Genomic DNA, 55,574 nt, shown 5'->3' on the forward strand with positions numbered 1-55,574 from the left:
AGAACGTCACCGTCGAGTTCACCGGCAACGCCGCCAAGGTCACCTCGCGCACCCCGCGCGTCTCGACCGGCCGCCCCGAGCTGACCGAGGCCGCCATCGTGGTCTCCGGCGGCCGCGGTGTCGGTGCCGCCGAGGGCTTCGGCGTGGTCGAGGAGCTCGCGGACGCGCTGGGCGCGGCCGTCGGCGCCTCGCGTGCCGCCGTCGACGCCGGCTGGTACCCGCACAGCAGCCAGGTCGGCCAGACCGGCAAGCAGGTCTCCCCGCAGCTCTACATCGCGGCGGGCATCTCGGGCGCCATCCAGCACCGGGCCGGCATGCAGACCTCGAAGACCATCGTGGCGGTCAACAAGGACCCCGAGGCCCCGATCTTCGAGCTGGTCGACTACGGCGTGGTCGGCGACCTCTTCGAGGTGCTGCCGCAGCTCACCGCCGAGGTGAAGGCCCGCAAGGCCTGAGCAGGGCGATAGGCCGACAGGCCGATAGATGGACAGGCCGTCAGGCCGGAGGGCGTGGTACCGGGTTCGGTGCCACGCCCTCCGCCGTTCGCCCCGGTCCGCAGGCGCGCAAGCGGCGGCCCGTAGAGTCGGCCCGACAGCGCGGGACGCGACGGCGCAAGGCGCGGCGGCGTTCGGCGCGACCAGGGTGAGACGAGGGCGAGGACGGAAGCATGGCACTGCTGACGGCACTTCAGGGCGACTACGGGGACGCTGCGGACGCGCTGCGGATCGACGGCCGGGCGCTCTCCCGGGAGGACCTGCTGGGCGCGGCGACCGTCGTGGCCGACCGGGTGGCCGGGGCTCCCGCGCTCGCGGTGCTGGCCCGCCCCACCGTGGAGACGGTCACCGCAGTGGTCGGCGGTCTGCTGGCGGGCGTCCCGGTGGTGCCGTTGCCGCCCGACTCCGGCCCGAAGGAACGCGAGCACATCCTGCGCGACTCGGGCGCGGCGCTGCTTGCGCACGCCGCCGGGGAGGCGGTGCCCGAGGGCCTTTCCGTGGAGGCCCTGCCGGTCGACCCCGCGGAGCGCTCCGCCACCGGCCACGCCGAACCGGCCGCCGACGCGACCGGCTTCGTGCTCTACACCTCGGGCACCACCGGCGCGCCCAAGGGCGCGGTGATCCGGCGGGAGGCGATCGCCGCCGACCTCGACGCCCTCGCCGCCGCCTGGCGATGGACCGCCGATGACACCCTCGTCCACGGCCTGCCGCTGTTCCACGTGCACGGGCTGCTGCTCGGCGTGCTCGGCGCCCTGCGAACCGGCAGCACTTTGGTGCACACCGGGCGGCCCACCCCGGCGGGGTACGCGGCGGCGGGCGGCAGCCTGTACTTCGGCGTGCCCACCGTCTGGTCCCGGCTGGCGGCCGACCCCGAGGCGGCCGCCCGGCTGGCATCGGCCCGGCTGCTGGTCTCCGGCAGCGCGCCGCTGCCCGTGCCGGTGTTCGAGAAGCTGGCCGCGCTCACCGGGCACGCCCCGATCGAGCGGTACGGGATGACCGAGTCGCTGATCACCGTCAGCACCCGGGCGGACGGCGAGCGGCGCCCGGGCAGCGTGGGGCTGCCGCTGGAGGGGGTGCGCACCCGGCTGGTCGGCGAGGACGGCGAGCCGGTGCCGTACGACGGGGAGAGCGTCGGTGAGCTGCAGGTCTGCGGGCCGACCCTGTTCAGCGGCTACCTCAACCGGCCGGACGCCGACGCCGAGGCCTGGACGGCGGACGGCTGGTTCCGCACCGGGGACGTCGCGGTGATCGGCGCGGACGGCTTCCACCGGATCGTCGGCCGTGCCTCGGTGGACCTGATCAAGAGCGGCGGCTACCGGATCGGCGCCGGCGAGGTGGAGGCCGCGCTGCGGGACCACCCGGCGGTCGCCGACGCTGCGGTGGTCGGCGCTCCGGACGAGGACCTGGGACAGGCGATCGTCGCGTACGTCATCCCGGACGGCGCCGTGACGGGGGAACAGCTGACGGCCTTCGTGGCCGAGCGGCTCTCGGTGCACAAGCGGCCTCGCCGGGTCGTCCTGGTGCACGAACTGCCAAGGAACGCACTGGGAAAGGTGCTGAAGAAGCAGCTGCTGACGGAGGTCGAGGGTCGGTGATGAGGGGGCGTCGGGTGAGTGTCAGGTGACGGGTCGTCACCCTGATGCCCCGTCGGGGCCCGCCGCCCGGGATACCTTCCTTTGGCGCACTCCACTGCGCGCCGTGAGCGAACGCGTGCCTAACGTGACACGCAGGCAGAACTGGATCTGCCGAGCGTACGAACCGGCGATGCCGGGGCGTACCGCGTGTCCGGAGCAGTTTCCGCAGCCGCCCGTGCGGCGGCCGTTCGCACCAGTGCGTTCGCAGCAGTGAAGGAAGTCACCAGGATGACCACCGTCAACACCAGCGTGGCGGATGCCGCCGGGGAACCGACCGTGCAGCTCGCCCCCGCCGACCGTTCCGGCCGCCCCGCCCGTTCCTCGCGGGCCGCGCGGATCCGTCGAGGGATGGGCATGGCGGCCGTGATCGTGGTCGGTACCGGGGTGATCGGCCTCGGCACCGGCGTGAGCCCCGCGGCCGCGGAGCGGGCGCCGGCGCACGCCGGGTGGGACGGCTCGCGGTACTGGTTCAAGAACAGCCAGGGGCAGTGGCGCTGGACCACGCACTACAGCGTCTACGTGGCGCGGACCAGCGGGGCGACGTCCTCGTCGAACTCGTCCGCGAAGTCGAGCGGCGGGATCAAGCAGGGCTGGGACGGCTCGCGGTACTGGTTCAAGAACAGCAAGGGCGAGTGGCGCTGGACCACGCACTACGACATCTACCTGGAACGGACCGGCGGGGGCTCGTCCTCCTCCGGCTCCTCGGGCTCGGCCCATGACCAGGTGGCGGCGGACCGGAACGTCGAGGCCGCCGTGCAGTACGCGCTCGCCCAGCTCGGCAAGCCGTTCATGACGGCGGGCAACGGGCCGGACGGGTACGACTGTTCGGGCCTGGTGCAGCAGGCCTTCCGGCGCGGCGGCATCGACCTGCCGCGGGTCGCCAACGACCAGTACGCGGCGACCACGCCGATCAGCGCGAACCAGCTGCGCCGCGGCGACCTGTTGTTCTGGTCGCCGAACGGTACCCCGCGCGGTATCCAGCACGTGGCGATCTATCTCGGCAACAACCAGTACGTCGAGGCGGCGCGGCCCGGGACGAAGGTCCGGGTCTCGGGGATCAGCAGAGGCTACTACCCGGCGTACATGGGGCGGCCGTAGCGGGTCCGCCGGTACGCGGGCCAGGGGCGCCGCCGTTCGCTTCGGCGTCCCTGACCCGCGCCCGTCCGCAGGCCCTCACAGGTCGGCCGGGCGGGGGAGGGCGCCGCGGGCGCCGAGCGCGGTGACGGCGAAGGCCCCGGCGGCCACGGCGGTGGCGGCCGCCTCGGGGAGGGCGGCGCCGCGGGCGAGTCGGGCGGCGAGGGCGCCGCAGAAGACGTCGCCGGCGCCGGTGGTGTCGACCACCCGGACGGCGGGCGCGGGCAGCCGGGTGAGTTCCTCCCCGGTGACGACCAGGGCGCCCTCGCCGCCGAGCGTGACCACCGCTCCCTCGCCGTGGCGGGCGAGGGAGCGGGCGGCCTCGGTGACGGTCGGGGCGCCGGTGAGCTGGCGGGCCTCGACGGTGTTGGCGACCACCAGCGGTCGGCGGCCGGTGGGGCCGGGCCCGGGCAGCGCGCCGGCCGGGGCGGTGTTGTGCAGCCAGCGGGTGCCGCCGTTCGGGCCCACGGCGGGGAGGGCGGCCGCGATGGCGCGGATGCACTCCGCGGGGACCTCGTTGCTGGTGAGGACCACGTCGACCGGGAGCAGGTGGAACCGGGCCAGGGCTGCGGTGACCTCCTCCGGGGCCAGCTCGGCGTTGGCGCCGGGGATGACCACGATGCTGTTCTCGCCCGACGGGTCGACCATCACGATCGCCTGACCGGTGGGCGCGTCGGGGTGCGCGAGCACGGCGCCCGTCCGGACCTCCGCGCCGCGCAGATCGGTGAGCGCCGCCTCGCCGTCGGGATCACGCCCGACCTTGGCGACCAGGTGGGTGGCCGCGCCCATCCGGGCCGCGGCCACCGCCTGGTTGGCGCCCTTGCCGCCGAAGCCCCGGGTGGCGGAGGTGGTCAGGACGGTCTCGCCCGGAGAGGGGAGCACGGGGCAGCGGAGGATCCGGTCGGTGTTGACCGAGCCGATGACGATGACCCGGCCGGCGGGAAGCAGCTTCATCGTTCCTCTGTACGTGCCGGGGCGCGGGCGGCGCAAGAGGGACCCGCCGGACGTGGGGCTCCGCCGAGCGGCCGGCGTGGGGAAGGTGTGGGAAGGGGAGCGAAGGGGTGCAGGGGCGGCGCGCGCGGCGTACGGGTGGGGCGCGCAGCGGAAGTCGGCCGGTCCGACTTCTTGTGCGAAGGACGTAAGGTCTGGGTGCAGCTTTGGCGTCGAACGGTCTGCACACCTCCCGTCCGGGCTCCTGACCTGGGCACATGCCTCTGTCAAGGGGCGGGCCGGGGCGCGTGGGCGGGCGCTGCGCGCAGGTATGGGGAGCGGCGCGGCGCGGGTACCACCACGGGTGGCGCTGGTTCGGCCTACGGGGGCGCTGCCCGGTGCGAACAGCATCGGGGCAAGTCGAGGGCAGGGGACGTTGTGATCGTCTGGGTCAATGGCACATTCGGGGCGGGCAAGACGAGCGCCTGCCGCGAGCTGGTGGAACTGCTGCCCGGGAGCGTGCTCTTCGATCCCGAGCTGGTGGGCTTCGGTCTGCGCCGGATGCTTCCGGCCGACCGGCTGGCGGCGATGTCCGACTTCCAGGACCTGGCGGCCTGGCGCCGGCTCGTCCCCGAGACGGCGGCGGCACTGCTCGGTGAGGTCGGCGGGCCGCTGGTGGTCCCGATGACGCTGCTCAGAGAGGACTACCGGGACGAGATCTTCGGCGACCTCGCCTCCCACGGGATCGCGGTGCACCACTTCGTTCTGGACCCAGAAGAAACGATCCTGCGCGACCGCATCGCGCGTCGCGAGGAATGCCCGGGCGATCCGGAGGCCAGCGAGCGGGTCCGTAACCGGTGCTTGGAACACCTGCCCCGCTACCGGGCCGCCCGCCGCTGGCTGGTCGGCGACGCCCGGTTGCTCGACACCAGCGAGCTCACCCCGCGCGAGACCGCGCACCGGATCGCCGAGCTGGTCCGGGTCGGCGCCGCGCGCTGTCCGATCGTCCAGACCCCGGACCCGACCGGGGACACCGTGGCCTCCGCGGTGCTGTTCTTCGACGAACAGGACCGGGTGCTGCTGGTCGACCCGGTCTACAAGCCCGACTGGGACTTCCCCGGCGGCGTGGTCGAACGCGGGGAAGCCCCCACCGACGCCGCCCTGCGCGAGACCGCCGAGGAGCTGGGGCTGCGGCTCGACCCCGCCACCCTGCGGCTGCTCGCCGTCGACTGGGAACCGCGCACCGGCCCACGCCGCGGCGGCCTGCGGCTGATGTACGACGGCGGGCTGCTGGACGACGCGGGCCGGCAGAACCTGCTGCTGCAGCAGGAGGAGCTGCGCGGCTGGCGGTTCGTCACCCTCGACGAGGCGGCCGACCTGCTGCCGCCGAGCCGCTACCGGCGCCTGGGCGCCGCGTTGGAGGCACGGCGGAGCGGGGAGCTGCGGTACCTGGAGGCAGGGTGCCGGGTGGCGCTGGGGCTGGCCAGTACGGCGGACGCGGCGTAGGCCTGCGGTGGGCGGCGGGTGCGGCGTAGGTCCGCGCCGGCCGACCGGTGGGGCGGTGTCGGTCGGGCCGGCCCCGGTTGGCCCGGAGGGCGGTGCGGGCGTCAGGATGGGGGCATGCCGTTCACGTTCAGTCATCCCGCCGCCGTCCTGCCCCTGCTGCGCGCCGCCGGGGAGCGCGGACCCCTGGTGGCCTCGGCGCTCGTGGCCGGGTCGATGGCGCCCGATGTGCCGTTCTTCGCCGAGTCGCTGCTGCCCGGGGTCTACGAGCACGGCGGGCTGCTGCACCGCTGGTGGGCGGTGCCGACCGTGGACGTGGCGATCGCCGCCGCGCTGGTCGCGGGGTGGCACGGGCTGCTGCGGGCGCCGCTGGTGGGGCTGCTGCCCGAGCGGTGGGCGGGCGGCGCCGAGGCGCTGACGGTCCGCCGGGCCGAGGGCGGCGGCATCCGCGGTGCGGACGCGGCGTGGTTCCTCGGGTCGGCGGCGATCGGCGCGGCCACCCACGTCGGCTGGGACGCGTTCACCCATGGCGACCGGCTGGGCGTGCGGCTGCTGCCCCTACTGGAGCGGAAGGTGGCCGGGGTCCCGCTCTACGAGGCGCTGCAGTACGGGACTTCGGCGCTCGGGCTCGCCGCGATGGCGGGCTGGGCGGCGCGTACGGTGCGGGCGGTCGAGCCGGTGCGCCCCGCCGTCCGGCCGGCCGCCCGGCCCCGGCGGGTGGCCGTCGCGGCGCTGGGCGCGGCGACGGCGGCCGGGGTGCTGCACCGGCTCAGCCCGCTGCGCCGGAACCTGATCCCGGAGGTCTGTTTCGGCGCAGGGGCCGGGCTCGCGGTGGGCGCGGTCGGCTACGCGGCGGTGGTGGCGGCCGCCCGCCGGTGGCGGGGCGGGCGGCCGGTGGCGGGCCCGGAGGTCCGCCAGGCCCTGACTGCCGTCAGGCGGAACGCAGTTCCGCGTAGCGGCGCAGGAACAGGGCCTCGGTGAGGGCCATCCGCTCCAGCTCCTGCGGGTCGACGCTCTCGTTGACCGCGTGGATCTGGGTGGTCGGCTCCTCGACGCCGATCAGCACGATCTCGGCCTTCGGGTAGAGCGAGCGCAGGGTGTTGCAGAGCGGGATCGAGCCGCCCTCGCCGGAGGCCACCATCGGGGTGCCGAAGGCCTCGGCCATGGCCTCACCCATCGCCTCGTAGGCCGGGCCGCTGGTGTCGGCGCGGAACGGGGCGCCGTTGCCCTGGCGCTCGATGGTCAGCCGGGCGCCGAGCGGGACCTGCGCCTCCAGGTGGGCGACCAGGGCGTCCTGGGCAGCGTCCGAGCTCATGCCCGGCGGGACGCGCAGGCTGATCAGCGCCTTGGCGGCGGCCTGCACGGAGGAGGTGGCGCCGATCACCGGCGGGGCGTCGATGCCGAGGACGGTGACGGACGGGCGGGCCCAGAGCCGGTCGGCGATGGTGCCGGTGCCGGTCAGGGCGACGCCGTCGAGCACCTTGGCGTCGGCGCGGAACTGCTCCTCCGAGTACTGCACGCCCTCCCAGGTCTGGTCGGCGGCCAGCTCGGCGACCGTGACGTCGCCGTTCTCGCCGTGCAGCGAGGCGAGCATCCGGACCAGGCACTGCAGGGCGTCCGGGGCGGCGCCGCCGAAGGCGCCGGAGTGCAGGTTGCCGCCCAGGGTGGTGACCGAGGCCTCGACCACCGTCATGCCGCGCAGCGAGGCGGTCACGGTGGGCAGGCCGGGGGCGAAGTTGCCGGTGTCGCCGATGATGATCGCGTCGGCGGTGAGCAGCTCGGGGTGGGCCTCGGCGTAGCGCTCCAGGCCGCCGGTGCCCTGCTCCTCCGAGCCCTCCACGATGATCTTCAGGCCGACCGGGTAGGTGTCCCCGTACACCTGGCGCAGCGCCCGCAGGGCGGTCAGGTGCATCAGGATGTTGCCCTTGCAGTCGGCGGCGCCGCGCCCGTACCAGCGGCCGTCACGCTCGGTCAGTTCGAAGGCCGGGCTGAGCCAGGCGTTCTCGTCGAGCGGGGGCTGGACGTCGTAGTGCGAGTAGAGCAGGACGGTCGGGGCGCCCTCGGGGCCGGGCAGTTCGCCGTAGACGGACTGGGTGCCGTCCGGGGTGTCCAGCAGCTGGATGTTGGTCAGGCCCTCGGCGGCGAAAGCGTCGGCGACCCAGCGCGCGGCCTTCTGGCACTCCTCCACCGGGAACTGGCGCGGGTCGGCGACCGAGGGGAAGGCGACCAGTTCGGCGAGGTCGGTGCGGGCACGGTCCATCAGGGACCGGACGGCGTCGGCCAGGGGCTGTGACAACGGGACTCCGAGGGGGCGGGTCCGCCCGTGGGATGGTACGGGCGGAGTGGTCGGTTGGGGTACCGCCGATCATAGGCGGAGGCGATTGCCGGGTGGTACGGCGTCCGCGTGGCTGTGCGGACGCATAGGATTGCTCGACGTGACTGACTCCGGAAGCTCCGATTCCCGTAGCCCGCTCGACCGTACGACCGCGCCGGTCGGCAGTGAGGCGTCCGCGCCGGTGTCATCGGCGCCGGTCGAGGCGTCAACGGAGGCCGCGTCGGCTCTGTCGACGGCGCCGACCGGGTCGCCGGCGGCTGCTGAACAGCTGGACGGCGTCTGGGACGTCGTGGTGGTCGGTGCCGGACCGGCCGGGGCCTCCGCCGCGTACGCGGCCGCCGCGCGGGGTCGCCGGGTGCTGCTGCTCGACAAGGCCGAGCACCCCCGCTACAAGACCTGCGGCGGCGGCATCATCGGCCTCTCCCGGGACAGCCTGCCGCCGGACTTCCAGCTGCCGCTGCAGGACCGGGTGCACGCCGTCACATTCGCGTACGACGGGCGGTACACCCGGACGCGTCGTTCCGAGCGGATGCTGTTCGGGCTGGTCAACCGGGACGAGTTCGACCTGCGCCTGGTGCAGGCGGCCAAGCAGGCCGGGGCGGTGCTGGTCACCGGAGTGACCGTCACCGGGGTCGAGCAGCGCGGCGGCGAGCACCGGACGGCGCTGGTGACGGCGGCCGACGGGCGCACCTTCGAGGCCCGCGCGGTGGTCGGCGCGGACGGCAGCGCGAGCCGGATCGCCCGGCACGTGGGCGTCACCTTCGACCAGATCGACCTCGGCCTGGAGGCGGAGATCCCCGTCCCGCCGCAGGTCGCTGCCGACTGGTCGGGCCGGATCCACCTCGACTGGGGCCCGCTGCCCGGCAGTTACGGCTGGGTGTTCCCGAAGACCGAGTCCAGCAGCCTGACCGTGGGCGTCATCTCGGCGCGCGGCGACGGCGAGCGGACCAAGCAGTACCTCGCCGACTACATCCGGCGGTTGGGCCTGTCCGGCTTCACCCCGGGCGTCGAGTCCGGGCACCTGACCCGGTGCCGGGCCGAGGACTCGCCGCTCTCGCGCGGCCGGGTGCTGGTTGCGGGCGACGCGGCCGGGCTGCTGGAGCCGTGGACCCGTGAGGGCATCTCCTATGCGCTGCGCTCGGGCCAGTTGGCCGGCGAGTGGGCGGTGCAGATCGCGGAGGCGGGCGACGCGGCGGCGGTGCGGCGCGAGGCGCTGAACTACGCGTTCGCGGTCAAGGCCGGGCTGGGCGTGGAGATGCGCGCGGGCAAGCAGCTGCTGGGCGCCTTCGAACGGCGGCCGTACCTGTTCCACGCGGCGGTCTGCCTGGTGCCGGCGGCGTGGCGGGCCTTCGCCCGAACCACCCAGGGGCACACGAGCTTCGCGCAGGTGCTGCGGCGTTACCAGGGGGCGCGGCGGCTGGCGGCGATGGCTTCGCGGTAGCGGTTGCCGCCCGTCATCTGCCACCCGTCAGCTCGTCCCCGAGCACGCTGCGCCGGTACAGCACCGAGCGGCCGTGCCGGGCGCGGGTGACCAGGCCGGTGGCGGCGAGGACGGACAGGTGCTGGCTGACCGCGCCCGGGGTGACGCCGAGCCGGTAGGCGAGGTCGGTGGTCGACGCCGGCTCGGCGAGCCGGGCCAGTAGCCGGGCCTTCGGCGCACCGACCAGCGCTTCCAGGGCTGCCGACGCCGCCGGCCCGCCCGCGCCCTCGCCGCCCATGGCCGCCTGTCCGCGCGCCGGGTAGGAGATCTGCGGCGGCCGGTCCCTGTTGATCATGGTGATCGCCCCGCGTACGAAGCAGGTCGGGCTGAGGACGAGCCCGCGCCCTTCCACGGCGGTCTCCACGTCCCCGTCTCCCCAGTCCCGGCAGATCGACAGCACGCCGTCCGCCCAGTGCAGCCGACGGTCCAGGTCCGCGAACAGTGCCGCCGCGCCCTGCTGGGCGAGCACCCGCGCCCGGTAGACCAGGTCGGCCTCCAGGGTCGTGCGGGCCTGCGGCCACCAGGAGGGTGCGAGGCAGACCTCCCAGTACTCCTCCAGCGCGTCGGCGATCCGCGCCAACAGCCGTTCCGGATCCGCGAGTCCGGCGTCGAGCAGGGCTGGCAGCGACTGCTCGTGCGGCAGGAAGGTCTGCTCCAGCTCGCCTCGCAGCAGCTCCGGCGGCAGCGCGCGGACGACGGCGAGCTCGGTGCGGAAGTCGGCCGCGGGGGTGGTCGGCCGGGGCGTCAGGAAGTCGGGTACGAAGCGGTTCCCGGCGACCAGCGTGAGCAGGAGACGGCGGGACTCCAGCCGCTCGAAGGCGGGCCTGAGCTGCTCGAAGGCCCGGGTCTGGAGCGGGTAGACGCCCGGATGGGTCCACATCCGCAGGCTGAGCACGGCCTCGTGGATCGGTGAGACGGCGAACCAGGTGGTGGCGAGGTCGGCCAGCCGGAGTGTGAAGCGGTGCACGGACGTTCCCCTCGTGAGATTCAGCCAGAGCCTAAAGGAATGTCCGGCCCGGCCCGCTCGGCGGTGTCATCGGGGCATGACGACGACGCAGGCGGAGTCCGCCGCACCTTCCGACGCGCTGTCAGGCCTGCCCGCCCGCCTGCCCGGAGTTCTCCGGCGCCGCCTGCACCCCGATCCGACGGTCCGTCGGCTGGCCGGGATCACCATGGTCAACACGGTGGGCAACGGCCTCTCGTTGTCCGTCGCGGTGCTGTTCTTCACCCGGGTGCTCGGCCTGAGCGCAGCCCAGCTGGGGGTCGGGATGACCGCGGCCGGCCTGTGCGGGGTCGTCGCCAGCGTGCCGGCCGGCCGGGCCGCCGACCGCTGGGGCGCCCGGCGGGTGCTGGTGGCGCTGGTCGCGGTGGAGGCGGTCGGCACCGCCGGATACGCGCTGGTGCACAGCTACCCGGCCTTCGTCGCACTGGCCTGCGCGGTCGCCGCCGTGGACCGGGGCTCGTCCGCCGTACGGAACGCGCTCTACGCCGAGGTGCTGCCCGCCGACAGCCGGGTGGCCGGCCGGGCCTACCTGCGGGTGGTGACCAACGTCGGCATCTGCGTGGGGACCGGACTCGGCGCGATCGCGCTCCAGCTCGACACCCGGTCGGTCTACCTGACGGCGATCCTGGCCGACGCCGTCTCCTACGTGGCCGTCGCCGTCCTGTTCCACCGCCTGCCCGCAGCGATGGGCCCGACGTCGGCCGAACCCTCGGTCAAGACCGGTGCGGCGAACCCCTCGGACCCCGCGGACGAGGGCGTCAAGCAGGGGCGACGGCGCAACCCGGCGCTGCGCGACGGCCCGTTCCTGCTGGTGACCGCGCTGTGCTCCGTCCTCGGCCTGCAGTTCGCCGTCCTGGAGGTGGGCGTCCCGCTGTGGATCGTCCAGCAGACCGACGCGCCGAGGATCACCGTCGCCGGCGCCCTGATCGTCAACACCCTGATGGTGATCACCCTGCAGGTGCGGGCCACCAGGGGTACCGAGGAGCGGACGGCCGCCGCCCGGGCCTGCCGCCGCGCCGGACTGGTGCTCGCCGCCTCCTGCCTGGTCGTCGCCCTCGCGCACGGACTGCCCGGGATCCTCGCCGCCGTGGTGGCGCTCGTCGGTATCGCGCTGCAGTCGCTCGCCGAGGTGATGGGCCAGGCGGGAGGCTGGGCGCTGAGCTACGACCTCGCCGGGGAGCGCGACCACGGCGCGTACCAGGGCGTGTTCAACGCGGGTACGGCGGCCGCGTTGATGGCCGGCCCGGCGCTGGTCAGCACCGCCGTGATCGGCTTCGGGCTGGTCGGGTGGGCGGTCCTGGGCGCGGTGCTGGCGGCGGCGGGCCTGGCGATGGGCCCCGCCGTCCGGTGGGCCGGACAGCGGGAGCTGCGGCTCGCGGCGGGGTGAGACGTCGCTACTCCTGGACGAGCGCCATCGCCTCGATCTCGATCAGCACATCCGGCCGGAACAGCGCCGCGACCTGCATCGCGGAGGCGGCCGGCAGCGGCAGGTCGCCCAGGTACTCGTCGCGGGCCTCCCGGATGGCGGGGAGGTAGCCGATGTCGGTCATGAAGAAGGTGAACTTCACGACGTCGGAGAAGTCGGCCCCGGCGGCGGCCAGGCAGCGGCGCAGGTTCTCGAAGACCTGCCGCGCCTGGGCCTTCGGGTCACCCTCGCCGACCAGGTTCCGGTGCTCGTCGAAGGCGACCTGGCCGGAGACCTGGACCAGTCGGCCGGTGCCGGTGACGACCTGGGTGTAGCCCGTCCCCGGGGCGACGCCGGGCGGCTCGGTGATGTGGGTGAGGTGCGTGGCGGTCATGACGCATGATCGTGCGTCATCGCTCGCCCGTGTTGCAAGCGATGACGCCGCTCAAGTGGCCGTTCAGCGCACCACTTCGGGCAGTTCGCGCCGGAACGGCCGGTCGGTGGCGGACAGTCGGGCGGCCGGGCCGGCCGAGCGCAGCACCACGTCCAGGACGTCGTCCGGCTCGGCGGCGTAACCACCGCTGGCCCAGGCCGCGTTGGCCTCGACGACCGCCCAGCCTTCGTCGGTGCGCCCGACGTCCACCACCACCGCGCTCGGCAGCGGGGCGTGCGAGGCCGAGGCGGCCAGCACGTCCCGGGTGAAGGCCAGCACCTCGGTCTGCTCCCGCCCCAGCGGCTCGACGGACAGGTCACCGTCCACCGCGTAGCGCGAGCCGGCCCGCACCGCGCCGTCCAGCACGAACAGCCGGTACTCCGCGCGGAACCGCACCACCTCGCTGACCAGCACCGGCGTGTCGCCGTCCAGCGGCTCGGGCCCCGGCAGCGCGCCGCCGCCCGGGTAGACCCGGGCGGCGAACAGCTTGTCCGCCGGCGGCTTCACGAAGGCCGGGCCGCGCAGCTCGCGGGCCCCGGCCAGCGTGGTGGCGGACACCCGCCGTCCGGTCAGCGCGCGCGGCAGCCGGGCCAGCCAGTCCTCGGCCGGCTCCAGCAGGGCGAGGCCGAGCTCCCGTCCGACCGCGTCGCCGAACAGCGGCCCGCCGTACACGTGCACCGGCGCGCCGAGCAGTTCGCGCGGCGCCTGCCAGGACGTCGCGGTGTACGCCCGCAGGCCGCGCAGCCCGGCGGCGGTGCGCAGCTGGCGGCCGGTTTCGTTGACGCGGGGTGCGAGCAGCAGGACCGGCGAGTCGGTGATCATGACGCCCATGCTGCCGGGCGTACCGCTGCCGCCACCAGCGGATTTCGGTGCGGTCGGCTGAGGACCCCGGGCGATTGGCTCTGGCCGAGGGGCGGGTGGGCGTGCCAGAGTCGTCCGGGCGCGGTCCGGGCACCCCGGACCAGCGCCCGCAGTCCGACCCACCCTCAGCCGGAAGGCAGGCCCACGCCGATGACCAGCGCAGAGCCCCTCGTCCGCGTCAGCACCGCCGACGCCGTCACCACGCTCACCCTCGACTCGCCGCACAACCGCAACGCGCTCTCCTCCCGCCTGATGTCCGAGCTGCACGCCGGGCTGGCGGTCGCGGCGGCGAACGGGGACGTCCGCGCGGTGGTGCTCACCCACACCGGCAAGGTGTTCTGTGCGGGTGCGGACCTCTCCGAGGCGACCGGCGCGGACCCGACCGTCGGCCCGCGCGGCCTGGTCGAGCTGCAGAAGGCGATCGTGGACTGCTCGAAGCCGGTGATCGCCGTCATCGACGGGCACGTCCGGGCCGGCGGCCTCGGCCTGGTCGGCGCGGCGGACCTCGCCATCGCCGGACCGGCCGCGACCTTCGCCTTCACCGAGGTCCGGCTCGGCCTCGCGCCCGCCGTCATCTCGCTGCCGCTGCGCCCCAAGCTGGACCCGCGCGCCGCCTCCCGCTACTACCTGACCGGCGAGGTCTTCGACGCCGCCGAGGCGGCCCGGATCGGTCTGCTCACCCGGGCCACCGAGTCCTCCGAGGACACCGGGGTGGTGCTGAAGGGCCTGCTGGACGCGCTGCGCCAGGGCTCGCCGCAGGGGCTCGCGGAGTCCAAGCGGCTGGCCAACGCCGAGGTGGTGCGCTCCTTCCAGCGGGACGCCGACGAACTGGTGCAGTTGTCGGCGCGGCTGTTCAGTTCGGCGCAGGCGCAGGAGGGTATGCGGGCCTTCCTGGAGAAGCGGCCCGCCGCCTGGGTGCGCTGAGCGCCTTCCCCGAGGCGGGGTCGAGGATCAGCGGATCGCCGCGCTGTCCCGCCAGAGGCGGAGCAGGTCCCGGTCGCCGCTGAGCTCGACCGGCCCGGCCTGCTCGGCCTGTTCGACCGTCAGCCGGTTCCAGAGCAGCAGGTAGAGCTCGCGGGCCGGGCCGCTGATGGTCAGGTCGGCCGGTTCGGGCCGTTCCTCCGTGGTGACGGCCAGCGGCTCACCGGTGATGGACAGGTGCCAGGAGCCGGGGCCGTCCGTCGTGCGGACCTGGACGGTGCGCAGGATGTCGCTGTGCACCTTCGTCCGGCCGCGAACCATGAAGCCGCGCAGCAGCTCGTCGATGCCGTCCAGGGCGAGCGCCGGGTCCACGGCCGGGCCGGGCTTCCCGGCGGCCGCGTCGGCGTCGAAGCGGTGGACGGCCGTCTCGTGTGCCTGGCGCCGGGCCCAGAAGGCCAGCGGGCTGGGCGCGGGCAGGAAGCTCCAGCATTCGACGTCGGCCGGGGCTTCGGCGAGCGTCGTCACCAGGGCGGCGTGGCCCTCGCGGAACCAGTCGAGCAGCGCGGCGTCCGGGGGCTGCGGTCCGAACGCCTCGTGCTCGCCCGTCGGGTCCAGCGGCGCCCGCAGGCCCTTCGCCGGGTGGGCGGCGGCCCAGCGGTGGACCCGGCCGACGTGCCGCAGCAGGTCTCCGAGCCGCCACTCCGGGCAGGTCGGAACGGGGGCGGCGAGGTCGGTACGGTCGGCGGCCTCGGCGAGCAGCATGCCCTCGAGGCGCAGTGCGTCGATGTGCGCGGAGATCTCCATGGGATGGAGTCTTCCACTGCCGCTCCGCCTCGGTGGCGGATTTCGGACGGCCGTGGGGCCGGTGCGGGCGGGGCCGGTGCAGGTGGGGTCGGCGGGGTCGGCGGGGCTGGTGCGACGGGGCCGGTGGGGCCGGTGTGATGTCGGCCTCCCGGCGGACGGGCGGACGCTACGGGCCGGTAACGTGAGCGCATGCCGATAACCCGTTCCCTTCTCTCCGCCGTCCGGGCCGGTGGCCGCAGGGCCGCCGGGCGCCTCGTCCACCGGGGCTGGCGCTGGGTGCAGCGGACCGGCGCGGTCACCAGCCGGAACCCGGGCCCGTACCGGTTCGGCGAGCTGGGGGACGGCACGACCCTCGCCTTCCCGCTCGGGGCGGTGTTCAACGAGCAGTGGATCACCATCGGGCCGTTCTCGATCATCGGCGAGCGGGTCACCATCAGTGCCGGCTTCCTGCCCGGGCTCGACCTCGGGCCGGAGCCGATCGTGCGGATCGGCGGCGGCTGCGTGATCGGCCGGGACAGCCACATCGTCGGCCACGAGTCGATCGTCATCGGTGACGACGTGTGGACCGGTCCTGGCGTGTACGTGAGCGACCAGGCGCACGAGTACCGCGACACCGAGCTGCCGATCGGCAAGCAGTGGCCGCGCAACGAGCCGGTGGAGATCGGCGCGGGCAGCTGGATCGGCACCGGCGCGGTGATCATGCCGGGGGCGCGGATCGGGCGCAACGTCGTGGTCGCGGCGGGCGCGGTGGTGCGCGGCGAGGTGCCCTCGCACTGCGTGGTCGCCGGGGCGCCCGCCAAGGTGGTGCGCCGCTGGACCGAGGAGGAGGGCTGGCAGCCGCCGCTGCGCCACGAGCCGCCCCGGCCGGTGCCGGACGGGGTGACGGCGGAGCAGCTGCGGGCCCTGGTCGGCTGGGACCTGCGGCTGCCGGGGGAGCAGGGCTGAGGACCGCCCGTCGGTCCTTCCCGGGGTGGGGCCCACGCCTCGCTGTACTGCTGATCCCCGCTCGCCCCGGCGCCCGCGGTCACCGTTTCCGGCGGCGCGGGTGCCGTGGTGCGACTAGCGTGCGGGGGAGGACCGTTCGGCGGCGCGCGCGGCGATGGCCGCGGTGATCCGCAGGACGTCGGCCGGGCTGGACGGGTCCAGGCCGGTGAGGACGGCGACCCGGCGCAGCCGGTAGTCCACGGTGTTCGGATGCAGGTGCAGGGCGCTCGCGGTGAGCCGGCGGTTGAGGCCGCCCGCCAGGTGGGTGCGCAGAGTGGTGAGCAACTCCCCGCCGTCGGCGAGCGGTTCGAGCAGTGCGGCGAGCCGGGAACGGGCCTGGCTGGGGCGGGTCAGCTGGTACTCCAGCAGTACGTCGTCCAGCCGGTGCAGACCGGGCGGGCGGCCGAACGCCCGGGCCACGTCCAGGACTTCGTACGCGAGCGTGGCCGCGCCGGACACCTCGGCCGGTACGGCGGCGGCCGCACCGGCCAGCACGGGCACCCCGGCGGCGCGGGCCGCGGCGGCGAGGGTGGCGGCGAGCTGCGGCCAGGGGGCTTCGAGGGCGGTCGCGTCGGCCGGCTCGGGTTCCGGCTCGGCTTCCGGGGCGAGCGGGGCGAGGACCAGGCCGCCCGACGGGGTGAGCGCGGTGAGCGCCGACTGCCGGGTGCGGTGGTCGAGTTCGGCGACGAAGCGGCGCAGCTTGCGGCGGGCGGCGATGCCCGGGTCGACGCCGGGGGAGTGCTCGTCCGGGTGGTCGGCGATGGACAGGCAGAGCACGGCGTAACCGGCGGGGAGCCGGACGCCCGCTCTGACGGCGGCGTCCTTTGCGCGGGTGCCGGCGAGCAGCGCGGTGAGCAGGGACTGCCGCGCGGTGGAGCGCCGGTCGCCGGCCGGGCGGCGACCGTCCAGGTATCCGGCGCCGGCGGCGGTGGTGGCCCGGCGGAGCTGGTCGAGCAGCAGCCGGTTGAGCACCAGCAGGTCGGCGGCGTCACCGGCGTGGGCGTCCCGGGTGACGAACTCCCAGCAGACCTCCAGCCCGAGGTGGTGGGCGAGCAGTACGGCGTCCAGCGGCAGGCCCTCCTCGGCGCGGCGCGCGGCGGCCTCCCGTACGGCGCTGAACTCCGCGGTGGGCGCGGGGAGTCCGGTGCGGACGGCGTGGGCGAGGGCGCGGATGCGGCGTTCGGTGTCCCGGGTGAGCTCGCCGGTGAGCTGCTCCCGCGGGAGGCGGCGGTAGACCGGCACGCGGTCGAGCAGGGCGGCGACCACGCTCACGGCCAACTCGCGGACGCCGCCGAGCAGTAGCTGGTCGGCCGGGCGGCCGCCGATCACCGGGACGTGCCAGGTCGGCGCGGTTTCGGGGGTGTCCGGGGGCGTGCAGTGGGGTGCGTTGTGACCGGTCACAGAGAACACCGTCCAGGTCTGGGGAACACCCAAGGGCCGGGCCGGAGGGGCGACCGCATCATTGAGCCACTCGGGTTACCTGTTGGTAACAAACTTCCGCTGTGGAGGCAACAGTTGAGAACCCCACTTCTCCGCTTCTCCGTAACTCCCCTGCGTCGTCGGCTCGGCGGAGCCTTCGGTGCGACCCTGCTGGCGGGCGCGCTGCTGGCGGGGGCGACGGCGGGCCCGGCTTCGGCCGCCCCGGCGGTCACCGCGGCCCCGGCCGCCGCCGCCGAACTCCCGCCCGACGGCGACTCGGTGGCATCGCCGCCCGGCGCCAACGACTGGAGCTGCCGACCGACCGCCGCACACCCCGACCCGGTGGTCCTGGTGCACGGAACCTTCGCCAACCGCTACGAGAACTGGCTGGCGCTCTCCCCGTTGCTGAAGAGCCTCGGGTACTGCGTCTTCGCCCTCGACTACGGCACCGTCCCCGGCATCACCTCCACCGGCAGCGGTCTGCTGCTGCCGATCGGCGGGCTCGGGCCGGTGCCCGCCTCGGCGGCCCAACTGGCGACCTTCGTCGACCTGGTGCGGAACGCGACCGGCGCGGCCAAGGTCGACATCGTCGGGCACTCGCAGGGCGGCATGCTGCCGAACTACTACCTGAAGTTCCTCGGCGGGGCCTCGAAGGTGGACAGGCTGGTCGGCCTGGCGCCGTCCAACCACGGCACGACCCTCGACGGGATCACCAAGCTCGCGCCGTACTTCCCGGGTGTCGCCGACCTGATCTACACGGTCTGCCAGGCCTGCCGGGACCAGGCGGTGGGCTCCGACTTCAACCTGACCATGGCCTCCCGGCCGGACACCGTTGCGGGGGTGAGGTACACGGTGATCTCGACGGTCTACGACGAGGTCGTCACCCCGTGGCGGACCCAGTTCCTGAGCGGGCCGGACGTCGACAACGAGGTGCTGCAGGACCACTGCCCGATCACGCTCGCCGAGCACGTGGCGATCGCCTTCTCGCCGACGGCACTGCACCTGGTGACCAACGCGCTGGACCCGGCGCATGCCACGCCGGTGCTCTGCGGCTGAGCGCCGGCCGCCGACCGCCGCCCGTGCCCCCGGGTGTCCCGAGGGCACGGGCGGCGCGTCGTTCAGTGGGCGGGGCGGAAGGTGACGACGGCGGTGGTGCCGTCGGCCGGGCGCAGCTCGTACGGGCCGGGGGCGGTGAGCAGGGCGGCGTCGAAGCGGGCCAGTTCGGTGCCGTCGAGGGACGCCGAACCGGAGAGGCAGACCAGCAGGACGGTCGCCGCCGGCGGGGCCTCCACCGGGCCGGGCGCGCTGACCAGGTCCACGACGGCCTCGACCCGGCCGCGGCGGGTCATCACATTGAAGTCCACCACCGGGCCGCCGAGCAGCCGGCAGTCCGTCGTGGCGCCGCCGGGGAAGGCGAACGGGCGGAACGGTGCGTCGACCAGCCGCTCGGTGCCGTCCACGGTGAGGGCCATGCCGGCGCCCTCGACCAGGGTGATCACCCGGTCGATGCCGGGGAAGGGGGAGAAGGGGCCGGCGGAGGCGACGTCGGCGAGGCTGACCCGCCAGTCGAAGCCGTCCAGCCCGGCCCCGGCCGGGAACCCGGCGACCTCCCTGGTGACCCCGCCCCCGTTGAGCCACGCGGTGGCGGGGCGCTCGCTGGCGCGCAGTACCTGGATGCGTCCGCTGGTCGTCATGGGGCCGCATCCTGCCACTTTTGCGGCGGGTGCGGCAGCGGGGGCCGGGGACGGGTGACAGCGAACGGATGACGGATGGTGAAATCTGTCATCCGTTCGCTGTCACCCGTTCGCCGCCGTCAGCGCCGCCGCACCGCCAGCGGCAGGAACGCCGCCGCCGTCGCCGCGAGCGCGACCGTGGTCAGGGCCAGCGGCAGTCCGGCCGCGTCGGCGAGGAAGCCGATCACCACCGGTCCGATCAGCATCCCGCCGTACCCGAGCGTCGAGGCGAGGGCGACGCCCTGCGGGCCGCCCGTCGCGCCGGCCCGGGCGATGGCGAGCGGGAACAGGTTGGCCAGGCCGAGGCCGACCAGGACGAAGCCGCCGATGGCGACCGGTGCCGCGGGGGCCAGTGCCGCGACCATCATCCCGACCGCGGCCGTCAGTCCGCCGAGCAGCATCAGCCGGGTCTGGCCGAATCTGATCGACAGCCAGGTGCCGCCCACCCGCCCGCTGGTCATCGCGAAGGCGTACGCGGCGTACCCGGCGGCGGCCGTCCCGGCGCTCGCGTGGACGTCGTCGGTGAGGTGCAGGGTGGTCCAGTCGGCGATCGCCCCCTCGCCGTACGCGGTGCACAGCGCCGTCAGGCCGAGCAGCAGGACCAGCAGTCGGGCGTGGCCCCCGGCCGGTCGGTCCGTCGCGCTCTCGGCCGAGGGCGCGGGCGCGACCATCGGCGCCGCCGGGCTGCGCAGCAGTACGACCCCCGCGCCGACGGTGACGGCCAAGCCCAGCAGCCCGCCGAGCGCGAGCGCCCAGGCGGTGGTGAGCCGGTCGGCGAGCAGCCCGCCAAGGCCCGCGCCGAGCAGCCCGCCGAGGCTGTACCCGGCGTGGAAGCTGGGCATGACGGGCCGTCGCAGCTGCGCCACCAGGTCGACGGCGGCACTGTTCATGGCGACGTTGGCGCCCCCGTACCCGGCGCCGAACAGCAGCAGCACACCGCCGAGCGAGAGCACCGAGTGGGCGTGCGCGGGCAGCGGGACGGCGAGGCTGAGCAGGGCGAGCGAGCCGACGGTGACCGGTCGCGAGCCGTACCGCAGGCAGAGCCGGCCGACCACCGGCATGGTGAGGACGGCTCCGATCGACAGACAGAGCAGGGCCAGGCCGAGGGCGCTGTGCGAGGCGCTGACCTGGCTGCGGACGTCCGGGATGCGGACGACCCAGGCGGCGAAGAGGAAGCCGTCGACGGCGAAGAAGGCGGTGAGTGCGAGCCGCGCGGGGCCCCAGGGACTGTCGGTCACCGGGGTTGTGCTGCGAGACTGGGAGGGGGAGTGGTCGGGGTGGCGGGAACGAATTTTGTTTCGAAGCGGCACAAAGTCACAATAGGGGCGTGCAGCTCTCACCTTCAAGCCCGAGGCCCCGCACCGGGGCCGACCCCGACGCGCCGCGCGACGCCAACCGCCGCGCGGCCCCCGACCGCGGTCGGACGCTGCTCGGCCCCGCGCTGTCGCTCATCCACACCGGCCAGACGCCCACCCGCTCCGCGCTCACCCGCGCGCTGGACGTCACCCGGGCCACCGCCGGGGCGGTCACGGCCGAACTGGAGGCGCTGGGCCTGATCACGGTCGACTCGCGCCCGGCCGGCGGCGGTCGCGGCCGACCCTCGCACCGGCTGGCGATCGACCCCCGGGGGCCGGTGGTAGTCGCCGGGCAGATCCACGCCGACCAGCTCGGCGTCGCCCTGGTCGGCCTCGGCGGGCTGCTCGATCCGCCGGTCCACCTGCCACTGCCCGCCGCCACCGACCCGGTCCGGATGCTGCGCGCGGTCGCCCAGTCGGGTGCCGAACTGGCCCGCTCGACCGACCGTCGCTGCCTGGCCGCCTCGCTCGCGCTGCCCAACCCCGTCACCGAGCCCGACGGCACCGCGCTGGCCGCGCTGCACTTCGCCTGGCCCAGCGGCACCCCGGTCGCGGATCTGTACGACGTCGAGGTCGGCCGCGCCGACCACGGCCCGAACGCCCTGCGTCCGCTGCCCACCTTCGTCGGCAACGACGCCAACCTCGCCGCGCTCGCCGAGTACCGCCACGGCGCCGGGCGCGGTGCCCGCCACCTGCTGCTGGTCACCTCCGGCCACAGCGGCGTCGGCGGCGCGCTGGTGATCGACGGTCACCTGCACACCGGCAGCGCCGGACTCGCCCTGGAGGTCGGCCACCTCACCGTCGACCCGCAGGGCCGCCCCTGCGTCTGTGGCAACCGGGGCTGCCTCAACTCCGAGACCGACCCCGACGCGCTGTTCGCCGCCGCCGGGCTCGCCCCGGAGCCCGAGCGCCCGCTGCTCGACCAGGCCCGCGAGCTGTGCTGGGCGGCCGCGACCGACGAGCGGGCGCGGGTGGCGGTGGAGCACGTCATCGACCGGCTCGGGCTCGGGCTGGCCGGCGTCGCCAACATCCTCAACCCGGACCGGGTGGTGCTCAGCGGCCTCCACCTCGATCTGCTGGAAGCCGCCCCCGACCGGCTGCGCGCGGTGGTCGCCGAGCGCTGCCTGTGGGGGCGCAGCGGACGGGTGCCGATCGTCGGGGCGGAGCTGGAGCACGGCGCGCTCGCCGGCGCGGCCGAGCTGGGCTGGGGACCGTACCTGGCGGACCCGCAGTCGGTGCCGGCCGGAAGCCGGTCCACGGCGGGGCCGGCCTGATGCGGCCGGTCTGAACGGTGCGGGCCTGACGCGGCCGGCCTGAACGGTGCAGGCCTGAACGGTGTCGGCGGCGTCGCCCGAGGGGCGATAAGCGGAAGCTGGGCTTCCGGAAACGGTCACTTATCGTGACCCCCGTACACTCGTAGTGAGCAGCGGGGGGCCGCAACGAGGGAGTAGTGACCAATGAGCACCCAGCCCGGTGGGAGCCCCGGCATCGAGCCGACCGTCGACGTCGACCGCTCGGACCCGCAGTACCGCGCCTGGCTCAAGGAGGCGGTGCGCAAGGTCCAGGCCGACGCCAACCGCTCCGCCGACACCCACCTGCTGCGCTTCCCGCTGCCGGCCGAGTGGGGGATCGACCTCTACCTCAAGGACGAGTCCACCCACCCGACCGGCTCGCTCAAGCACCGCCTCGCCCGCTCGCTCTTCCTCTACGGGCTCTGCAACGGCTGGATCCGCCCGGGCAAGCCGGTGATCGAGGCCTCCAGCGGCTCCACCGCCGTCTCCGAGGCCTACTTCGCCCAGCTGGTCGGGGTGCCGTTCATCGCCGTCATGGCCAAGAGCACCAGCCAGGCCAAGATCGACCTGATCCAGTTCCACGGCGGCGAGTGCCACCTGGTCGAGCGTTCGGACGAGGTGTACGAGGCCTCCGCCCGGCTCGCCGAGGAGACCGGCGGGCACTACATGGATCAGTTCACCTACGCCGAGCGGGCCACCGACTGGCGCGGCAACAACAACATCGCCGAGTCGGTCTTCGCCCAGCTGCGGCTGGAGCCGTACCCCGAGCCGGCCTGGATCGTCGCCACCGCCGGTACCGGCGGCACCTCGGCGACCATCGCCCGCTACGTGCACTACATGCAGTACGACACCCGGATCTGCGTCGCCGACCCGGAGAACTCCTGCTTCTTCGACGGCTGGGTGCACCACGATCCGGACGCCGTCTGCGACAGCGGCTCCCGGATCGAGGGCATCGGACGGCCCCGGATGGAGCCGAGCTTCGTCCCGGGGGCGATCGACCGGATGATGAAGGTGCCGGACGCCGCCTCGATCGCCGCGGTGCGGGTGCTGGAGCAGGTGCTCGGGAAGAAGGCGGGTGCCTCCACCGGGACGGGGCTGTGGAGCGCGCTGCGGATCGTCGCCGAGATGCGGGCGGCCGGGCGTACGGGCAGCGTGGTCGGTCTGATCTGCGACCCGGGGGACCGCTACCTCGACAAGTACTACTCCGACGACTGGCTGGCCGGCGAGCGGATAGACATCGCGCCCTACCGGGCCGCCATGGAGTCCTTTCTGGCGGGCGGCGCCTGGACCGGCTGACGCCGCCTCAGTCTTCGGTCGTGGCGGCAGGGTTGCGGTGCTCGGTGAGCAGCAGCCCGGCCGCCACGGCGACGCCGACCGCGGTCGCGCCGTGGACGCCGAGGGCGGTGGCGGTGGAGCCGTGGTGGCTCAGCACGGTGATGGCGTCGTCGAGCGGGATCAGCACGTCGACGAGCAGCAGCCATCCGAGGGCCCGGCGTTGGCCGGTGAGGAGCAGGACCAGTGGGGCGATGCCGGAGGCGAGGTCGCGGATGCCCTTGATGCTGAAGAAGGCCGCGGCCCCGCCGTGCGGCCACTCGGGCAGGCCGAAGCCCGGGACGATGCTGTCCGGCGCGACGAGGTAGCCGACCCCGACGTAGCCGATGCCCAGGGCGATCAGCACGGTCAGCGTGTCGGCGGTCAGCGCGCGGGCCCGGGCGGCCCGCCCGGAGGTGCTGCGGCTGCTCAGGGTGGTGCTGGACATGGGTCCCCCTCGGGTCCGAAGGCTTGGCGCCGCTCTGTTGTCTAGCGTCGCTAGGAATAGGAGTGAAGCTAGCGCGGTCGTTGCTCCCTTGTCTAGCGCTGCTAGGATTCGGTTATGTCGATTCATCAGCGCCGTGAGCGTGAACGTGCCGAGCGACACCGGCTGATCATCAGGACCGCCCGGGAACTGGCCGAGGCCGAAGGTTGGGACGCGGTGACGACCCGTCGACTGGCGGAGCGCATCGAGTACAGCCAGCCCGTGCTCTACAGCCACTTCGCGGGCAAGAACGAGATCGTCGCGGCCGTCGCGCTGGAAGGCTTCGCGGAACTGGCCGCGGACCTGCGGGCCGTCGCCGACAAGGCGGACGGGCCGGCGGCGGCGTTCGCGGCGGCCGCGCGGGAGTACCTGGCCTTCGGGCTCGCCAATCCGGCGCTCTACGACGCGATGTTCACCCTGGCCACAGACCTGCCGTTCGGGTGGCCCGACGCGCCGGAGCCGCTGAAGGAAGCGTTCGGGGCGCTGGCGGGGACCTTCGCCCAGGTCGCGGGGGAGGGGGACCCGGAGGCGTTCACGGAGGTGGGCTGGGCGTCCCTGCACGGGCTGGTGACCCTGGCGCGGGGCGGGCGGCTCCGGCCGGAGCTGGAGCAGGAGCGGGTGGAGCTGCTGGTGCGGCGGCTGTTGGGGTAGGTGGGTCGGGGCGCGGGGAACGGGTGACGGCTGACGGATTTCAGGGTCTGTCAGCTGCTCGCTGTCATCTGTTCGCCGTCAGTCGTCAGCCGTCCCCCGGCCTGCGGATCACCGCCCACCCACCCGCGAGGTCGATCCCCGTACGCTTCGGCGCGCCGTCGTGCTCGTCGTCCCGCAGCACCAGCTCGACCCGCCGCTGCTCCAACTGCACCCGCTTGCTCGGGTCCAGCGGCGCGTGCAGCTCCTCCGTCGCGGTCGCACCCGCACCGCGCCCCGAACCCCTACGGCAGCGGCGCCGTCGGCAGGTCGGCCGGCACGAGGAGCTGCAGCTCCTCCGTCGACGGGTCGGCCAGCGCTGCCACCCGCACCGCATGACGCTCGACCATCGTCTCGAACACCTGCCGGGCCGTGCGCCCGTTGCCGAAGTTGGGGCCGCGCTCCAGTCGGGCGAAGTGGTCCAGTAGCGCGCCCTCGGTCGCCTCGGAGAGCGCGTACTCGTGTTCCGCGCACTGCGCCCGGGCGATCTCCAGCAGCTCGTCCGCCGTGTAGTCGGGGAAGGTGACGGTGCGTGAGAACCGTGACGAGACACCGGGGTTGGCGGACAGGAAGCGCTCCATCTCGGCGGTGTAGCCCGCCACGATGACGACCACCTCGTCCCGGTGGTCCTCCATCAGCTTGACCAGGGTGTCGATCGCCTCGCGCCCGAAGTCCCGCGCGCCGTCCTCGGGCGCGAGCGCGTACGCCTCGTCGATGAACAGCACCCCGCCGCGCGCCCGGTCGAAGGCGGCGGCGGTGCGGATCGCGGTGGAGCCGATGTGCTCGCCGACCAGATCGACCCGGGCGACCTCGACCAGGTGTCCGCGCTGGAGCACCCCGAGCGAGGCGAGGATCTCGCCGTACAGCCGGGCGACGGTGGTCTTGCCGGTGCCGGGGGCGCCGGTGAACACCAGGTGGCGGCGCAGCGAGGGAGCCTTGAGCCCGGCCTGGCGGCGGCGCCGGCCGACCGAGATCAGGTCGATCAGGGTGCGCACCTCCTGCTTCACCGTCGCCAGCCCGACCAGCGAGTCCAGCTCGGCGAGCGCCTCGTCGGCAGGCCGGCAGTCCGGGATCGGGGCGATCGCAGACGAAGCCGAGGCCGCCGAAGCCCCCGAAGGAGCGGCCAACACGGGCACGGCGGCGGTCAGTCGGGCCGGCCGAGGCGCCGGTACCTCAGTGGCGGCGCCCGCAGGGGCGGCCGGCCCGACATCGTCCGACGTGCACCCCTCCGTGATCGGCCCCGGCTCGGAGAACTCGAACCCGGCCCGCTGGTTCTGCTCCGTGCGGCAGCGGGTGAGCTGGGTGCGGCACCCGTCGATGATGTGGAAGCCGAAGCCCTTGCCGTGCGAGACCCGGCAGTCCTCGAAGGTGCCCCGCCCCTGCGCCGAGACGTACACCCCGGCGTCCGTGCTGGCCCGCACGGTGCAGTCGCGCAGCACCGGGTCGGCGCCCTTGGTGACGATGACGCCGGTGGCCACGTCCGAGATCTCGCAGCCGGTGAGCTGTCCGCCGCTGCCGTGGTCGCGGAACCAGAGCCCGGTGCCGGCCTCCTGCACCCGGCAGCCGGCCAGGGAGACGGTGGCACCGCCGCTGACCGAGACCGCCGAGCTGCGGATCCGGCTGAACGAGCAGCCCTCGGCGACGGCGGCGGAGTCCCGGTCGAGGACGAACAGCGCGTCCGGCAGGTCGTGCAGCGAGCAGTCGGTGAGGGTGAGCCGAGCGCCGTCGCTGACCCACAGCGCCGGGTACTCGCCGGTGGAGCCGTGGATCTGGCAGGACTCGGCGACCGCCTCGGTGCCCTGGTCCCAGACCGACAGCGCCCCGCGACCGAAGTCCCGCACGGTGCTGTGGACGAGGCTGAGCCGGGAGCGTCCGCGCAGGTCGGCGCCGTTCTCCGGCAGGTCGTGCACCCGGCAGCCGGTGAGTACGAGCTCGGCCTCGCCGTCCAGGGTCAGGCCGTTGCCGGTGACCCGGTGGATCTCGCAGTCGACCAGTCGTCCGCCGGCCTGCGCCTCGGCCTGCACGCCGCTGCCGCGGATCTCGTAGATCTCGCAACCGGTCAGTTCGGCCGCGCTGCCCGGGTCGGAGAGCAGCACTCCGGCGCCGGAGGTGTGGTGGACGCGGCAGCGGTCCAGCGCGGCGGTCGCGCCGCCGAGGACGGCGAGCCCGGCCTGGCCGGCCGCGGCGACCTCGCAGTCCTCGAAGGCGGCGGCGGTCCCCTCGCCGCGCAGCCGCAGTCCGAGACCGCCGGGGTTGGCGACCACGCAGCCGCGCAGGCTCGGCCGGGCGCCGCCGCCGACCTCGATCCCGGTGGCGGAGCGGGTCTCGACCCGGCAGCCGCTGAACGCGGGCGTCGCCTGCGGGCCGGTGACCAGGACGGCCGGGCTGGAGCTGTCGCCGCCCTCGATCACCAGGTCGCGTACGGTCGCGGCGGCGGTGACGGTGAGCGCCACCCCGGAGGCCGGCTCGATCCGGACGGTGCCCGGGCCCTGGGCCGGCACGATCGTCACCGGCTTGTCCAGCAGCACGTTCTCCCGGAAGGTCCCCGGCCGGACGGTCACGGTGTCGCCCGGTTCGGCGGCCGCCAGGGCCTCCGCGAGCGTGTCGTACTCGCCCGCGCGGCGACGCCAGCGGGATGCGCTGTCCTGGGTGACCCGGACCCTGTGCTCAGCCATGACGGTCTGTCGTCCCCACCTTCGTGCCGGCGATCAACGGGCCGTACGCGCGGGGTGCGCGGGCCGTCCGCCCCACCGTAGCGCGCCTGTATGGGTGCTCCGGCCGCCCGCGGGTGCGCGGACACCGCTAGCACCCACCGCGGCCACAGGTTCCGACCACTTGTTCAACGAGCGCGCACAGCCTGGGTTCCGTACCGCCGCCCGGGGAGCCGGAGCGCATGCCGTGCCCCGGGGCGCTCCTTCGTTCCGGCTCGTCAGCGCCCGTCGGCGGGCCAGTGAGCTCCGTCCTCCAGCACCTCGACGTCGTCGCCGAGCCGCAGCGCGCCGAGCACGTCGCCCTCGACGCCGGCCGGGCGCTCGGGGATCAGGTTCTGCCCGAACGCGGCCTTGCGCAACAGGCGGTGGTGTCGGGCCAGGGTGCGCAGCGGCTCGGGGCCGCGCCGCTCGCCGCTCTCCTGGTCGGTGGTGGTGACCACGCAGCGGCCGCAGGGCTTGACCACCTTGAAGGTGAGCGAGCCGATCCGGATCCGGCGCCAGCCGTCCTCGGCCCAGGCCTCGGAGTCGGCGACGACCACGTTGGGGCGGAAGCGCTCCATCGGCAGGGTCTCGTGGCCGTCCGGGTGCTCGGCGGCGATCAGCTCGTTGAGCCGGTCCAGCGAGGCGGTGGTGGTGAGTAGCAGCGGGAAGCCGTCGGCCATCGAGACGGTGTCGCCGGGCTCGCCGTACTCCGGGTCGACGGGCCGGGCACGGGGGTCGTCCAGGTGCACGAGGCGGTACTCGCCGAGGTGTTCGGCGATCCAGCCGTGCGCCTTCTCGGCGGCCTCGACGGCGCGGAAGCGGGTGCCCCAGACCTCGACCTCGGCGAGCGGGTCGCCGGCCGCGACGGCGGGGGCGGTGACCTCGATCCGGGAGCCGTCGGGGGCGGTCAGCGACAGTGCGCCGTCGGGCAGCAGGGCGACCCGGATCTGTCCGAGGGCGGCGTTCTCGCGCTGGCTGACGAAGCGTCCGGTGGGATCGGCGAGCATCCAGCGGCGGTCTCCGGCCAGACCCCAGGGCTGGACCGCGGCGGTGTCCGGGCTCAGGCGGTACATCGATTTGACGGGGTAGACGTGGAGTCCGGTGAGGCGCATTCCCCCATCCTGCCAGCAGCGCTGCGGCCACCCGCGCGGCCCCCGGATCTCCCCGTACGCGCACGGACCGCCCGGGACGCCGTGGGGGGCGTTCCGGGCGGTCCGTGGATGACCCGTTTCTCCGTTCGCCCGGCGTTCAGGGGTCGCCGGGTGGTGCTCAGGTGGTGCGGGTGCGGGCCGGGTGGGGTTCGGCCCTGTGGTGCCAGGGGCTCAGTAGCCCTGGGCCTGCGACTGGTAGCCGCCCTGGAAGTTGCCGGGCTCGCCGTACGGGCCCGGGCGCTGCGGCTGCATCGGGCGGACCGGCGCGACCGGAGCCATGGCCGGGCGCAGCTGGGCGCCGCCGAAGCCCTGGTCGCCGCCCTGACCCTGGAAGCCGGGGCCGGCCGGGTTCGGGCCGCCGAAGGACTGCTGGCCGCCGAAGCTCTGCGGACCGCCCTGCGGCTGGCCGTGGCCGAAACCGGCCGGGCCGCCGTTCGGCTGAGCGCCGAAGGCCTGCGGGCCGCCCTGGCCGATGAAGGTGTTCTGGCCGCCGAAGCTCTGGCCGCCGGTCGGCTGGTAGCCACCGCTGGCGGTCTGCGCGAACGCCGGGGCGGCGGGCTGCGGCCGCTGGTACGGCTGGGGGGCGCTGTAACCGGGGACGGGCGGCTGCGGAGCGGCGGCGTACGCCGGCGCGGGCTGCGCGGGGATGTACGCCGTGGCGGGGCCGGCGGAGGGGCCGCTGCTCGGGCCGGGGCCCAGGGCGAGGCGGGCGGGCGGCAGCGCGGGGAGGTTGCTGCCAGCACTCTCGTACCCGTTGCCGTACCGGTTCTCGTAGGACGGGGCGAGGCCTGATCCGTATCCGGACGACAGCGCCGGCGGCAGGGCGGCCGGCACATTGATGGGTGCGATCTGCGGGACGCCGCGCTCAGCCACGAGGCTGTCGTAAATCGGCGTGCCGGAGGAGAAGGACGGAGAGGGGTAGCCGACTCCGTCGTAGGAGCGGGGCGAGGTCATGGGGCATACGGTAAGCCCACAATGCGCCTGCTGAGGAGAGTGGGAGGGGGAGCAGTTCGAGTGTTTACACAGTCTTCGCTCGCACAAAGGTTTCGAAAGTGGGAAGAACGGACAAATTGGCGCTCAGTTCCGGACAACCCTGGCGCCCCGTCAGTGATCGAACAGCACCCGGACGAGGCTGCCGCATGACCTTGCGGTGACCGGCCGATGGCCGACCGTGGGCCCTGCGGAGAAACTTTTGCGGACAGGGCGTGCGCCGGCGCATTCGAGCCCCTGCCAGCGGTGCGACGGGAGCTCGTGAATGTTTGGGGAATAAATTTCCCGTCAGTGCCCACAGCGGGCGATCCGGGCGCCGGTCCGAGCGGTGGGGGCTGCCTGCGGGGCCGTCAGTGCGCCTGCAGTGCCTGGCTCTGCGCGGGCAGGGCGGGCCGGGCGGCGATTTCGGACGTGCAGAAGGAGCAGCGGGTCGCGGCGGCCGGGATCGAGCTCAGACACTCCGGGCAGTCCACCTTGGCGACCGGCGTCGGCTCGGCCGACTCGAAGCGGGCCCGCAGCTTGCCGACCGGCACCACCACGGCGAAGTAGATCACCGCGCTGACCAGCACGAACCCGATCAGCGCGTTGACGAAGAGGCCGTACGGGAACTTGGTGCCGCCCACGTCGAAGGTCTTCTGGGTGAAGTCGCCGACCGCGCCGGTGGCGACCCCGACCAGCGGGGTGAGGAAGGCGCTGACGAACCCGGTGACGACGGCGGTGAAGGCCGCGCCGATCACGATGCCGACCGCGAGGTCCACCACGTTGCCGCGCAGCAGGAAGCCGCGGAATCCCTTGAACACCGGGTGACTCCAAATCCGAACGGAGAAGGGGGAGATGGGATGGAGCGGGGCCGCCCCGGGTGGACATCCTGCCGAGCGGCCCGGGCCGAGGTCCAACCGCGTTCACCCGATCCGCGTAACCGGCCGCTCACCGGTGCCCGGCCTTTCCGGGCGGCGCGCGGGCGCTCCGCGTACCGGCCTATCGGCAGCGTCGCGGCCGAACAACCGGGCGGCACGGCCTGCGACTTGATCCGGCCGGCGACTTGAGGCGGAGCGCGGCGGAGCGGAGGGGCGGCCGTCCGGAGCGGCCCGGGGCGAGACGGGGCGCACAGCGGTCGCAACCGGCGCACGACGGCGGGTCTTCGGCGCACATCGGGTGTACGGGCGCGGGCGCACTGGCCACCACCGGGTTGCGCGAAGGGGCTGTACCGGGCGTGGTGCTGTGCCAAGGTCTGTCCATGCCCGACCACACGGCGGCCGATTCGGCCGGAGCTCGCCCGCGCGTCCTGCATCTGATCAGCGACTCGCGCCGGGGCGGTGCCCAGAACTTCGCCCGTGACCTCCACCGGGAACTGCGCCGCCGAGGCCAGGCCTCCGCGCTGTGCGCCCTCGCCCCGCACCCGGCCTCGCCACCCGCCCGGTCGGGTGCGGTCGCTTCGGGGGTGTGCACCGCGGAGACGGTCGTTCCGGGCACCTGCGACGAGGAGTGCCCCGACACCGCCGGTCTGCGCGCCGCCGCCGTCCTCGGCCCCGGCCGGCTGCGTCCGAGCACCCTGCGCGCGCTGCGCTCCGCCGCCCGCGCCGCCGACGTGGTGCTCGCCCACGGCTCCGACACCCTGGCCGCCTGCGCCCTCGCCCTGGCCGGCACCCGCACCCCCTTCGTCTACGTCTCGGTCGGCCACCCCCGCTACTGGACCGCCAACCGGCTGCGCAGACTGCGCGGCGGCGCGCTGATGCACCGCGCCGCCGCCGTCACCACGCTCACCGACGAGGCGCGCGAGGTCCTGGAGGGGCAGTTCCAGCTCCCCGGGGGCAAGGTCCGGGTGATACCCAACTCCCGTGCCGCCGAGAGCTATCCGCCCGCCGACGGCCGGGCCGAGCGGCGCGCCGCCCGGCACGCCCTGGGCCTGCCCGCGGACGTCCTGCTGGTCGCCTGGATCGGTGCGATAGCGCCGGAGAAGCGGCTCGACCTCGCCCTCGACGTGCTCGACCGGCTGCCCGACGTCCGGCTGGCCGTCGCCGGGGACGGCCCGCTGCGCGAGACCCTGGCCCGCCACCCGGCGGCCGCCCGCGCCCACTTCCTCGGCCCCCTGCCCGACCCCGTCCCGCTCTACCGGGCCGCCGACGCACTGCTGCTCACCAGCGACAGCGAGGGCGTGCCCGGTGCGCTGATCGAGGCGGCGCTGGCCGGGGTGCCCGCCGTCGCCACCGACGTCGGCTGGGTGCGCGAGGTGGTCCGGGACGGCGCCACCGGCGCGCTGGTCGCCCCGGGGGACCCGCTCGCCCTGGCCGAGGCACTCGCCAAGGTACTCGCCTGCAACCGGGCGGGCCTCGGCGCGGCCGCCCGGGCACACGCGCTGGAGCACTTCGAGCTCGGCGCGGTGGTGGACGACTGGCAGCGGCTGGTCGCCGAGGTGTGGACCGGCGCTTCCGACTCGCGCTGAGGGGCGGCTCGTTCGCGGGCCCAGCTGCGCCGTTCGGGCGAATCCGGGCCCGCCGCTCCGTACCGACTCGTCGGAAACGAACCGTCACCAGCAGACTTCCCGATGTGAACTCGAAGTCGCTGCTGCGGTCAACCGTCCTGCTCGCCGTCGCCGCCGGGATCGCCGCATCCCCCGTCCAGGCCGGCGCGGTGTCCCACGAACCCCCCTCCGAGGGCGTCCAGTTCGTCAAGCTCGACCCCCCGCAGCCGGTGCGCGAGAGCGCCCGTACCGAGGCGGTCGAGTTCTTCTGGTACGACTGCGACCACTCCCAGCAGCTCGAACAGCCGCTGCAGACCTGGGCGGAGAAGCACCGGGCGGACGTCGCGCTGCGCCGGGTCCCGGCGATCTGGCCGGGCAGCCCGGAGGAGGGCGCCCAGCGTGCCCATGCGCGCCTGTACTACACGCTGGAGCGCCTCGGCCTGGTCGAGCGCCTGCAGACCGGCGCCTTCCGCTCGATCCACGACGACCGGGCCGACCTCACCACCGAGGCCGCCGCCGTCGACTGGGCGGTGCGCCACGGCGTCGACGCCCAGCTGTTCCGCCAGGCCTACCGCTCCACCGAGGTGCGCGAGTCGGTGGACGACGCGGCCGCCCAGTTCGTCCGCTACGGCATCAACGAGCTGCCGACCGTGGTCGTCCAGGGTGAGTACCGCACCTCGCCGACCAAGGCGGGCGGCGTGGAGGCGATGCCCGAGGTGCTGAACTACCTGGTGCAGCAGGAGCAGCTGCAGAAGCGCTGAGCGCGGCCCGACCGGTGACGTGTGGTCAGCCCGCCCCTTGTCTAACCATTCAGATCCTGTTTAATGGTTAGCATGAGCGAGCTGACGATCCCGCACGTCCACCACCGCTACGTCGACCTCGACGGCCTGCGCGTCTTCTACCGTGAAACCGGCCCGGCCGACGCTCCCGTCCTTCTGCTGCTGCACGGCTTCCCCTCGGCCTCGCACCAGTACGCCCGGCTGCTCGACGCGCTCGGCACCCGCTACCGCCTGATAGCCCCCGACTACCCGGGCTTCGGCCACAGCGACAGCCCCGCGCCCGACGCCTTCCGCTACCGCTTCGACACCCTCGCCGACGTGCTCGAACGCTTCTGCCTCGCGCTCGACCTGGACCGCTTCGCGCTGTACGTCTTCGACTTCGGTGCACCCGTCGGCCTGCGCCTGGCCACCCGCCGGCCCGAGTGGATCACCGGCCTGGTGGTCCAGAACGGCAATGCCTACGAGGAGGGACTCTCCGACCAGGCGAGGGAGTTCATCGCCAACAAGCGCGGCGTCCCGGGCGCCGAGGGCGCCGCCCGGTCGATCCTCACCCCGGAGATCACCCGCAGTCAGTACGAGGGCGGCACCGGCGACCCGAGCCTGGTCGCCCCCGACGGCTGGACGCTCGACCAGCACTTCCTCGATCTGCCCGGCCGCAAGGACATCCAGGTCGAACTGGCCCTCGACTACTTCTCCAACGTCGAGCTCTACCCGGCCTGGCAGGAGTGGCTGCGCACCAATCAGCCGCCCACGCTGGTGGTTTGGGGGCTGGGCGACCCGTTCTTCACCGAGGCCGGTGCCCGCGCCTACCTGCGCGACCTGCCCGAGGCGGAGTTGCACGTCTTCGACACCGGGCACTTCGCGCTGGAGGAGAAGCTGCCCGAAATCGCCCCGCTGATCGACGACTTCCTCGCACGCACGCAGAAGTAGCTTGCTCCGTAGGATGGTTCAGTCGCGGCGCAGCAGATAGGTGACGAAGCCGAGTGTCCCCCGGTAGCCGTGCAGCCATTCGGTGCGGTGGCGGTCCGCAGCCTCGCGGGCGGCCGCCGCGCCCGGGTGCTCCGGGTGGTCCAGTACCCACTCGGCCAGCGAACCGGCCCAGGAGAACTCGTAGTCGTCCCACTCCCGCGCCGTGGTGACATGCGCGTACACCGGGGTCCAGCCCTCCGCGAGCACCCGGTCGGTGGTGGTCGCCAGGTCCGCGAAGTCCTCCCGGACCGCGCCCAGCCCGTCCAGCGCGGCCCGGGACGGCTCGCGCTCCCAGAAGCCCTCGCCGACCAGCAACCGGCCGCCCGGGGCCAGCAGTTCACGGGCGACCGCGAGGGTCGGCAGCAGCCCGTCGAAGGCGTGGGTGGCGCCCACGCACAGCACCAGGTCGAAGGGCTCCTCGGCGGTGAACTCCCGGGCGTCCAGATGGTGCAGGCCGATCCGGCGCACCACGCCGAGCGCGGTCGCCGTCTCCCGGGCCCGGGTCAGTGCCTCCGCGTCCAGGTCCACCCCCACCGCCCGCCAGCCCGGTCGGGCGGCCAGCGTCCGCAGCAGCCAGGCACCCTCGCCGCAGCCGAGGTCCAGCGCCCGGCCGGACTCCTGCCCGGCGAGCGCGCGGTCCAGCAGACGGGCCACCGACTCGTCCGCCAGCGGCGCCGCGATCGGGTGGTGGGCATGGGCGAGGCGGGAGATCTGCTGACGGTCCACCCGAGCAGTATGGATCCGCCCGGCCCGGAGCGCCGGGCTTTCCTCATGCCCGTGAGTACGTCCGGCCCTTCCAGGCCGCGCCCCGGCCGCGCCAGTGCTGCACCGCCGAGTCCACCGTCATCAGCAGGTACAGCGAGGCCGTGAACGGCAGCAGCAGCACGGCCGCGGCCGGCTGCCCGTAGTACCGGACCATCGGCAGATAGGTGCCCGCCATCAGCGCCCAGGCCGCCCCGCCGGCCGCCGCCACCGCCGGAGCCCCCGTCACCAGCCCGGCCACCGTCGCCACCGGCGGCACCAGGTACACCAGCGCCAGCCCCAGCACCGTCCCGAGCAGCAGCGGCGGTGAATGCCTCAGCTGGGCGTACGCGCTGCGGGACACCATCCGCCACAACTGCTCCAACCGCAGGTACGGACGGACGCTGTCCACCTGTTCCGCCAGGCCCAGCCAGATCCGCCCGCCCGAGGACTTCACCGCCCGGGCCAGCGACACATCGTCGATCACCGCCCCCCGGATCGCGGCCACCCCGCCCGCGCGCTCCAGCGCCTCCCGCCGCACCAGGGAACAGCCGCCCGCCGCAGCCGCCGTCCGGGCGTCGGGTCGGTTGCTCCGGCGGAACGGGTAGAGCTGGGCGAAGAAGTAGACGAAGGCCGGGACGATCAGCCGCTCCCAGCCGGTCTCCACCCGCAGCCGGGCCATCTGCGACACCAGGCCGAGCCCGTTGCTCTCGGCGGCGGCCACCAGGTCGGCCAGCGAATCCGGGCCGTGCGCGATGTCCGCGTCCGTCAGCAGCAGGTACTCGACGTCCGGACCGGCCACCTCCACCCCGTGCCGCAGCGCCCACAGCTTGCCTGTCCAGCCGGACGGCAGCGGGGGAGGGATGGTCACGGTCAGCTCCAGCCCGTCCACCGTCCGCAGCTCCGCGGCCAGTGCGCCGGTGTCGTCCGAGCTGTGGTCGTCCACCAGGATCACCCGCGCCCGCCCCGGGTACTCCTGTGCCAGCAGCGTCGGCAGACTCAGCGGCAGCACCGCCGCCTCGTCCCGGGCCGGTACCACGACCGCCACCCGCGGCCACCGCTCCGGCGGGCGGCGCGGCGGCAGCCGCACGTCGGTGCGCCAGAACAAGCCGTGGCAGCACGCCAGCCAGAGCCAGACCAGCAGGGAGAACGCGGCGATCCACAGCAGGACGGTCACCCCGGAAGTCTGCCGCAGAACGGGCTCCGGCGGGAGGATCGACTAAAGTCTTGCCCCGTGAAGATCGCACTGATGGACTCCGGAATCGGCCTGCTGGCCGCCGCCGCCGCCGTTCGGAAGCTGCGCCCGGACGCCGATCTGGTGCTCTCTTCCAACCCGGCCTCGATGCCGTGGGGGCCGCGCACACCCGAAAAGATCACCGAGCTGGCCCTCGGCTGCTGCCGGGCGGCCGCCGCGTACGAACCCGACGCGCTGGTGATCGCCTGCAACACCGCCTCGGTCCACGCGCTCGCCACCCTGCGCACCGAACTGGAGCCCGGACTGCCCGTCATCGGCACCGTCCCGGCGATCAAGCCCGCCGCCGCACTCGGCGGCCGTGTCGCCATCTGGGCCACCCCGGCCACCACCGGCAGCGCCTATCAACGCGGCCTGATCTGCGACTTCGGCGGTACCGCCGAAGTCACCGAGGTTGCTTGCCCGGGCCTCGCGGACGCCGTCGAGCACGGGGACGACGACGCCATCACCACCGCCATCGCCAACGCCGCCGCGCGTACTCCGGTGGGCACCGACACGATCGTGCTCGGCTGCACCCACTACGAACTCGTCGAGGACCGCATCCGCGCCGCCGTCGCCCCCACCGCCTCCCCGGCCCTCACCTTCCACGGCTCCGCCGACGCCGTCGCCGCCCAGGCCCTCCGCCGCATCGCCGACCCCACCCGCATCGGCACCGGCACCCTCACCGTCCTCCACGCGGGCGTCCACGCCACCCTCCCCGAGGCCGCCGCCCTCTACCCCCAGGGCCGCTCCCTGGCCACCCTCATCCCCTGACGGGAATGCCGGCCCAGCCGACTCCTCACACTGTGGCTCCCCGACTGGCTCGAACGGATCGCCCGGCCAGCAGCTTCTCGGCCGTTCGTGCAGGAAGTCGGCCAGGCCGACTTCCTGCACGGGGTGGGCCTTCCCGAAGCTTGAGACCGAGCTGAATCAGCCATTCCTCGGGCCTGGCCGCTCGGGCACGGCGTGTGCCTGAGCGGCACGTGCGTCCGGACCCGATGCCTTCGGTGGGAGCCGCGCGGTGGCGCCTGTCCCCAGCGAGCGCCTCGGGCTGGGGGCGGCATGTCGGCCACCCGGGGCCGAGCCGGGCCTGCTCGTGGGAGGTGCTGCTCCGGCGCGGCCGGTGTCGGAGTGGAGCACAGCCTCCCGGCCCCCGGTGTCTCGCGCTGGTGTCGGCTTCCTATCGGTGTCCGCGAAGAAGCTCGTGGGCCGTCTGGGCAGGCTGCGTGCCTGAGAGGCACGCAGCCTGCCGCATGAAGGAGCCGAGCGGCTGGTCGGGCGTGGACTGCCCTGTGCCGGCCCGGCAAGGCACGGACCGGAGCGAGTCCGCCGCCGTGGGGGAAGCCAGGTCCCGGGTGGCTTCCCCCACAGCGGGGGGTGATGTCAGGCGACCGCTTGGCGGCGCCAGCGGCGGTAGGCGGGTTCGAGGCCGGAGAGGATGGTGTCGAAGCGGCGGGTGCTGGTGGTGGAGTCGACCTGGAGGCGGCTGATCTGGAGGGGGTGGGTGGGGAGGCGGGGGCCGAGGCGGTGGTCGGAGAGGAAGCCGAGGCGGTAGCCCAGTTCCTGCAGGACGGTTTCGGCACGGGGGTCGTGGCCGCCGTCGGGGTAGGCGAAGGCGGTCGGGGGTTCGCCGAGCCAGCGGGTGAGGGCTTCATGGGCGCCGGTGATCTCGGCGCGGACGGTGGCGTCGTCGCAGCGGCCGAGGCACGGGTGCCCCTGGGTGTGGTTGCCGATGGCGACGCCACCGTCCCGCAGGGCGAGCAGGTCGGCGGGGGTGAGTTGTTCCTGGCCGGGCGGTCGGCGGTCCGCGCTGGCCCGCAGTTCGTGCAGGCTGCGGCGTCGGTCCGGGTCGGGCATGGCCTTGAGTCGGAGGAGTAGCTGGGACGGGCGGCCGCAGTCGAGCGAGCGGGCGCGGCCGCCGTGGCGGGCGAGGAAGTCGGCCTCGTGCCACCAGAAGGGGCGCTCGGTGCCGATGAGCTCGGAGATGACGAAGGCGGTCGCGGGGATGCCCCGCGCGTCGAGGGCGGGCAGGGCGTGGGTGAGGACGCTTCGGTCGGCGTCGTCGAAAGTGACCAGGACACTGCGCGGCGGCAGCGGCCGCCGCTCGGTGACGGCCTGGAGCACGGCTTCGAGTGAGACCGGGGTGGCCAGTCTTCGCAGCCGGTCGAGCTGGGCGCCGAAGGAGTGGTGGTCGGTCACCCCGTGGTACGCGAGGACGGCGAGCCGCTGGGCGGCCCGGGCCCGGAACAGGGGTTGCACGGGGGCGAACCGCAGCCATTCGCCCCGCGCGTCCTGTCGTTCCGTCTCGGCGTGCCCCGCGGTGACGGGCGTCCGGTGCGGGTCGGCGCCGAGGTGGTCGGCGCCGTAGTGGTCGGCCGCCCACCCGGTGGGCGGCGGCAGCGCCCGCACGCCGGGCACGGGCCTGGCGCGGGCGATGGAGATCGGTGTGGTGGACTGGGTTTGCGGCAACGGTTCCCCCTCGGTCGCCGAGCGGCGTGGCGGTCCCGCCGGAGGGCGGAGCCCGGCCTCCGACTCCAGGAAGCGGCGGCTCCGCTCCCTGGGTATTCCGGTTCTTGGTGGGGGTGGGGGATTCTCACCCGTCCCGTGAACGGCTCCTGGATCACTCGATGCCATTGAGACCGCTGCCCCGCATGGATGGTTGTACCGGGGGGACGAGGATTTTTCGTGGACTGATTGTGGAGCATGAACACGGCTCCGCAGGCCGGGAGCACCCCCGTACGGCCGGTTGCCCCGGGTGCCGGATCCCTTACTCCCCGCGGGCTGCCCCGGGCGCGTGCCCGGGGTACCTTGGGCTCATGGCAGATGCGGACCGTGATCCCTTGCACCTGCACGGCGCGAGCCGGATGGCCCGGGCGTGCAGCGGTGGAGCCCTGGTCACCCACCAGATCCCGTTGGCGATGGTCGGCCTGGCCTGCCTGACGCTGGGCATCGTCGTGGCCGTAATGGTTCCGGACAGTGACGGACCGGCCTGGGCGATGGCGGTGGCCGGCTGTCTGGCGGCGGGGGTCCTGCTGCTCGGCCGGATCGCCTTCGGGGTGTTCCGTGACCGGCGGCGCGCCACGCTCTAGCGGGAACGGAGCCGGACCCGAGCTGTAACCCGACGGGAGAGTTGAGCGATAGATCAACAGATCGAGTGAAATTGGTCAGATCGACCGAATTTCATCTTGTCCGGCAATCCGGCGCCCCCTCTTTCACCATTCCCGGACAACCACTTCATTCTCCCCTTACTGTGAATAGGTTCTTGCGGCTCGGAGCGCCGTGGAGGGAAGCGATGAGCGGCAGACCGGGTGTGGCCGTGTCCACTCCTCGGCCTCACCGTCCTCGCCCCGCTGTGCCCGCACGGCGACCACCGGCACGGTGACCTCCCCTCGGCGATCAGCCGGGGTGGCTGGATAGGCTCGCGGCATGGCCATTCCCCCTTTCCTCGCCGAACTCCGCTCCATGGTCGGCACCCGCCCGCTCTGGCTGAGCTCCGTCGTCGCCGTCACCGTGGACGACCGGGGCCGGGTGCTGCTCGCCCGTCGGGCCGACGACGGGCGCTGGGCGCCGGTCGGCGGCATCCTCGACCCCGGCGAGCAGCCCGCCGACGGGGTGGTGCGCGAGTGCCTGGAGGAGACCGGGGTGGTGGTCGTTCCCGAGCTGCTCGCCTCGGTCACCGTCTCGCCCCAGGTCACCTACCCGAACGGCGATGTGACGCAGTACCTGGTGCTGACCTTCCGCTGCCGGGCGGTCGGCGGCGAGGCGCGGGTGAACGACGACGAGTCGCTGGAGGTCGGCTGGTTCGGGCTGGACGAGCTGCCGCCGATGATCGACACCGAGGACGAGCGGCTGCGCCACGCCCTGGAGTGCCAGGGCCCGGCGATCTTCAGCTGGGACGGCACGGAACGCCCGTGAAGCCCGTCAGCCCGCGGCCCCGTCAGATCTTCCCCTGCCGGTAGGCCTCCTCCGCCGCGTCCAGCACCGCCGTCAGGTCCCCGCCCGCCGTGGCGGTCGCCGTGGCGGCCACCGCGCCCTCCACGAACGGGGCGTTGGCGAAGCGGACCGGGAAGGGCAGGCCGTGCTCGTCGGCGTCCGAGAGCAGGGCCCGGACGGTGGTGACCGCCCCGCCCAGGTCGGCGAGCACCACCACGCCGTGCCCCTGGTCGACCCGCCGGGTGGCGGCGGCCACCAGCACCGCGCTGATGCCCGGCCCGTCAGTCGGATTGCCGCCGGTTGCGGCGACCGGCGCGGGGGAGTCGGATCCGGTCAAAGCGAGCGCCAGGTTGCGTACGGCGGTGGCCAGTTCCTGGCTGTGCGAGACCAGGACGATCCCGACCCGGCCGTGCGCGGCCGGCCGGGCGGGGGTCGGTCGGGGTCGCGGGGTGGGCACGGGTGGGGTGCGGGGCGCCGGGGGGTGGGCCGAGGGGGCGTCGGAGATGGGGATGACGTCTGCGCGGGTGCCGTCCCGGCGGCTCATCGGCTGCTCCCTAAGGCGGGGTCGTGGGCTGGGGGGTGGGTTCGGGGCCGTACGCGCCCTGGCAGCACTCTGGCAGCTGCCCCCGGCCCCCGTCGCTCGGGACACGCCTCCGGCGCGCCCGGACGAGCCGCAGCGGGCCCCAGCGGGACCCGACCGGGACCCGACCGGGCCATGAGGAGGGCGGCGGGCGGCACGGAGCCTCGACCGCTGCTCCGGCGGCGCTCCTGCGAGGCCCCGCCTCCCCACCCGGTGGAGTCCTCGTCAACCCGCTGACCGGGCCCGGGCGGTGTGGCTAGGCTGGCCATGGAATGCCGTCGGGAGGAGATCGGTCAGTGGCAGTGAACAGCGGGACGGACATCGAGGAGGCCGGCGTCCAGCCGGAGCTCGCGCCGAACGGGAAGCCGAAGGTGGACTTCACCGGGGCCGAGTGGCTGTGCAGCAGCCAGGGCGTCGGGGACGTCCAGATCGCCTTCGTGGACGGGTACATCGGGATGCGGGACGGCCGCCAGGAGGAAGGTCCGATCCTGGTCTTCACCCCGGCCGAGTGGCGGGCCTTCGTGCTCGGTGCCCGGGACGGCGAGTTCGACCTCACCTGAGGCGCCGACACGTACCCGCGGAGCGGACCCCTCCGGCACGGAAGTGCGCGGTGAACGGGTCCGCTCCGCGGGTGGTTCGGCAGCTGATTTCGGCACCGAACATCACGACTGATGATTCTTTGAGCGTGACCCGTCAGAATTTCTGTTGACTGTTAGACAAACGCAGCTCAGAGTATGAGCACAGGCAGACGCCGTGCCCACCGCCCCCACGCGGCCAGACACGGCGCCTGCTGTGCGGCCCGGCAGTATTGCCAGGCCATCCTCCCAGTCATCCCCTGCGCACCGGGGTGCGTTGGCCGGTCCCGGCCCACAAGGGGCCGGCAGTCGCCGGGAGGCTGGCGCCGAAGCCGAGAGCGACTCGGGTGACGGCACCTTTTGCTCGGGACCCGCACGCCCCCACGCGGCGGCGTCCCGAGCAGATCCACGGGAGCGACGGGCCGGGGCCCCGCGGATCTGGCTCTTGTTGCATGGAACTTTTGGCTTGTGTGTTGTGCTGTGTGCGATGACGAAGCTGGGTGCTCGGCTTTTCGGCACGACAAGTGCACAGTGAGGGATACGCGTGTAGGGCCGCGTTGCGACATGCCGTCCCCCCGGAGGGTGAAACCCAGAACGGCTGTCGTGCTGAACCGAACGTAGCCCGGACGGTTGCTCAGAGTCAACATTGGTCTCTGAGCGTCGATCTCCCGCCGGTCCCGAGTCGGTGCCCCACCCACCTCGCGAGCGCGGTGTGCCGGGCACGTACGATGTTCCCATGTCTTTTCTCCGCCGTCGCTCCGGACAGCCCGCCGGCCCGGACTTCGACGTGCTCGCGATGGACCCGGGAGACTGGCCCGGCGACTTCGGTGCGGCCATGATGACCGGCCCGGACGGCTCCTGCCAGGGGATTTTCCTGCGCTACGACCTGTTCGGCGGCAGGGGCCCGGCGATGTTCATCGGTAATCTCCCCGAGGGCTCGCCCGCTCGGGAGACCGGCGACGACGTGCCCTTCGAGGTGCGGCAGCTGCTCGCGGCGCTGGAGAACGACGAGCCGGTCGAGTTCGTCTCGGCCGAGGACTTCCCGGTCATGCTCGGGGACGACCTGCTGATCGTGAAGAAGGTCAAGGTCAGCGAGGAGCGCGTGTTCTGCGCCCAGTTCGGCCGCAGTGACGGTGTCCTGGTCACCATCGCGTCCTGGGACCGACCGATTTCGGACGACCTGTATCAGCTGCTGAAGCCGCTTCCGGCAGACATGTTCCAGCAGGGCTGACCGGGCTCGCGCCCCAGGCCCGGGCACTGCTTGACGGTTTCGATCACCGGTTCGTACAGTCGCGGACATGCCGTGCCGTCTCCCGCTGCTGACCCGTCGCAGGCATCTCGACCTGCGGCGTACCGCCAGTGCGGTGTGTCCGGGGCGCTGAGGGGGATTCGTCCCCGTGGCGGCAGGCGGCCGGCCTGACCCGGTCGGCGCCGAATCCGGGGGCGGGCCGTGCGTCGACCTCCGGGGCCGCCAGTCGGTTCCGCGCGCCCGTACGGCGTGCCGTACGCACCCGCTGAGCTCACGCTGCCGCCCGGAGGCACCAGCATCATGACGACCAGCCCTGCCACCGATCGTCCTTCGAACGATCGTTCTCGAACTGAATCATCGGATTCCGGCCAGCCCGCTACCGGCCACCCGGTTCCGAACCGCACCGGTTCCGGTCGCTCGGATGCCGGCCACCCCGGTTCAAGCCACTCCGCGCCGCCCGCGCCCGACCGCACCGCGGTCGGGGCCGCCCTGGCCGGACTGCCCCGGGTGGTCGACCTGCTCGCCGCCCGCGCCGAGGAGCACGACCGCGACGCCACCTTCCCGTACCAGGGCATCGAGGCCGTCCACGAGGCCGGGCTGCTCACCCTGACCGTCTCCCAGCGGTACGGCGGACCGGGCGGCACGCTCGCCGACACCGTCCGGGTGCTCGCCGAACTCGGCCGCGGCGACGCCTCGGTGGCCGTGGTCACCGCCCTCACCCTGCTCCGGCACGCCGAGCAGGCCCGCCGCGCGACCTGGCCGACGGCCGGCTACCGGCGGCTGCTCACCGAGTCCCGGCGCGGGCCCGCCCTGGTCAACACCCTCCGGGCGGAGCCCGGGGGCCAGCCGGGCGGACTGCCGCGGACGGTGGCCCGACGGGACGGCGGCGGCTGGCTGCTGACCGGCCGGAAGACCTACTGCACCGGCGCCGAGGCACTGGCCTGGATGGCGGTCACCGCGCGGACCGACGAGCCCGAGCCGAGGATCGGCACCTTCCTGGTCCGCGGCGAGAGCGAGGGCCTGGAGATCGACCCGACCTGGGACCAGCTCGGCCTGCGGGCCAGCGCCAGCCACGACGTGGTCCTCGACCAGGTGCGGGTGCCGGCCGAACTGGCACTCGGCCTCGGTGCCCCCGGCCCCGGGCAGGAGGACGGGCCGGAGACCGAACTCTCCCGCGCCTGGCAGGATCTGGCCCTCGCCGCAGTGGCGATCGGGGTCGCCCGGGCCGCCGAATCCTGGCTGGTTCGCTTCCTCGACCAGCGCACTCCGGCCAATCTGACCGAACCGCTCGGCACTCTGCCCCGTTACCACTGCGCCCTCGGCGAGATCGAGGCCCAACTGATCGGCGCCGAGGAGCTGGTCGAGGGCCTGGCCCTCCGGGTGGACCGGGGCGAGCCGGACGCCGTGGCCCGGACCGGTCCGGCTCACGTGCTGGCCACCCGGGCCGCCACCGCGGCGGTCCAGCAGGCCGTCGCGCTCACCGGCAACCCGGGGCTGAGCCGACGTCACCCGCTGGAGCGCTACCTGCGGGACGTGCTCAGCAGCCGGGTGCACCTGGCGCCGGAGGAGGCCGTCCTGGAGGCCGCCGGCCGGGCCGCCCTGGAGCGCGGCGCCCGGCCCTGACAAGCCCGTGCCGTTGCAAGCCGGTTCAGCGGGTCCCGACTGCGGCCCGGACGGCCCGACGGGCCAGCGCGGCGTCGTCGTAGAGCCGGCGGATCATGATCCGCTGCTCCTCGCCGGCGCCCGGCACGTCGTACAGCCGGATCTCCCGCATCAGCACCAGCACCAGGTTCACCAGGAACGCGTCCCGGGCCAGCGTGCCGCCGCTCTGGGCGAGTTGGCTGATCTGGCGGCGGGCGGCCGTGTCGCCGGAGAGCACGCTCCACAGCACCGCCAGGTCGTAGCCCGGCAGGTACCAGCCGGCCTGCTCCCAGTCGACCAGCACCGGGCCGGACGGCGCCAGCAGCATGTTGCTGAGCAGGGCGTCGCCGTGGCACAGCTGCAGCGGGGTGTGGCTGAGACCGTGCAGCAGGCCGCGCAGGTCGCCGGCGTCCCGGTCGGTGAGCTGGCCCACCGAGTGGTAGCGGGCGATCTCCAACTGGTAGTCCAGGCGTGGCTGGAACACGTCGCTCGGCGGCCGCCAGAGGTTCAGCGTCCGGACCGCGCCGAGCAGCGCCCGCACCTCGCCCGGGGTGGGCGCGTTGACCGGGTGCCGCTCCCGCGCGGCGGGCCGGCCGGGAACGCGCTCCATGACCAGCACGCAGCGGTCGTGGTCGGCCGCGACCAGCCGCGGCAGCCGCACCGGCGGGCGGTGCCGGACGAACGCCCGGTAGACCGCGACCTCGTGGTGGAAGTCGGCCACCAGCTGCTCGAAGTACTCACTCCGCACCGCCTGCGGCGCCAGGCACTTGGCGACCACCGGGGCCCGCCCGATGGTGCCCGCCACCAGGATGTGGCGGCTGCCCTCGCGCAGGACCTGGCGCGGGGTGAACGCCGGACATATCCGCGCGACGCTCGCCAGCGCGGCCCGTACCGCCGGGGTCTGCAGCGCCGACGGGTCGATCCGCTCGGGCGCGGCGGGCTGGCCGGGCCGACGGGCCCGCAGCACCTGGCCGTCGGCCTGGCGGGCGAGCGGGAGGCGGTGGCCGGCCGGCGGGGCGGTCACCGGGCCGCTCAGTCCCAGCGCCGTACGGCCGGCCGGGACCCGGGCGTCCGTGGACCGGCCCTCGGTGCCCCGCGGAGCCACCGGGCGGCTCGCCGGGGGCACCTGCTTCGGGCCGGGACGGCCGGCGGCTGCGGTGGGGGGGCGCAGCGCGGTGCGGGTCGCGGTCGGCGTGGGGGTCGTCGCTGAGGAGTACATGGGCTGAGGGTGGTCCCTTCCGGTCCGTCGGCGGGTTACCCCGCGGGGCGGGGGAGGGCCGGTGCCGTGTGCTTCCTGGTGCGACGGCGGCCCTGCTTCGGTCGGTGGGTGGTGCGCGGGCGCCGGGCACGGACGCGGGGTCGGAACCCCTGTTCGGCAGTGCTCCGGCCGTCCGCACCCTGGGGAATGCGGTCGGCCGGACTGCCGTGGCCGTGCCCGGCGCCCCCGCGCCACCCGGCCGCGCCACCCCCTCGGGTGATGACCGGGAGCGTCCCGTGCCACGGTCGGGGGACTGCCCCGACCCAGGTGGGACGCCGCCCGACCCAGGGGGCGAGGTGGCGCACCCCTACAACACACCCGTCGGGCACTGGCTTAGTAGTCTGGCGGGCCCTGGCGAACGGTGGCGAATGCTCGCCTGGCACTTGCCGGAGCCTCTAGCCTCGGAGGAAGCCGAGGAACCTGGGGGCTTCATTGAGCAGGGGACCCAACACCCGACTCGCCGATCTGTTCGTCCTGACCGGATGGTCCAAGGGCGAGTTGGCGCGGCTGGTCAACCGTCGGGGTGCCGCGATGGGGCAGCAGCAGCTGTCCACCGACACGTCGAGGGTACGGCGTTGGATCGAGCGGGGGGAGATCCCGCGCGATCCGGTGCCGAGGGTGCTGGCAGCCGTGTTCACGGAGCGGCTCGGACGTGTCGTCACCACTGAGGACCTCGGTCTGGAACGACACCGGCCCACCAGGTCCGGAGCGGAGCCGTCCGCAGCAGCGCCATGGTCGCCGGAGCGAACAGCCGCGGTCCTCACCGAGTTCACGGGAATGGACCTCATGCTGAACCGACGTGGATTGGTGGGCGCGGGAGCCGCGCTCACGGCCGGGGCGGTCATCGCCGACTCGCTGAAGGGCTGGCTGGGCGGGGACGCGGTCGCGTACGCGGCCTCGGTGCCCGGGCCCCGCCAGGTGGTCACCGGGGGCGGCGCGCGCCCGGTGGTGGACGTGTACGACGCGGGCCCGGTCGGGCTCGACGAGGTGGAGTCGCTGGAGCGCTCGGTGCAGGTGTTCCGCGCCTGGGACGCGGCGCGCGGCGGCGGGCTCCAGCGCAAGGCCGTTGTCGGTCAACTCAACGAGGTGGGCGGCCTTCTGACGCACCGGCACGATCCGGTCGTGGAGCAGCGGTTGTGGCTGGTCGCGGCCAACCTCGCAGTGCTCGCGGGCTGGATGTCGCACGACGTGGGACTGGAGCCCACCGCGCAGCGGTACTTCACGATCGCGGCCGAGGCGGCCAAGGAGGCCGGCGACCGGCCGCGGGCCGGTGAGGCGATCTCCCGGGCCGCGCGGCAGATGGTGCACCTGGGCCGGGCCGACGACGCGATCGACCTGATGTCGGCGGCCAAGGCCTCCGGCGGTCGGCTGCTGCCCAGAACACGCGCGATGTTCAACACCGTCGAGGCCTGGGCGCACGCCTCGATCGGGCACTCCCAGGACACCTACCGCCTCCTCGGCGAGGCCGAGGAGCTGTTCACCGAGGAGGCGCCGGAGCCGCCGCCGAACTGGATGCAGGTCTTCGACGAGGCGGAGCTGCGCGGCATGCAGGCGCTGGTGCTGCGCACGCTGTCCGAGCACGACCGGGCGGCGGCTCCCCTGGCCCAGCGGCACGCGGAGCGGGTGATCACCCTGCGGGAGGGCACAGGTCAGCTGCGCTCGGCACTGTTCGACCGGATCACCCTGGCCTCGGTGCACTGGATCACCGGGGAGCCGGACGCGGCGGAGTTCCAGGCCAAGATGGTGATGAACCTGATCGGCCAGAACTCCTCGCACCGGACCTGGGACCGGCTGCGCGAGATGTACCGGCTGACCGCGCGGTACCGGGGGCTGCCGGTCGTGGACGAGCTGCGGGCGGAGCTCGGGCGGGAGCTGCGGGCGGCGGACGCCAAGAACCGGCCGCGGCTGTCGTGAGGTGGGTGGTGACGGGCCGGGGCGCGGCCTCGGCCGTCGTGAGGCGGGTGGGTGGCGTGCTCGCTCGCCCGGGAGGATCCGGGGTGCGGTTCAGAATGGCGGGGCCGGCCGGAGCAGCATCCGCAGCGCGGTGACGGTGCCGTCCGCGCCGAGCACGGGTTCGCCCGCGCACTGGACGCTGTCGTGCCGTCCGTCGGTCCGGCGGATCCGCAGAGTGCCGGCGGCCGGGCGGCCGTGCACCAGGGCGTCGGTCATCATCCGGCGCAGCAGCGGCCGGTCCGTCTCGGGGAGGCGGTCGGGCAGCCGGTCGAGGCTGAGCGGGCCGCGGCCCGGGTCGCAGCCGAGGAGGAGGTAGGTCTCCGCGTTCCAGCGAATGCCGTCGGTCAGCAGGTCCCACTCGGCCGAGCCGACGAACCGGTCGTCGGCGCCGCCGTTGCCGAGGTAGGGGCCGGACGGCTCCTGCGCCGTGCCGTCCACTCTGCCGTCCGTTCCGCTGTCGGTGCCGCCGTCCGCCTCGTCGCGGGCGCGGTCGGTGCTGCCCGCGGCGCCCGGGCCGTCGGCGCCCGCCGGGGTGCCGTCCACCATGGCGGTGTCCGGCGGGCGGGCGGCACCTAAGGGCATGTTCATGACGGGTCCATCGCTCGGTGCGACCAGCCGTGTGCGGGTCGTTGGGGGTAGTGAGAAGACTGTCGCACAGCGCCCTCGCCGTTGTGGGCGATTTGGACAGATCGCAGGCAAAATTCCCCTGGCATATGCCACTGTGGCAGCGGCCTTCGTCGCCCTGTGTGCGGAAGGGGGCCCGAGGCGGTAACCTTCGGTGATTCCGGCGCCCGGGCGCCCACCGCAGTACCGACCAGAGACCCCGGCGACGGAAATCCCGTTGCCACTACGACCGCCGCAACGGATGCTGACCTCATGTTCGAGCCAGTGATAGCACCCAGTGCCAGCCTCCTAGGCCTCCTGCAGCGAGGCCGTGGTGACGGGCAGCTTCATGCGCTGGCCGCCGACCGTGCCGAGGCCATCGCCGCGCTGGAGGAGTGCGTCACCAGGGATCCGCGGGCTGACTGGCAGGTCGAGAGCCGCTCCCTCTACTACGCCCGCCTCTACATGGAGCTGGAGGCCTCCCTCGACGGGATCGAGGACCACCTCCACTCCGCCGAGGACCTCGTCAGCGACGACGAGAACCGCACCGGTCTCGCCCTCTCCGTCCTGGGCCACCTCGCGGCCTACGGCCGGCGGGACGCACTGCTGATGCTGCGCGAGTACGCCGCCACGGGTGCCAACTGGGCCTGGGCCCTGGACGAGCTCGCCCTGCGCGACGACGACCGCGGCCTGCTGCTGCTCGGCACCGCCGTGCTGGACCGCTTCCCGCCGGGCCCCGAGGGCGACGCCGAGCTGCGCGAGTTCATCCGCAACGCGTACGAGCCCCGGCCCTGGCGGCTGTGGGCGGCCTACCACCCGAGAGTCGCCGCGGCGAGCGAGCAGTCACCCTTCGACCTCTGGCAGCGCCAGATGAACCGCAGCGGCGTCACCCCGGGCTGGTCCACCTCCGACGTGCTGGTCTGGGCCGACCAGGGCGAGCTGGGCGGCCTCGGCGCCGACGCCTTCCTGTCCCGCCCGGAGCCCGTGCGGGCCGAGGACGACCCGTCCGCGCCCGACGCCGTGGACCGCCGCGCCGCTGCGGCCGCCCGCTGCCTGACCGCCGTGGTCCGCCCCGAGGACCGTCCCGTGCTGCTGGAAGCCGCCCGCGGCGGTCTGACCGGCGCCCGGCGGGCCGCCCTGCGCTACCTGGTCGACCAACGCGACCCGGCTGCCCTCGAACTGATCGAGGCTGCCGCAGCTGACGTGGACGACCGGATCGTTCGGGCTGCGCTGGAGCTGTTCGGCCGGATGCGCGGCCCCGAGGTGCTGGCGCAGGCCCGCCGCTGGGCCGACCCGGCCAGCGGGGGCGCCGACAGCGCGCTCGGCGAGGCCGCCGTCCGCCTGCTCGCCGACGCCGGGGAGTCGGTCGACGCGCCGCTGGTGGTCGCCGGGCTGCGCCGCTGGATGTCCGTGCGCGGTGTCAGCGGTACCGGGCTCGGTTCGCTGGTCGACGGTGCGGGGCGGCTGGCCGCCGCCGACGCCGTACCGGTCCTGCGCCACATCTACGGGGAGGCCGCCTCCTCCGAACTGCGCGGCCGCGCCGCCCGGGCGCTCGCCGTCACCGATGTGCACTTCCCCGAGGGGCCCGCCGTCGAGTGCCTCTGGGACTGCGAGGAGTCCACGCGCGAGCTCGCCGCGCGCCATGTCGCCACCACGGGCGACGCGCGTGTGCTGGAGCGGCTGCGACGGCTCGCCGCCGACCCGGCCGAGGAGGCCGAGGTCCACGCCGCCGTCCGCGGCCGATTGACCGCCGCCCGGGAGTTCGGGCGCTAGGTCCCGTCTGCGAGCCCCCGCCTGCGGGGCGACGCCAGGGCCCTGCTCCTCGCCGTTCAGTGGGCCGGGACACCGTGAAGGTGTCCCGGCCCACTGCTTTTCCGGCCGATCCGGCGTCTCGGATCTCTTTTGTGGAACGGCGTTCTACTTGATCGAACCCGCGTCCGGGGTCAGTGCGCCGCCCGCGACCAGGCCGATGATCAGTGCGCCGAGCAGCACCCGGTAGACCACGAACGGCAGGAAACTGTTGTTCGAGATGTACTCGAGGAACCAGGCGATCGCCGCGTAGCCGACCGCGAAGTCGATCAGGGCGGCCAGGACGGTGGGCTCCCAGGCAGGGGCCGGGCCCTCGCCGATCTTGAACAGCTCCGGCGTCCCCGAGGCGAGCACCGCCGGGATCGCGAGTAGGAAGGAGTAGCGGGCCAGCCCATCCGGGCGTCCGGGTCGGAGCGGGCGTGCGGACGACCGTGACCCGCGCGGACCCGGGCCGCGCGCGGGCCCGGCGCGCGGCCGATGGCACGGGGTGAAAGTGACAGTTCTTTGTTCACCCTTTAATCGGCCTTTGTGTGCCGCGCCTCCACGGCTCAGCCGAGCGGCCGGGCCCTGACCCAGGTGCGGTCCTCCGTCAGATACGTCTCGACCCGCAGGCCGGCGTCCGCCAGGGCCTGTTCGAAGGCTTCCGTGGTGAGCGGACGGGACAGGAAGGTCTGCGTCCAGGTGCCGTCCGGGAACTCGTACTGCGCGTGGACGGAGTTCACCCCATCACCCACCGGTGTGGCGGAGAGGATCCGGGCCGTCCCGGCCGTCCCGATCCGGCTCTCGCGCGGCACGTTGAGGTGCCAGTCCTCGCCCTCGCGCTGCACCAGCACACAGCCGTCCTCGGCGACATGGCGGCGGCAGGTCTCCAACAGGCCTTGGCGGACGGCCACATCGCCGGCGTGCACCAGGAAGGAGGCGAGCATGACGACGTCGAAGCGCTCGCCGAGGTCCAGCTCCTCGATCGGGCTGCGCACGGTGCGGACGCCCGCGCGGACCCGGGCCACCATCTCGGCGGATTCGTCCACGGCCGTGACGGTGAAGCCGCGGTCGACCAGCGGGTGGGTCATCCGGCCGACGCCGCAACCCAGTTCGAGAATGCTCGCGCCGGGCGGCACGGCGGACTCGATCACGTCCGGCGCGTTGCCCACCGGGAGTCGGGTCCACACCTCGACCGCGCAGCCGTCCGGGGTGATCGCGCCCGCGCCCGTGCCGTCGTAACCCTGGCGTCGCTCGTCGCTCATGTTCGTGTCGTTGTCCATGGGGGCCATCGGAACACGGGCGGGGCGAGCGGGGAAGGACGGTTCGGCGGCTTTCGGTCAGTCTGTCGGCTCCGCCGGTCCACCGGTTCGTGCGGTGCTCTCCAACGCGGCCACGGTGGCGCGCAGCCAGGAGAGTTCGGCCTCGGTCGTGGCGCGGGCGGTGAGCAGTAGGCCGCGCCGGAACGGGTCGGCGAACTCCTCGGCGCCGCGTGGACGGTCGCCGTCGTAGTAGAAGCTGGCCGGCTCGGAGAGGAACACCAGTCGGCGGCGGAGCACGGCGGCCTGGGCGGCCGGGTCGTCGAGGTGGCGCAGGAAGGAGAGCAGGGTGGTCCAGCGGTTGCCGTCGCTGATGTCCAGCGGCTCGGGCTCGCGCAGGGTGTCGAGCAGTGCGGTGCGGCCGGCGTCGGTGAGGTGCAGGGTGTGCCGGGGTGCGGCGGCGCTGCCGGGCTCGGTCTCGCGGACCAGCAGGCCGTCGGCCTCCAGGCGCTTGATCGCGGGGTAGAGCGTGCCGTCGCTGATCGGGCGGATGTGGCCGGTGAGCCCGGCGAGGTGGCGGCGCAGCTCGTAGCCGTGCAGCGGCCGGTCGTACAGGAATCCGAGGATGGCGAGCTTCAGCATGGGGCCACCCTCTCAGATCCGTGTCTCGGGGCGTGGATATATCGGTTCCGTGATACCTCGGTATCGATGTATGGTCTTCGTGATTCCACCGACCTCTTCGAGCCCTTCGAACCAGGAGTGTGTGCGCATGCACGAAGCCACCGTCACCCCGAACGGCGACCGGATCCGCTGGGTCGAACTGCCCGGCGCCGGGACGGCCCGGCTCTACCTGCACGGGCTGGGCGCCAGCTCGCCGGTCTACTTCGCCGCGGCCGCCGCCCACCCGCTGCTCGCCGGGCGCCGCTCGCTGCTGCTCGACCTGCTCGGCTTCGGCATCAGCGACCGGCCGGACGACTTCGGCTACACCCTGGAGGCGCATGCCGACGCGGTCGCTGCGGCCGTAGCGGCGGCCGGGCTGGACCGGGTCGAGGTGGTCGGCCACAGCATGGGCGGGGCCATTGCGATCGTCCTGGCGCACCGGCATCCCGAACTGGTCGCGCGGTTGCTCCTGGTGGACGCCAACCTGGACCCGATCACCCCCGGTCGGCAGCGGATCGGCAGCAGCGGGATCGCGAGCTACACCGAGGCGGAGTTCCTGGCCGAAGGGCGGGGAGAGGTCGCCGAGCGGGTTGGCCCGTTCTGGTGGTCCACGATGCGGCTGGCCGGACCGGAGGGCCTGTACCGCAGCGCCCTGCACCTCGCCCGGGGCAGCGAGCCGGCCATGCGCGAACTGCTGCTCGGGCTGGACCTCCCGCGTACCTTCCTCCACCCGGCGGCGGACGGCGAGCCGGAGGGCGTCGACGGGCTGCGCGCGGCGGGCGTGCGGGTGGTGGCCGTGCCGGACTGCGGGCACAACATCATGCTCGACAACCCGGAGGGCTTCGCGACGGCGGCCGCGGAAGCGCTCGGCGTGGACTGAGCTCAACGTGGAATGAGCTCAACGTGGAATGAGCTCAACGCGCGTTGAGCCCGCAATGCGGGTTGAGTCCGAACTAGGCTGAACGGGACCGCCCGAGAGGAGCCCGTCCGATGCCGGTTGCCGTGCCGCCCGCGTTGGCCGAGTCGCTGGAGGAGCTCCTGGGTGAGGAGGGCCGCGTCTGGGCGGCCCGACTCCCGGCCCTGGCGGACGAGTTGCTGGAGCGGTGGGAGCTGCGCCCGGACGGGCCGACGGCCCACGGTGTGGTCGGGCTGGTGCTGCCCGTGCGGCGCGCCGACGGAACGCCCGCGGTGCTCAAGCTCCAGCCGGTGGACGAGGAGACGGCGGGCGAGCCCGACGCCGTGCGGGCCTGGGGCGGACGCGGCGCCGTCCGGCTGCTCGACTGTGAACCGGCCTTCGGCTCGATGCTGTTGGAACGCCTGGACCCGTCGCGCTCGCTGCTCGACCTGCCCGACCACCTGGCGGCGCTGGGGGTGATCGCCGAACTGCTCAGGAAGTTGACGAGTCATCAGGCTCCGGCTTGGCTAAGGAGGTTGACGGACCTCTCGGATGGCCTGCTGATGCGGGCCCCGGCGACGGCCGCCGCCCTCGCCGACCCCGACGAGCGGCGGCTGGTCGCCGACTGCGCGGCCGCCCTGCGCGAGGTCCGCGCCGAGCCGGGCGACCGGCTGCTGCACTGGGACCTGCACTACGGCAACGTCCTCGCCCCGCTGCCGGGCAGTGGCCGCGGCCCCTGGCTGGCCATCGACCCCAAGCCGCTCGCCGGGCACCCCGGCTTCGAGCTGCTGCCCGCCCTGCGCAACCGCTGGGACGACCTGCGGGCCGGGGGCAACCCGGGTCGGGCGCTGCGGTTGCGCTTCGACCTCCTGGTGGACGTACTGGAGTTGGACCGGGAGGTGGCGGCGGCCTGGACGCTGGCCAGGGTGCCGCAGAACGCTGCCTGGGCGGCGGAGGAGGGTGAGACGGCGCTCGACCCGGCCCAACGCGCCATCGCCGAACTGCTGTTGGATCGTTCCTGACCCCCTCCGACGCTCCCGGCCTCAGCGCCCCCGCAGCAGTGTGAAGCGCACCGGCGTCCCCGGCCGGGCCTGAGCGGCGGCCGCGAGGTCGGCGGCCGGTACGACGCCGACCACCGGGTAGCCGCCGGTGGTCGGATGGTCGGCCAGGAAGACCACCGGCTGCCCGTCCGGGGGGATCTGTACCGCGCCCGACACCATTCCCTCGCTGGGCAGTTCACCCTCCCGTGTGCGGGCGACCGCAGGGCCCTCGGTGCGCAGCCCGATCCGGTTGCTCGCGGGGGAGACCCGGTACCGGTCCCGGGCCAGCCGGGCCTGTGCCGAGGGTGCGAACCAGTCCGCGCGCGGGCCGAGCCGCAACCGCAGCACGAGTTCGGCCGGGGGAGCGGGCAGCGGCGCCAGGTCGGCCCGGTCCCGGTACGGCGGGGGAGCGCCGACCGGCAGCCGGTCGCCCTCGGCCAGCGGGGCGGGGCCCAGGCCGGAGAGCAGGTCGGCGGAGCGGCTGCCGAGTACCGGTGGGACGGCGATCCCGCCCGCCACCGCCAGATAGCCGCGCACCCCGGCGGTCGCCGCGCCCACCTCGACCACCGCCCCGGCCGGGACCGTGACCGGCGCACCCCAGGCGGCCGCCCGTCCGTCCACCGTCACCGGGGACGGCGCGCCCGTGACCGCGACCAGCACCGGCCGGACGGCGCGCAGTGCGACCCCGCCGAGGGTGGTCTCCAACCCGGCGGCCCCCGGTTCGTTGCCGACCAGCCGGTTCGCCGCCCGCAGCGCCGGCTCGTCCAGCGCCCCGGCCCGGGGCACCCCGAGGTGGGCGACGCCGCGTCGCCCGAGGTCCTGAATGGTGGTCAGCGGCCCGGGCCGCACCACCTGCAGTTCGCCCAACTCAGCCCGCCCCTAAGCCCGTTCCGCCGTGAACCGTACCCGCACCCCCGGCGCCAGCAGCGCCGCCGGCTCGCGCTCCGGGTCCCAGAGTGCCAGCGCGGTGCGCCCGATCAGCTGCCAGCCGCCGGGGGACGGGCTCGGGTAGACGCCGGTGTACGGGCCGGCCAGGGCGACCGAGCCGGCCGGGACGGAGCTGCGCGGGGTGTCCCGGCGCGGCACCTCGTACCGCGCCGGCAGCCCGGTGAGGTAGCCGAAGCCGGGGGCGAAGCCGCAGAAGGCGACCACGTACTCCGGCTCGGTGTGGATTTGCACGGCCGCCTCCTCGGAGACCCCCCACAGCGCCGCGACCTCGGCCAGGTCGGCGCCGTCGTACACGGTCGGGACCTCCACCAGGGGACCGCTCGCCGCGGCGGCCGCCCGTGGCCGGGCGGTGCGCAGCAGCGCCGCCACGGCCGGGACGTCCGCGACGCCGTCCAGCAGCACCGTGCGCGCGGCGGGCACGAGTTCCTCGACCTCGCCCAGTTCCCCGGCCGCCTGCCGCTCGCGCAGCCAGCCGTACAAGGCGGCGACCTCGGCCGCCCCCGGGAGCTCGACCAGCAGCGCCCGTTCGCCGACCCGTCGGACCGCGCCGACCGTCATGTGAACGCCTCGACCCGGACCCCGGCGGAGGCGAGGGCACCGCGGATCCGCCAGGCGAGCTGCGCGGCGCCGGGGGTGTCGCCGTGGACGCACAGCGAGCGGGCCTCGACGCCGATCCGCTCGCCGCCGACGGCCTCCACCGTGCCGTCCCGGGCGATGCCGACGGCGCGGGTGATCACCGACTCGGGGTCGTGCACCACCGCGTCGGGCTCGCGGCGCGGGACGAGGGTGCCGGCCCAGGTGTAGGCGCGGTCGGCGAAGGCCTCGGTGACCACCGGCAGCCCGACGCCCTCGGCGACCGCGAGCAGCCGGGAGCCGGGCAGCCCGAGGACGGGCAGCGGCCCGTCGCAGACCGCGCCGGCCCGCAGCACCCCGGCCACCACGGCCTCGGCCTGCTCGGAGTCGGCGACCACCCGGTTGTACAGGGCGCCGTGCGGCTTGACGTAGGAGACCCGGGAGCCGGCGGCGCGGGCGAAGACCTGGAGGGCGCCGATCTGGTAGGCGATCTCGTCGGAGAGCTCCTCTGGAGGGACGTCCATCGCGCGGCGGCCGAAGCCGGCCAGGTCGCGGTAGGAGACCTGGGCGCCGATCCGGACACCGCGCTCGGCGGCCAGCGCGCAGACCCGGCGCATGGTCGACGGGTCCCCGGCGTGGAAGCCGCAGGCGACGTTGGCGCTGGTCACCACGGACAGCAGTGCCTCGTCGTCGGTCAGGCTCCAACGCCCGAACCCCTCGCCGAGGTCCGCATTGAGATCGATCACCGCATCGGCCACGCCCGTCCGCCTCCCAGCAGCTGTTGAGCCAGATGGTAGGGCCTGCGGATGAAGCCCGGTGTCCGTGACCCGGGCCCCCTCAGGGCCCACCAGCGTGCGGCCCCCGCCCGCGCGCCCTGGGGCGGCGCCCGGGGTCGCCGACTCAGTTCGCAGCCAGGCGTTCCTCGAAGGAACGTTCCAGCGGACGCAGCGCCCGCAACACGATCAGCAGTGGAATGACGCCGAAGATCCCGAACGACATATCGATAAACCGCCACACCACCGGAATGCCCCGCAGCGGTCCGCAGATCAGCGCCAGCGGGATCACGGCGCCGCAGGCGAGTACCGCCCAGCGGATCACCCAGATGTTGCGGACCGGGTCCTTGAGCGGGCCCCGGAAGGCGGCGGCGATCACCAGGTGGGCGAAGGCCAGCCAGTCGGTGCCGTAGGCCAGGAAGGGGTAGCGCTCGTTGGTCTCGGCGATGCCCTGGTGGACCCGTTCGAACCAGGCGAGGACGGCCGGGAAGTGGTCGGTCGGCGGAGCGGCCGGGCCGGAGGCGAAGTCGACCAGCAGGCGGGTCTCGGTCTCCAGCGGGAACGCGGTCAGGCCGCTCAGCACCAGGCAGACCAGGAACAGTCGGAGCCACCGCCGGACCCGCCGCAGG

General features: G+C 74.2%; 53 protein-coding genes and 2 pseudogenes (1 of these 55 running past the window's edge). 27 read left to right on the plus strand and 28 right to left on the minus strand.

Features of this window, described 5'->3' with window-relative positions; all coding sequences use genetic code 11:
* The 3 genes from ABZW30_RS29035 to ABZW30_RS29045 form a co-directional block, all read left to right on the plus strand.
* Positions 1-455 (plus strand): electron transfer flavoprotein subunit alpha/FixB family protein (locus ABZW30_RS29035; protein ID WP_355674163.1); only part of this gene is annotated, 455 nt, incomplete at its 5' end.
* Between the two features lie 212 nt (positions 456-667).
* The gene (locus ABZW30_RS29040; RefSeq protein WP_355674164.1) at positions 668-2,089 is read left to right on the plus strand and encodes an acyl-CoA synthetase; all 1,422 of its coding nucleotides are present in this window, start codon (positions 668-670) and stop codon (positions 2,087-2,089) included.
* Positions 2,090-2,356: 267 nt separating this feature from the next.
* Positions 2,357-3,226: a C40 family peptidase gene (locus tag ABZW30_RS29045; RefSeq protein ID WP_355674165.1), complete on the plus strand. Its 870-nt coding sequence runs from the start codon at positions 2,357-2,359 to the stop codon at positions 3,224-3,226.
* 75 nt (positions 3,227-3,301) lie between these two features.
* On the opposite strand, the gene ABZW30_RS29050 is transcribed toward ABZW30_RS29045, so the two are convergent.
* A complete protein-coding gene (locus tag ABZW30_RS29050) occupies positions 3,302-4,216 on the minus strand; it encodes a PfkB family carbohydrate kinase (protein WP_355674166.1) in 915 nt (304 codons plus the stop codon).
* Positions 4,217-4,630: 414 nt separating this feature from the next.
* On the opposite strand from ABZW30_RS29050, the gene ABZW30_RS29055 reads away from it, so the two are divergent.
* Positions 4,631-5,698: an NUDIX domain-containing protein gene (locus ABZW30_RS29055; protein ID WP_355674167.1), complete on the plus strand. Its 1,068-nt coding sequence runs from the start codon at positions 4,631-4,633 to the stop codon at positions 5,696-5,698.
* Between the two features lie 114 nt (positions 5,699-5,812).
* Complete coding sequence (locus ABZW30_RS29060) at positions 5,813-6,676, plus strand: DUF4184 family protein (RefSeq protein ID WP_355674168.1); 864 nt, start codon at positions 5,813-5,815, stop codon at positions 6,674-6,676.
* Here the strand turns inward: ABZW30_RS29060 and ABZW30_RS29065 are convergent.
* On the minus strand, positions 6,627-7,955 hold the full coding sequence (locus tag ABZW30_RS29065; RefSeq protein ID WP_355674228.1) for a dipeptidase: 1,329 nt from the start codon (positions 7,953-7,955) through the stop codon (positions 6,627-6,629). The two genes, ABZW30_RS29060 and ABZW30_RS29065, sit on opposite strands and share 50 nt — an antisense overlap.
* Positions 7,956-8,256: 301 nt before the next feature.
* On the opposite strand from ABZW30_RS29065, the gene ABZW30_RS29070 reads away from it, so the two are divergent.
* Positions 8,257-9,471, plus strand: coding sequence for a geranylgeranyl reductase family protein (locus ABZW30_RS29070; protein WP_355674229.1), 1,215 nt, complete (start codon positions 8,257-8,259; stop codon positions 9,469-9,471).
* A gap of 13 nt (positions 9,472-9,484) precedes the next feature.
* Here the strand turns inward: ABZW30_RS29070 and ABZW30_RS29075 are convergent, their stop codons facing one another.
* Positions 9,485-10,477, minus strand: a complete 993-nt coding sequence (locus ABZW30_RS29075; protein ID WP_355674169.1) for a helix-turn-helix domain-containing protein — start codon at positions 10,475-10,477, stop codon at positions 9,485-9,487.
* A 76-nt stretch (positions 10,478-10,553) separates the two neighbouring features.
* On the opposite strand from ABZW30_RS29075, the gene ABZW30_RS29080 reads away from it, so the two are divergent.
* Positions 10,554-11,900 carry an MFS transporter gene (locus tag ABZW30_RS29080; protein WP_355674170.1) on the plus strand — a complete coding sequence of 449 codons (1,347 nt, stop codon included), beginning with the start codon at positions 10,554-10,556 and terminating at the stop codon, positions 11,898-11,900.
* Positions 11,901-11,907: 7 nt separating this feature from the next.
* Here ABZW30_RS29080 and ABZW30_RS29085 read toward each other — a convergent pair whose 3' ends face one another.
* Positions 11,908-12,312 (minus strand): RidA family protein, encoded by a 405-nt coding sequence (locus tag ABZW30_RS29085; protein ID WP_355674171.1) that lies wholly within the window; start codon positions 12,310-12,312, stop codon positions 11,908-11,910.
* Between the two features lie 63 nt (positions 12,313-12,375).
* On the minus strand, positions 12,376-13,173 hold the full coding sequence (locus ABZW30_RS29090; RefSeq protein WP_355674172.1) for an ATP-grasp domain-containing protein: 798 nt from the start codon (positions 13,171-13,173) through the stop codon (positions 12,376-12,378).
* Between the two features lie 189 nt (positions 13,174-13,362).
* Between ABZW30_RS29090 and ABZW30_RS29095 the strand changes: the two genes are divergently transcribed.
* Complete coding sequence (locus tag ABZW30_RS29095; protein WP_355674173.1) at positions 13,363-14,136, plus strand: enoyl-CoA hydratase family protein; 774 nt, start codon at positions 13,363-13,365, stop codon at positions 14,134-14,136.
* Positions 14,137-14,163: 27 nt separating this feature from the next.
* Here the strand turns inward: ABZW30_RS29095 and ABZW30_RS29100 are convergent, their stop codons facing one another.
* A complete protein-coding gene (locus tag ABZW30_RS29100) occupies positions 14,164-14,937 on the minus strand; it encodes a maleylpyruvate isomerase family mycothiol-dependent enzyme (protein ID WP_355674174.1) in 774 nt (257 codons plus the stop codon).
* Positions 14,938-15,126: 189 nt separating this feature from the next.
* Here ABZW30_RS29100 and ABZW30_RS29105 point away from each other — a divergent pair, with 189 nt between their 5' ends.
* Complete coding sequence (locus ABZW30_RS29105) at positions 15,127-15,882, plus strand: DapH/DapD/GlmU-related protein (RefSeq protein ID WP_355674175.1); 756 nt, start codon at positions 15,127-15,129, stop codon at positions 15,880-15,882.
* A gap of 114 nt (positions 15,883-15,996) precedes the next feature.
* Here ABZW30_RS29105 and ABZW30_RS29110 read toward each other — a convergent pair whose 3' ends face one another.
* A complete protein-coding gene (locus ABZW30_RS29110) occupies positions 15,997-17,322 on the minus strand; it encodes a helix-turn-helix domain-containing protein (RefSeq protein ID WP_355674176.1) in 1,326 nt (441 codons plus the stop codon).
* Positions 17,323-17,508: 186 nt separating this feature from the next.
* On the opposite strand from ABZW30_RS29110, the gene ABZW30_RS29115 reads away from it, so the two are divergent.
* Positions 17,509-18,396, plus strand: a complete 888-nt coding sequence (locus tag ABZW30_RS29115) for an alpha/beta fold hydrolase (RefSeq protein ID WP_355674230.1) — start codon at positions 17,509-17,511, stop codon at positions 18,394-18,396.
* Between the two features lie 62 nt (positions 18,397-18,458).
* On the opposite strand, the gene ABZW30_RS29120 is transcribed toward ABZW30_RS29115, so the two are convergent.
* Together ABZW30_RS29120 and ABZW30_RS29125 are read right to left on the minus strand one after the other, a co-directional pair.
* On the minus strand, positions 18,459-19,034 hold the full coding sequence (locus ABZW30_RS29120) for a HutD family protein (protein ID WP_355674177.1): 576 nt from the start codon (positions 19,032-19,034) through the stop codon (positions 18,459-18,461).
* Positions 19,035-19,153: 119 nt separating this feature from the next.
* Positions 19,154-20,311 carry an MFS transporter gene (locus tag ABZW30_RS29125; protein WP_355674178.1) on the minus strand — a complete coding sequence of 386 codons (1,158 nt, stop codon included), beginning with the start codon at positions 20,309-20,311 and terminating at the stop codon, positions 19,154-19,156.
* Between the two features lie 188 nt (positions 20,312-20,499).
* Here ABZW30_RS29125 and ABZW30_RS29130 point away from each other — a divergent pair, with 188 nt between their 5' ends.
* Both ABZW30_RS29130 and ABZW30_RS29135 read left to right on the plus strand, forming a co-directional pair.
* Complete coding sequence (locus ABZW30_RS29130) at positions 20,500-21,702, plus strand: ROK family protein (RefSeq protein WP_355674231.1); 1,203 nt, start codon at positions 20,500-20,502, stop codon at positions 21,700-21,702.
* Positions 21,703-21,885: 183 nt separating this feature from the next.
* The gene (locus tag ABZW30_RS29135; protein ID WP_355674179.1) at positions 21,886-23,016 is read left to right on the plus strand and encodes a PLP-dependent cysteine synthase family protein; all 1,131 of its coding nucleotides are present in this window, start codon (positions 21,886-21,888) and stop codon (positions 23,014-23,016) included.
* A gap of 7 nt (positions 23,017-23,023) precedes the next feature.
* Here the strand turns inward: ABZW30_RS29135 and ABZW30_RS29140 are convergent, their stop codons facing one another.
* Complete coding sequence (locus ABZW30_RS29140; RefSeq protein ID WP_355674180.1) at positions 23,024-23,479, minus strand: DUF4267 domain-containing protein; 456 nt, start codon at positions 23,477-23,479, stop codon at positions 23,024-23,026.
* A 114-nt stretch (positions 23,480-23,593) separates the two neighbouring features.
* Between ABZW30_RS29140 and ABZW30_RS29145 the strand changes: the two genes are divergently transcribed.
* The gene (locus tag ABZW30_RS29145) at positions 23,594-24,166 is read left to right on the plus strand and encodes a TetR/AcrR family transcriptional regulator (RefSeq protein ID WP_355674181.1); all 573 of its coding nucleotides are present in this window, start codon (positions 23,594-23,596) and stop codon (positions 24,164-24,166) included.
* 85 nt (positions 24,167-24,251) lie between these two features.
* On the opposite strand, the gene ABZW30_RS29150 is transcribed toward ABZW30_RS29145, so the two are convergent.
* The 5 genes and pseudogenes from ABZW30_RS29150 to mscL all read right to left on the minus strand — a co-directional run bounded on the left by ABZW30_RS29150 (position 24,252) and on the right by mscL (position 29,836).
* Positions 24,252-24,539: a DUF6191 domain-containing protein gene (locus tag ABZW30_RS29150; RefSeq protein WP_355674182.1), complete on the minus strand. Its 288-nt coding sequence runs from the start codon at positions 24,537-24,539 to the stop codon at positions 24,252-24,254.
* Positions 24,448-26,877 (minus strand): right-handed parallel beta-helix repeat-containing protein, encoded by a 2,430-nt coding sequence (locus tag ABZW30_RS29155; protein ID WP_355674183.1) that lies wholly within the window; start codon positions 26,875-26,877, stop codon positions 24,448-24,450. The genes ABZW30_RS29150 and ABZW30_RS29155 overlap by 92 nt, the downstream gene beginning before the upstream one ends.
* A gap of 254 nt (positions 26,878-27,131) precedes the next feature.
* The gene (locus tag ABZW30_RS29160; protein WP_355674184.1) at positions 27,132-28,007 is read right to left on the minus strand and encodes an MOSC N-terminal beta barrel domain-containing protein; all 876 of its coding nucleotides are present in this window, start codon (positions 28,005-28,007) and stop codon (positions 27,132-27,134) included.
* Positions 28,008-28,592: 585 nt separating this feature from the next.
* Positions 28,593-29,000, minus strand: a pseudogene (locus ABZW30_RS29165) (DUF6643 family protein); the annotation flags it as partial.
* 386 nt (positions 29,001-29,386) lie between these two features.
* Positions 29,387-29,836 carry a large conductance mechanosensitive channel protein MscL gene (mscL, locus tag ABZW30_RS29170; protein ID WP_355674185.1) on the minus strand — a complete coding sequence of 150 codons (450 nt, stop codon included), beginning with the start codon at positions 29,834-29,836 and terminating at the stop codon, positions 29,387-29,389.
* Between the two features lie 437 nt (positions 29,837-30,273).
* Between mscL and ABZW30_RS29175 the strand changes: the two genes are divergently transcribed.
* From ABZW30_RS29175 to ABZW30_RS29185, 3 genes are all read left to right on the plus strand, one after another.
* Positions 30,274-31,479, plus strand: coding sequence for a glycosyltransferase family 4 protein (locus ABZW30_RS29175; protein WP_355674186.1), 1,206 nt, complete (start codon positions 30,274-30,276; stop codon positions 31,477-31,479).
* A gap of 104 nt (positions 31,480-31,583) precedes the next feature.
* Complete coding sequence (locus tag ABZW30_RS29180) at positions 31,584-32,258, plus strand: thiol:disulfide interchange protein DsbA/DsbL (RefSeq protein ID WP_355674187.1); 675 nt, start codon at positions 31,584-31,586, stop codon at positions 32,256-32,258.
* Positions 32,259-32,330: 72 nt separating this feature from the next.
* Positions 32,331-33,206 (plus strand): alpha/beta hydrolase, encoded by an 876-nt coding sequence (locus ABZW30_RS29185; protein WP_355674188.1) that lies wholly within the window; start codon positions 32,331-32,333, stop codon positions 33,204-33,206.
* Between the two features lie 18 nt (positions 33,207-33,224).
* On the opposite strand, the gene ABZW30_RS29190 is transcribed toward ABZW30_RS29185, so the two are convergent.
* Positions 33,225-33,971: a class I SAM-dependent methyltransferase gene (locus ABZW30_RS29190; protein WP_355674189.1), complete on the minus strand. Its 747-nt coding sequence runs from the start codon at positions 33,969-33,971 to the stop codon at positions 33,225-33,227.
* Positions 33,972-34,014: 43 nt separating this feature from the next.
* The gene (locus ABZW30_RS29195) at positions 34,015-35,154 is read right to left on the minus strand and encodes a glycosyltransferase (RefSeq protein ID WP_355674232.1); all 1,140 of its coding nucleotides are present in this window, start codon (positions 35,152-35,154) and stop codon (positions 34,015-34,017) included.
* A gap of 66 nt (positions 35,155-35,220) precedes the next feature.
* Here ABZW30_RS29195 and ABZW30_RS29200 point away from each other — a divergent pair, with 66 nt between their 5' ends.
* Positions 35,221-35,991 carry an aspartate/glutamate racemase family protein gene (locus tag ABZW30_RS29200; RefSeq protein WP_355674190.1) on the plus strand — a complete coding sequence of 257 codons (771 nt, stop codon included), beginning with the start codon at positions 35,221-35,223 and terminating at the stop codon, positions 35,989-35,991.
* 609 nt (positions 35,992-36,600) lie between these two features.
* Here ABZW30_RS29200 and ABZW30_RS29205 read toward each other — a convergent pair.
* Entirely contained in the window at positions 36,601-37,686 is a 1,086-nt protein-coding gene (locus ABZW30_RS29205) for a polysaccharide deacetylase family protein (protein ID WP_355674191.1), read from the minus strand.
* A 347-nt stretch (positions 37,687-38,033) separates the two neighbouring features.
* Between ABZW30_RS29205 and ABZW30_RS29210 the strand changes: the two genes are divergently transcribed.
* Complete coding sequence (locus ABZW30_RS29210; RefSeq protein ID WP_355674192.1) at positions 38,034-38,306, plus strand: hypothetical protein; 273 nt, start codon at positions 38,034-38,036, stop codon at positions 38,304-38,306.
* A gap of 337 nt (positions 38,307-38,643) precedes the next feature.
* Positions 38,644-39,132, plus strand: coding sequence for an NUDIX domain-containing protein (locus ABZW30_RS29215; protein ID WP_355674193.1), 489 nt, complete (start codon positions 38,644-38,646; stop codon positions 39,130-39,132).
* Positions 39,133-39,154: 22 nt separating this feature from the next.
* Here ABZW30_RS29215 and ABZW30_RS29220 read toward each other — a convergent pair whose 3' ends face one another.
* The gene (locus ABZW30_RS29220; RefSeq protein ID WP_355674194.1) at positions 39,155-39,694 is read right to left on the minus strand and encodes a PTS fructose transporter subunit IIA; all 540 of its coding nucleotides are present in this window, start codon (positions 39,692-39,694) and stop codon (positions 39,155-39,157) included.
* Between the two features lie 338 nt (positions 39,695-40,032).
* On the opposite strand from ABZW30_RS29220, the gene ABZW30_RS29225 reads away from it, so the two are divergent.
* The 4 genes from ABZW30_RS29225 to ABZW30_RS29240 all read left to right on the plus strand — a co-directional run bounded on the left by ABZW30_RS29225 (position 40,033) and on the right by ABZW30_RS29240 (position 43,177).
* Positions 40,033-40,290, plus strand: a complete 258-nt coding sequence (locus ABZW30_RS29225; protein ID WP_355674233.1) for a DUF397 domain-containing protein — start codon at positions 40,033-40,035, stop codon at positions 40,288-40,290.
* 751 nt (positions 40,291-41,041) lie between these two features.
* Positions 41,042-41,536 carry a hypothetical protein gene (locus ABZW30_RS29230; RefSeq protein WP_030058989.1) on the plus strand — a complete coding sequence of 165 codons (495 nt, stop codon included), beginning with the start codon at positions 41,042-41,044 and terminating at the stop codon, positions 41,534-41,536.
* Positions 41,537-41,603: 67 nt separating this feature from the next.
* Entirely contained in the window at positions 41,604-41,687 is an 84-nt protein-coding gene (locus tag ABZW30_RS29235; protein WP_355211871.1) for a putative leader peptide, read from the plus strand.
* Between the two features lie 374 nt (positions 41,688-42,061).
* Positions 42,062-43,177: an acyl-CoA dehydrogenase family protein gene (locus tag ABZW30_RS29240; protein WP_355674195.1), complete on the plus strand. Its 1,116-nt coding sequence runs from the start codon at positions 42,062-42,064 to the stop codon at positions 43,175-43,177.
* A gap of 25 nt (positions 43,178-43,202) precedes the next feature.
* Here ABZW30_RS29240 and ABZW30_RS29245 read toward each other — a convergent pair whose 3' ends face one another.
* Positions 43,203-44,414 carry a phosphotransferase gene (locus ABZW30_RS29245; RefSeq protein WP_355674196.1) on the minus strand — a complete coding sequence of 404 codons (1,212 nt, stop codon included), beginning with the start codon at positions 44,412-44,414 and terminating at the stop codon, positions 43,203-43,205.
* Positions 44,415-44,885: 471 nt separating this feature from the next.
* Between ABZW30_RS29245 and ABZW30_RS29250 the strand changes: the two genes are divergently transcribed.
* Positions 44,886-46,367: a hypothetical protein gene (locus ABZW30_RS29250; RefSeq protein WP_355674197.1), complete on the plus strand. Its 1,482-nt coding sequence runs from the start codon at positions 44,886-44,888 to the stop codon at positions 46,365-46,367.
* A gap of 90 nt (positions 46,368-46,457) precedes the next feature.
* Here ABZW30_RS29250 and ABZW30_RS29255 read toward each other — a convergent pair whose 3' ends face one another.
* The gene (locus ABZW30_RS29255) at positions 46,458-46,994 is read right to left on the minus strand and encodes a hypothetical protein (RefSeq protein ID WP_355674198.1); all 537 of its coding nucleotides are present in this window, start codon (positions 46,992-46,994) and stop codon (positions 46,458-46,460) included.
* Positions 46,995-47,282: 288 nt separating this feature from the next.
* Between ABZW30_RS29255 and ABZW30_RS29260 the strand changes: the two genes are divergently transcribed.
* Positions 47,283-48,782 (plus strand): HEAT repeat domain-containing protein, encoded by a 1,500-nt coding sequence (locus ABZW30_RS29260; protein ID WP_355674199.1) that lies wholly within the window; start codon positions 47,283-47,285, stop codon positions 48,780-48,782.
* Between the two features lie 144 nt (positions 48,783-48,926).
* Here ABZW30_RS29260 and ABZW30_RS29265 read toward each other — a convergent pair.
* From ABZW30_RS29265 to ABZW30_RS29275, 3 genes and pseudogenes are all read right to left on the minus strand, one after another.
* Positions 48,927-49,205: pseudogene (locus ABZW30_RS29265) on the minus strand (undecaprenyl-diphosphate phosphatase); the annotation flags it as partial.
* A gap of 161 nt (positions 49,206-49,366) precedes the next feature.
* Positions 49,367-50,062 carry a class I SAM-dependent methyltransferase gene (locus tag ABZW30_RS29270; RefSeq protein ID WP_355674234.1) on the minus strand — a complete coding sequence of 232 codons (696 nt, stop codon included), beginning with the start codon at positions 50,060-50,062 and terminating at the stop codon, positions 49,367-49,369.
* A 75-nt stretch (positions 50,063-50,137) separates the two neighbouring features.
* Complete coding sequence (locus ABZW30_RS29275; RefSeq protein WP_355674200.1) at positions 50,138-50,698, minus strand: PadR family transcriptional regulator; 561 nt, start codon at positions 50,696-50,698, stop codon at positions 50,138-50,140.
* 127 nt (positions 50,699-50,825) lie between these two features.
* Here ABZW30_RS29275 and ABZW30_RS29280 point away from each other — a divergent pair, with 127 nt between their 5' ends.
* Together ABZW30_RS29280 and ABZW30_RS29285 are read left to right on the plus strand one after the other, a co-directional pair.
* Positions 50,826-51,596 (plus strand): alpha/beta hydrolase, encoded by a 771-nt coding sequence (locus ABZW30_RS29280; protein ID WP_355674201.1) that lies wholly within the window; start codon positions 50,826-50,828, stop codon positions 51,594-51,596.
* Positions 51,597-51,706: 110 nt separating this feature from the next.
* Entirely contained in the window at positions 51,707-52,633 is a 927-nt protein-coding gene (locus ABZW30_RS29285) for an aminoglycoside phosphotransferase family protein (protein WP_355674202.1), read from the plus strand.
* Between the two features lie 21 nt (positions 52,634-52,654).
* On the opposite strand, the gene ABZW30_RS29290 is transcribed toward ABZW30_RS29285, so the two are convergent.
* From ABZW30_RS29290 to ABZW30_RS29305, 4 genes are all read right to left on the minus strand, one after another.
* Complete coding sequence (locus ABZW30_RS29290) at positions 52,655-53,518, minus strand: biotin-dependent carboxyltransferase family protein (RefSeq protein ID WP_355674203.1); 864 nt, start codon at positions 53,516-53,518, stop codon at positions 52,655-52,657.
* 12 nt (positions 53,519-53,530) lie between these two features.
* A complete protein-coding gene (pxpB, locus tag ABZW30_RS29295; protein ID WP_355674204.1) occupies positions 53,531-54,157 on the minus strand; it encodes a 5-oxoprolinase subunit PxpB in 627 nt (208 codons plus the stop codon).
* Positions 54,154-54,930, minus strand: a complete 777-nt coding sequence (locus ABZW30_RS29300) for a 5-oxoprolinase subunit PxpA (protein ID WP_355674205.1) — start codon at positions 54,928-54,930, stop codon at positions 54,154-54,156. Before ABZW30_RS29300 ends, pxpB begins: the two co-directional genes overlap by 4 nt.
* Before the next feature lie 142 nt (positions 54,931-55,072).
* Positions 55,073-55,574, minus strand: the 3' portion of a protein-coding gene (locus tag ABZW30_RS29305) for a hypothetical protein (RefSeq protein ID WP_355674206.1). It continues 23 nt past the right edge of the window; only the last 502 of its 525 coding nucleotides appear in the window; its start codon lies off the right edge, out of view — the gene reads right to left on this strand; its stop codon occupies positions 55,073-55,075.

Origin of the sequence: Kitasatospora sp. NPDC004669 (genome assembly GCF_040609455.1) — a bacterium.
Taxonomy (GTDB): Bacteria; Actinomycetota; Actinomycetes; order Streptomycetales; family Streptomycetaceae; genus Kitasatospora.

Coding starts and splice junctions, on each gene's coding strand:
- ABZW30_RS29175 (WP_355674186.1), top strand. CDS start 30,274: ATGCCCGACCACACGGCGGCCGATTCGGCCGGAGCTCGCCCGCGCGTC.
- ABZW30_RS29270 (WP_355674234.1), bottom strand. CDS start 50,062: ATGAGCGACGAGCGACGCCAGGGTTACGACGGCACGGGCGCGGGCGCG.
- ABZW30_RS29085 (WP_355674171.1), bottom strand. CDS start 12,312: ATGACCGCCACGCACCTCACCCACATCACCGAGCCGCCCGGCGTCGCC.
- ABZW30_RS29065 (WP_355674228.1), bottom strand. CDS start 7,955: ATGGACCGTGCCCGCACCGACCTCGCCGAACTGGTCGCCTTCCCCTCG.
- ABZW30_RS29230 (WP_030058989.1), top strand. CDS start 41,042: ATGTCTTTTCTCCGCCGTCGCTCCGGACAGCCCGCCGGCCCGGACTTC.
- ABZW30_RS29105 (WP_355674175.1), top strand. CDS start 15,127: ATGCCGATAACCCGTTCCCTTCTCTCCGCCGTCCGGGCCGGTGGCCGC.
- ABZW30_RS29185 (WP_355674188.1), top strand. CDS start 32,331: ATGAGCGAGCTGACGATCCCGCACGTCCACCACCGCTACGTCGACCTC.
- ABZW30_RS29150 (WP_355674182.1), bottom strand. CDS start 24,539: ATGCGGTGCGGGTGGCAGCGCTGGCCGACCCGTCGACGGAGGAGCTGC.
- ABZW30_RS29220 (WP_355674194.1), bottom strand. CDS start 39,694: ATGAGCCGCCGGGACGGCACCCGCGCAGACGTCATCCCCATCTCCGAC.
- ABZW30_RS29135 (WP_355674179.1), top strand. CDS start 21,886: ATGAGCACCCAGCCCGGTGGGAGCCCCGGCATCGAGCCGACCGTCGAC.
- ABZW30_RS29100 (WP_355674174.1), bottom strand. CDS start 14,937: ATGGAGATCTCCGCGCACATCGACGCACTGCGCCTCGAGGGCATGCTG.
- ABZW30_RS29145 (WP_355674181.1), top strand. CDS start 23,594: ATGTCGATTCATCAGCGCCGTGAGCGTGAACGTGCCGAGCGACACCGG.
- ABZW30_RS29255 (WP_355674198.1), bottom strand. CDS start 46,994: ATGAACATGCCCTTAGGTGCCGCCCGCCCGCCGGACACCGCCATGGTG.
- ABZW30_RS29090 (WP_355674172.1), bottom strand. CDS start 13,173: ATGATCACCGACTCGCCGGTCCTGCTGCTCGCACCCCGCGTCAACGAA.
- ABZW30_RS29140 (WP_355674180.1), bottom strand. CDS start 23,479: ATGTCCAGCACCACCCTGAGCAGCCGCAGCACCTCCGGGCGGGCCGCC.
- ABZW30_RS29050 (WP_355674166.1), bottom strand. CDS start 4,216: ATGAAGCTGCTTCCCGCCGGCCGGGTCATCGTCATCGGCTCGGTCAAC.
- ABZW30_RS29235 (WP_355211871.1), top strand. CDS start 41,604: ATGCCGTGCCGTCTCCCGCTGCTGACCCGTCGCAGGCATCTCGACCTG.
- ABZW30_RS29280 (WP_355674201.1), top strand. CDS start 50,826: ATGCACGAAGCCACCGTCACCCCGAACGGCGACCGGATCCGCTGGGTC.
- pxpB (WP_355674204.1), bottom strand. CDS start 54,157: ATGACGGTCGGCGCGGTCCGACGGGTCGGCGAACGGGCGCTGCTGGTC.
- ABZW30_RS29040 (WP_355674164.1), top strand. CDS start 668: ATGGCACTGCTGACGGCACTTCAGGGCGACTACGGGGACGCTGCGGAC.
- ABZW30_RS29260 (WP_355674199.1), top strand. CDS start 47,283: ATGTTCGAGCCAGTGATAGCACCCAGTGCCAGCCTCCTAGGCCTCCTG.
- ABZW30_RS29245 (WP_355674196.1), bottom strand. CDS start 44,414: ATGTACTCCTCAGCGACGACCCCCACGCCGACCGCGACCCGCACCGCG.
- ABZW30_RS29120 (WP_355674177.1), bottom strand. CDS start 19,034: ATGACGACCAGCGGACGCATCCAGGTACTGCGCGCCAGCGAGCGCCCC.
- ABZW30_RS29045 (WP_355674165.1), top strand. CDS start 2,357: ATGACCACCGTCAACACCAGCGTGGCGGATGCCGCCGGGGAACCGACC.
- ABZW30_RS29160 (WP_355674184.1), bottom strand. CDS start 28,007: ATGCGCCTCACCGGACTCCACGTCTACCCCGTCAAATCGATGTACCGC.
- ABZW30_RS29155 (WP_355674183.1), bottom strand. CDS start 26,877: ATGGCTGAGCACAGGGTCCGGGTCACCCAGGACAGCGCATCCCGCTGG.
- ABZW30_RS29275 (WP_355674200.1), bottom strand. CDS start 50,698: ATGCTGAAGCTCGCCATCCTCGGATTCCTGTACGACCGGCCGCTGCAC.
- ABZW30_RS29215 (WP_355674193.1), top strand. CDS start 38,644: ATGGCCATTCCCCCTTTCCTCGCCGAACTCCGCTCCATGGTCGGCACC.
- ABZW30_RS29285 (WP_355674202.1), top strand. CDS start 51,707: ATGCCGGTTGCCGTGCCGCCCGCGTTGGCCGAGTCGCTGGAGGAGCTC.
- ABZW30_RS29210 (WP_355674192.1), top strand. CDS start 38,034: ATGGCAGATGCGGACCGTGATCCCTTGCACCTGCACGGCGCGAGCCGG.
- ABZW30_RS29060 (WP_355674168.1), top strand. CDS start 5,813: ATGCCGTTCACGTTCAGTCATCCCGCCGCCGTCCTGCCCCTGCTGCGC.
- ABZW30_RS29095 (WP_355674173.1), top strand. CDS start 13,363: ATGACCAGCGCAGAGCCCCTCGTCCGCGTCAGCACCGCCGACGCCGTC.
- ABZW30_RS29080 (WP_355674170.1), top strand. CDS start 10,554: ATGACGACGACGCAGGCGGAGTCCGCCGCACCTTCCGACGCGCTGTCA.